Annotated in this window: 52 protein-coding genes and 1 pseudogene (1 of these 53 running past the window's edge); 24 read left to right on the top strand and 29 right to left on the bottom strand. The window is 66.8% G+C overall.

What is annotated here, in order from left to right; genetic code table 11:
- From ABD209_RS06440 to ABD209_RS06430, 3 genes are all read left to right on the top strand, one after another.
- Window positions 1–225, top strand: partial view of a dehydroquinate synthase/iron-containing alcohol dehydrogenase family protein gene (locus tag ABD209_RS06440; RefSeq protein WP_344063756.1) — the end only. Its footprint begins 441 nt before the window's first position; the window shows 225 of its 666 coding nt (coding positions 442–666); its start codon lies off the left edge, out of view; the stop codon is at window positions 223–225.
- A 291-nt stretch (window positions 226–516) separates the two neighbouring features.
- Window positions 517–1,647 (top strand): hypothetical protein, encoded by a 1,131-nt coding sequence (locus tag ABD209_RS06435; protein WP_344063754.1) that lies wholly within the window; start codon window positions 517–519, stop codon window positions 1,645–1,647.
- A 113-nt stretch (window positions 1,648–1,760) separates the two neighbouring features.
- Window positions 1,761–2,174, top strand: coding sequence for a hypothetical protein (locus ABD209_RS06430; protein WP_344063752.1), 414 nt, complete (start codon window positions 1,761–1,763; stop codon window positions 2,172–2,174).
- Window positions 2,175–2,216: 42 nt separating this feature from the next.
- Here ABD209_RS06430 and ABD209_RS06425 read toward each other — a convergent pair whose 3' ends face one another.
- From ABD209_RS06425 to ABD209_RS06400, 6 genes are all read right to left on the bottom strand, one after another.
- On the bottom strand, window positions 2,217–3,986 hold the full coding sequence (locus tag ABD209_RS06425; RefSeq protein WP_344063750.1) for an SIR2 family protein: 1,770 nt from the start codon (window positions 3,984–3,986) through the stop codon (window positions 2,217–2,219).
- Between the two features lie 38 nt (window positions 3,987–4,024).
- Window positions 4,025–5,521, bottom strand: a complete 1,497-nt coding sequence (locus ABD209_RS06420; RefSeq protein ID WP_344063747.1) for an AlbA family DNA-binding domain-containing protein — start codon at window positions 5,519–5,521, stop codon at window positions 4,025–4,027.
- A 4-nt stretch (window positions 5,522–5,525) separates the two neighbouring features.
- Window positions 5,526–8,027, bottom strand: a complete 2,502-nt coding sequence (locus ABD209_RS06415; protein ID WP_344063744.1) for a DEAD/DEAH box helicase — start codon at window positions 8,025–8,027, stop codon at window positions 5,526–5,528.
- A 1-nt stretch (window position 8,028) separates the two neighbouring features.
- Window positions 8,029–9,762 (bottom strand): site-specific DNA-methyltransferase, encoded by a 1,734-nt coding sequence (locus ABD209_RS06410; protein ID WP_344063741.1) that lies wholly within the window; start codon window positions 9,760–9,762, stop codon window positions 8,029–8,031.
- Window positions 9,763–9,911: 149 nt separating this feature from the next.
- On the bottom strand, window positions 9,912–10,256 hold the full coding sequence (locus tag ABD209_RS06405; protein ID WP_344063739.1) for a hypothetical protein: 345 nt from the start codon (window positions 10,254–10,256) through the stop codon (window positions 9,912–9,914).
- A 379-nt stretch (window positions 10,257–10,635) separates the two neighbouring features.
- Complete coding sequence (locus ABD209_RS06400) at window positions 10,636–11,037, bottom strand: hypothetical protein (RefSeq protein ID WP_344063737.1); 402 nt, start codon at window positions 11,035–11,037, stop codon at window positions 10,636–10,638.
- 390 nt (window positions 11,038–11,427) lie between these two features.
- Between ABD209_RS06400 and ABD209_RS06395 the strand changes: the two genes are divergently transcribed.
- Complete coding sequence (locus tag ABD209_RS06395) at window positions 11,428–11,610, top strand: hypothetical protein (RefSeq protein WP_344063734.1); 183 nt, start codon at window positions 11,428–11,430, stop codon at window positions 11,608–11,610.
- Window positions 11,611–11,919: 309 nt separating this feature from the next.
- Here ABD209_RS06395 and ABD209_RS06390 read toward each other — a convergent pair whose 3' ends face one another.
- On the bottom strand, window positions 11,920–12,492 hold the full coding sequence (locus ABD209_RS06390; protein ID WP_344063731.1) for a hypothetical protein: 573 nt from the start codon (window positions 12,490–12,492) through the stop codon (window positions 11,920–11,922).
- A 219-nt stretch (window positions 12,493–12,711) separates the two neighbouring features.
- Between ABD209_RS06390 and ABD209_RS06385 the strand changes: the two genes are divergently transcribed.
- Window positions 12,712–12,906: an XRE family transcriptional regulator gene (locus ABD209_RS06385; RefSeq protein WP_344063728.1), complete on the top strand. Its 195-nt coding sequence runs from the start codon at window positions 12,712–12,714 to the stop codon at window positions 12,904–12,906.
- A 47-nt stretch (window positions 12,907–12,953) separates the two neighbouring features.
- Window positions 12,954–13,844 (top strand): GIY-YIG nuclease family protein, encoded by an 891-nt coding sequence (locus ABD209_RS06380; protein WP_344063725.1) that lies wholly within the window; start codon window positions 12,954–12,956, stop codon window positions 13,842–13,844.
- On the opposite strand, the gene ABD209_RS06375 is transcribed toward ABD209_RS06380, so the two are convergent.
- The 5 genes from ABD209_RS06375 to ABD209_RS06355 form a co-directional block, all read right to left on the bottom strand.
- On the bottom strand, window positions 13,782–14,660 hold the full coding sequence (locus ABD209_RS06375; protein WP_344063722.1) for a hypothetical protein: 879 nt from the start codon (window positions 14,658–14,660) through the stop codon (window positions 13,782–13,784). The two genes, ABD209_RS06380 and ABD209_RS06375, sit on opposite strands and share 63 nt — an antisense overlap.
- Entirely contained in the window at window positions 14,661–15,695 is a 1,035-nt protein-coding gene (locus ABD209_RS06370) for a TniB family NTP-binding protein (RefSeq protein ID WP_344063720.1), read from the bottom strand.
- A gap of 8 nt (window positions 15,696–15,703) precedes the next feature.
- A complete protein-coding gene (locus tag ABD209_RS06365) occupies window positions 15,704–17,710 on the bottom strand; it encodes a Mu transposase C-terminal domain-containing protein (protein WP_344063717.1) in 2,007 nt (668 codons plus the stop codon).
- Window positions 17,707–18,480 (bottom strand): TnsA-like heteromeric transposase endonuclease subunit, encoded by a 774-nt coding sequence (locus ABD209_RS06360; protein WP_344063714.1) that lies wholly within the window; start codon window positions 18,478–18,480, stop codon window positions 17,707–17,709. Before ABD209_RS06360 ends, ABD209_RS06365 begins: the two co-directional genes overlap by 4 nt.
- A 193-nt stretch (window positions 18,481–18,673) precedes the next feature.
- Entirely contained in the window at window positions 18,674–18,796 is a 123-nt protein-coding gene (locus ABD209_RS06355) for a hypothetical protein (RefSeq protein WP_344063711.1), read from the bottom strand.
- 264 nt (window positions 18,797–19,060) lie between these two features.
- Here ABD209_RS06355 and ABD209_RS06350 point away from each other — a divergent pair, with 264 nt between their 5' ends.
- From ABD209_RS06350 to ABD209_RS06330, 5 genes are all read left to right on the top strand, one after another.
- On the top strand, window positions 19,061–19,957 hold the full coding sequence (locus tag ABD209_RS06350; RefSeq protein ID WP_344063708.1) for a tyrosine-type recombinase/integrase: 897 nt from the start codon (window positions 19,061–19,063) through the stop codon (window positions 19,955–19,957).
- On the top strand, window positions 19,950–20,303 hold the full coding sequence (locus tag ABD209_RS06345; RefSeq protein WP_344063705.1) for a helix-turn-helix domain-containing protein: 354 nt from the start codon (window positions 19,950–19,952) through the stop codon (window positions 20,301–20,303). Before ABD209_RS06350 ends, ABD209_RS06345 begins: the two co-directional genes overlap by 8 nt.
- On the top strand, window positions 20,296–21,768 hold the full coding sequence (locus tag ABD209_RS06340) for a Fis family transcriptional regulator (protein ID WP_344063702.1): 1,473 nt from the start codon (window positions 20,296–20,298) through the stop codon (window positions 21,766–21,768). Before ABD209_RS06345 ends, ABD209_RS06340 begins: the two co-directional genes overlap by 8 nt.
- A gap of 332 nt (window positions 21,769–22,100) precedes the next feature.
- A complete protein-coding gene (locus ABD209_RS06335; RefSeq protein ID WP_344063699.1) occupies window positions 22,101–23,777 on the top strand; it encodes an ORC-CDC6 family AAA ATPase in 1,677 nt (558 codons plus the stop codon).
- Window positions 23,778–24,170: 393 nt separating this feature from the next.
- Window positions 24,171–25,310: a DNA adenine methylase gene (locus ABD209_RS06330; RefSeq protein WP_344063697.1), complete on the top strand. Its 1,140-nt coding sequence runs from the start codon at window positions 24,171–24,173 to the stop codon at window positions 25,308–25,310.
- Here the strand turns inward: ABD209_RS06330 and glmS are convergent.
- Window positions 25,297–27,117, bottom strand: a complete 1,821-nt coding sequence (glmS, locus tag ABD209_RS06325) for a glutamine--fructose-6-phosphate transaminase (isomerizing) (protein ID WP_344063694.1) — start codon at window positions 27,115–27,117, stop codon at window positions 25,297–25,299. The two genes, ABD209_RS06330 and glmS, sit on opposite strands and share 14 nt — an antisense overlap.
- A gap of 43 nt (window positions 27,118–27,160) precedes the next feature.
- Window positions 27,161–27,421 (bottom strand): hypothetical protein, encoded by a 261-nt coding sequence (locus ABD209_RS06320; RefSeq protein WP_324385951.1) that lies wholly within the window; start codon window positions 27,419–27,421, stop codon window positions 27,161–27,163.
- 180 nt (window positions 27,422–27,601) lie between these two features.
- Here ABD209_RS06320 and ABD209_RS06315 point away from each other — a divergent pair, with 180 nt between their 5' ends.
- Window positions 27,602–28,318, top strand: coding sequence for a hypothetical protein (locus ABD209_RS06315; protein ID WP_344063691.1), 717 nt, complete (start codon window positions 27,602–27,604; stop codon window positions 28,316–28,318).
- Here the strand turns inward: ABD209_RS06315 and ABD209_RS06310 are convergent.
- Complete coding sequence (locus ABD209_RS06310) at window positions 28,301–29,956, bottom strand: FAD-dependent oxidoreductase (RefSeq protein WP_344063688.1); 1,656 nt, start codon at window positions 29,954–29,956, stop codon at window positions 28,301–28,303. The genes ABD209_RS06315 and ABD209_RS06310 overlap by 18 nt on opposite strands.
- A gap of 116 nt (window positions 29,957–30,072) precedes the next feature.
- Here ABD209_RS06310 and treS point away from each other — a divergent pair, with 116 nt between their 5' ends.
- Entirely contained in the window at window positions 30,073–32,331 is a 2,259-nt protein-coding gene (treS, locus tag ABD209_RS06305) for a maltose alpha-D-glucosyltransferase (protein WP_425564586.1), read from the top strand.
- 17 nt (window positions 32,332–32,348) lie between these two features.
- Here the strand turns inward: treS and ABD209_RS06300 are convergent, their stop codons facing one another.
- Window positions 32,349–32,600, bottom strand: a complete 252-nt coding sequence (locus ABD209_RS06300; RefSeq protein WP_344063686.1) for a hypothetical protein — start codon at window positions 32,598–32,600, stop codon at window positions 32,349–32,351.
- Window positions 32,601–32,849: 249 nt separating this feature from the next.
- Between ABD209_RS06300 and ABD209_RS06295 the strand changes: the two genes are divergently transcribed.
- Complete coding sequence (locus ABD209_RS06295) at window positions 32,850–34,121, top strand: D-alanyl-D-alanine carboxypeptidase family protein (protein WP_344063684.1); 1,272 nt, start codon at window positions 32,850–32,852, stop codon at window positions 34,119–34,121.
- Between the two features lie 78 nt (window positions 34,122–34,199).
- Window positions 34,200–35,594 (top strand): MFS transporter, encoded by a 1,395-nt coding sequence (locus tag ABD209_RS06290; RefSeq protein ID WP_344063681.1) that lies wholly within the window; start codon window positions 34,200–34,202, stop codon window positions 35,592–35,594.
- 77 nt (window positions 35,595–35,671) lie between these two features.
- On the opposite strand, the gene ABD209_RS06285 is transcribed toward ABD209_RS06290, so the two are convergent.
- From ABD209_RS06285 to kamD, 7 genes are all read right to left on the bottom strand, one after another.
- Entirely contained in the window at window positions 35,672–36,028 is a 357-nt protein-coding gene (locus tag ABD209_RS06285; RefSeq protein WP_324385946.1) for an RNA polymerase-binding protein RbpA, read from the bottom strand.
- Between the two features lie 189 nt (window positions 36,029–36,217).
- Window positions 36,218–36,733, bottom strand: a complete 516-nt coding sequence (locus tag ABD209_RS06280) for an FxsA family protein (protein ID WP_344063676.1) — start codon at window positions 36,731–36,733, stop codon at window positions 36,218–36,220.
- Entirely contained in the window at window positions 36,718–37,506 is a 789-nt protein-coding gene (locus ABD209_RS06275; RefSeq protein WP_344063673.1) for a polyprenol monophosphomannose synthase, read from the bottom strand. The genes ABD209_RS06280 and ABD209_RS06275 overlap by 16 nt, the downstream gene beginning before the upstream one ends.
- Complete coding sequence (lnt, locus tag ABD209_RS06270) at window positions 37,499–39,091, bottom strand: apolipoprotein N-acyltransferase (RefSeq protein WP_344063670.1); 1,593 nt, start codon at window positions 39,089–39,091, stop codon at window positions 37,499–37,501. Before lnt ends, ABD209_RS06275 begins: the two co-directional genes overlap by 8 nt.
- A 29-nt stretch (window positions 39,092–39,120) precedes the next feature.
- Window positions 39,121–39,528, bottom strand: a complete 408-nt coding sequence (gene kal, locus ABD209_RS06265; RefSeq protein WP_344063667.1) for a 3-aminobutyryl-CoA ammonia lyase — start codon at window positions 39,526–39,528, stop codon at window positions 39,121–39,123.
- Window positions 39,525–40,373 (bottom strand): lysine 5,6-aminomutase subunit beta, encoded by an 849-nt coding sequence (gene kamE / locus ABD209_RS06260; protein ID WP_344063665.1) that lies wholly within the window; start codon window positions 40,371–40,373, stop codon window positions 39,525–39,527. Before kamE ends, kal begins: the two co-directional genes overlap by 4 nt.
- Window positions 40,370–41,965 carry a lysine 5,6-aminomutase subunit alpha gene (kamD, locus tag ABD209_RS06255; RefSeq protein WP_344063662.1) on the bottom strand — a complete coding sequence of 532 codons (1,596 nt, stop codon included), beginning with the start codon at window positions 41,963–41,965 and terminating at the stop codon, window positions 40,370–40,372. Before kamD ends, kamE begins: the two co-directional genes overlap by 4 nt.
- A gap of 113 nt (window positions 41,966–42,078) precedes the next feature.
- On the opposite strand from kamD, the gene ABD209_RS06250 reads away from it, so the two are divergent.
- Entirely contained in the window at window positions 42,079–42,903 is an 825-nt protein-coding gene (locus tag ABD209_RS06250; RefSeq protein ID WP_344063659.1) for a uracil-DNA glycosylase, read from the top strand.
- Here ABD209_RS06250 and ABD209_RS06245 read toward each other — a convergent pair.
- On the bottom strand, window positions 42,892–45,306 hold the full coding sequence (locus ABD209_RS06245; RefSeq protein ID WP_344063656.1) for a phosphoketolase family protein: 2,415 nt from the start codon (window positions 45,304–45,306) through the stop codon (window positions 42,892–42,894). The genes ABD209_RS06250 and ABD209_RS06245 overlap by 12 nt on opposite strands.
- A 126-nt stretch (window positions 45,307–45,432) precedes the next feature.
- On the opposite strand from ABD209_RS06245, the gene ABD209_RS06240 reads away from it, so the two are divergent.
- Together ABD209_RS06240 and mgrA are read left to right on the top strand one after the other, a co-directional pair.
- Entirely contained in the window at window positions 45,433–47,151 is a 1,719-nt protein-coding gene (locus ABD209_RS06240; RefSeq protein WP_344063653.1) for an NAD-dependent malic enzyme, read from the top strand.
- 121 nt (window positions 47,152–47,272) lie between these two features.
- The gene (mgrA, locus tag ABD209_RS06235; protein WP_344063650.1) at window positions 47,273–48,340 is read left to right on the top strand and encodes an L-glyceraldehyde 3-phosphate reductase; all 1,068 of its coding nucleotides are present in this window, start codon (window positions 47,273–47,275) and stop codon (window positions 48,338–48,340) included.
- Here the strand turns inward: mgrA and ABD209_RS06230 are convergent.
- The 4 genes from ABD209_RS06230 to kdd all read right to left on the bottom strand — a co-directional run bounded on the left by ABD209_RS06230 (window position 48,309) and on the right by kdd (window position 50,888).
- Window positions 48,309–48,725 carry a hypothetical protein gene (locus ABD209_RS06230; RefSeq protein ID WP_344063647.1) on the bottom strand — a complete coding sequence of 139 codons (417 nt, stop codon included), beginning with the start codon at window positions 48,723–48,725 and terminating at the stop codon, window positions 48,309–48,311. The two genes, mgrA and ABD209_RS06230, sit on opposite strands and share 32 nt — an antisense overlap.
- 369 nt (window positions 48,726–49,094) lie before the next feature.
- Window positions 49,095–49,400: an RNA polymerase sigma factor gene (locus ABD209_RS06225; protein ID WP_344063645.1), complete on the bottom strand. Its 306-nt coding sequence runs from the start codon at window positions 49,398–49,400 to the stop codon at window positions 49,095–49,097.
- Between the two features lie 65 nt (window positions 49,401–49,465).
- The gene (locus ABD209_RS06220) at window positions 49,466–49,630 is read right to left on the bottom strand and encodes an RNA polymerase sigma factor (protein WP_344063642.1); all 165 of its coding nucleotides are present in this window, start codon (window positions 49,628–49,630) and stop codon (window positions 49,466–49,468) included.
- An 88-nt stretch (window positions 49,631–49,718) separates the two neighbouring features.
- Window positions 49,719–50,888: an L-erythro-3,5-diaminohexanoate dehydrogenase gene (gene kdd / locus ABD209_RS06215; protein ID WP_344063639.1), complete on the bottom strand. Its 1,170-nt coding sequence runs from the start codon at window positions 50,886–50,888 to the stop codon at window positions 49,719–49,721.
- A 90-nt stretch (window positions 50,889–50,978) separates the two neighbouring features.
- On the opposite strand from kdd, the gene ABD209_RS06210 reads away from it, so the two are divergent.
- From ABD209_RS06210 to bioD, 5 genes are read left to right on the top strand one after another with little or no spacing between them, the layout of a single operon-like run.
- Complete coding sequence (locus ABD209_RS06210) at window positions 50,979–52,421, top strand: KamA family radical SAM protein (protein WP_344063636.1); 1,443 nt, start codon at window positions 50,979–50,981, stop codon at window positions 52,419–52,421.
- A gap of 44 nt (window positions 52,422–52,465) precedes the next feature.
- On the top strand, window positions 52,466–53,533 hold the full coding sequence (gene bioB / locus ABD209_RS06205; protein ID WP_344063633.1) for a biotin synthase BioB: 1,068 nt from the start codon (window positions 52,466–52,468) through the stop codon (window positions 53,531–53,533).
- Between the two features lies 1 nt (window position 53,534).
- The gene (bioA, locus tag ABD209_RS06200; RefSeq protein ID WP_344063630.1) at window positions 53,535–54,863 is read left to right on the top strand and encodes an adenosylmethionine--8-amino-7-oxononanoate transaminase; all 1,329 of its coding nucleotides are present in this window, start codon (window positions 53,535–53,537) and stop codon (window positions 54,861–54,863) included.
- Complete coding sequence (locus tag ABD209_RS06195) at window positions 54,860–56,101, top strand: 8-amino-7-oxononanoate synthase (RefSeq protein WP_344063627.1); 1,242 nt, start codon at window positions 54,860–54,862, stop codon at window positions 56,099–56,101. Before bioA ends, ABD209_RS06195 begins: the two co-directional genes overlap by 4 nt.
- A complete protein-coding gene (gene bioD, locus ABD209_RS06190) occupies window positions 56,098–56,817 on the top strand; it encodes a dethiobiotin synthase (RefSeq protein ID WP_344063624.1) in 720 nt (239 codons plus the stop codon). Before ABD209_RS06195 ends, bioD begins: the two co-directional genes overlap by 4 nt.
- A gap of 69 nt (window positions 56,818–56,886) precedes the next feature.
- Here bioD and ABD209_RS06185 read toward each other — a convergent pair whose 3' ends face one another.
- The gene (locus ABD209_RS06185; RefSeq protein WP_344063621.1) at window positions 56,887–57,375 is read right to left on the bottom strand and encodes an HNH endonuclease signature motif containing protein; all 489 of its coding nucleotides are present in this window, start codon (window positions 57,373–57,375) and stop codon (window positions 56,887–56,889) included.
- A 147-nt stretch (window positions 57,376–57,522) separates the two neighbouring features.
- Here ABD209_RS06185 and ABD209_RS19760 point away from each other — a divergent pair.
- Window positions 57,523–57,671 (top strand): annotated as a pseudogene (locus ABD209_RS19760) (transposase); the annotation flags it as partial.

The following is a 57,671-nucleotide window of genomic DNA, read 5'->3' as shown; positions in this document are numbered from 1 at the left end:
TCTGACCCGGCGGACTTCCTGCCGGGCATCGTGGCCGCGCTGATGGCGGACATCGGCCTACCGAACGGGCTGGCAGCGGTCGGATTCGGCGCGGGCGATATCGACGACCTGGTCGCCGGCACGATGCGACAGCAGCGCCTGCTGGCCGTCGCCCCGGTGCCGGTGACCGAGGACGACATCGCGCGCATCTTCGAGCGCTCGATGCGTTTGTGGTGCGCGAACTGAGGGTTGCTCACGACCGCCCCGGGCAAGCCCACCCAAGGGCGAGTGATGCGAGGCTGGAACTGTTTGACTACACGAAAGATGGCCAACAGACACAGCGTTGGTGGCCATCTTTCACGTAGCACCAGCGAAGAGTCCCGTCCTGCAAATTATGGCCACTCCGGATTCAACGTGAGGGTACTCACGACCTGCATTCAGGCCCTGGCGGCTCTGTGAAGCACGTTGGCAAGGGCAAAGCGCACAGCGACGGGCCTGGCCTCGTAACCTGCTGGCATGCCTCGCGAGTCATACAACGTGCGCGTCCTTCGCCAGAAGGCCCTGGCTTCCTTGCGCACCGGCGTGGGCGCGTTCAACGCGCTGGACGACGAAGGACGCATTACGCGCGTCTTGCTGAGCCTTCAGCATGCCTTCGAGATGTTGTTGAAGGCGGCTCTGGAGGCCAAGAGGGTCCCAGTCTTCGACAAGCGCAGTGGCAAGTCGATCTCGCTGGAACTCGCGATCCGGCAGTGCCAGCAGACCGATGGCATCAAGATCAGCGACGACGAAGCGGGCACCATCCGCGCTCTCGACTCGCTGCGCGACGCGGAGCAGCACTGGTACGTGGTCGTGGACGAGGGGCTTCTCTACCTGTACGTGCGGTCGGCGGTCACTCTGTTCGATGACCTGCTGTGCCGGGTCTTCGGCGAGCGGTTGGGCGATCACCTACCAGCGCGCGTGTTGCCGATCAGTGCAGAACCGCCTCAGGGCCTAGACCTGCTGGTCGACCGCGAGCACGAGCGGATCGCCCGACTCTTGAAGCCAGGACGCCGAGCAACGGCTGAGGCCAATGCCAGAATCAGAGCCCTGCTCGCGACTGAGGCCCTCGCCGATCCCGACGCAGCCGAGGTCAGCGAAACCGATGTACGCCGCGTGGCCCGAGGGATAAGGGAAGGGAAGAGCCGCAGCCAAGTGTTCCCCAAACTAACCGGCTACGCGGCGAACATCGTCGGATCAGGGCTGACGGTAGAGGTCCGGTTGGTCAAGTCGGGCGGCTTGCCGGTCACGTACACGAGCGACCCAGCAGTCGATTCAGCGGCGATCCGGACTGTGGACCTGGAGAAGAAGTTCTACATGGGTCCCTATGACTTGGCCGACCGGGCGGGGGTGAGCCGCAGCGGCGCGACGGCGCTCCGTCGTCACCTCGGCCTCGACAGCAACGATGACCACTTCTCGCATCGGTTCGTCTTCGGGAGGACCAAGCACTTGCGCTACTCGGACAACGCGTTGAAGGCAATGCGCGACGCCCTAGGAACCGTCGACATGGAGCGTGTCTGGGCGGCGCACAGGACGCTCGCCAGCAACTCCAAGTCGACGCTGCCACCCTGTGACCAACCGGGCTGTGTCCTCGGCTCGACTGCCAAGCCAGCCCAGGCGGAGCCCGCGTAACGGGCTGTCGCCGAGGTGATCCGTTCACAATGGACTTCATGGACTAGCCGCAGGACCCAAGGACGGTCGGTACGCTCGGCGGCTGGTCGCCGTCTGGCGAGCCCCTCCCTGCCATGCCAGATCACCTGTTCGCCGTCGCGGCGTCCTGGCCGGTGAGCGAGCACACGCCCCCGGAGATTCGCGAGCAACTACGGGTGTCGCGCGACCTGTTCACTCACTGCCTGCTCGTCTGGGAGTTCAGCGTCGTCGGTGTGGCCTGGTCGCTGATGGCCGTCGAGTCGACGCTGCGCTGGGTCCTGGGGGCCGGTGACTCGGTGTCCTTCAAGACCTTGATCACTCGGGCGCATCAGGACGGACTGCTCACAGACGAACTCGCGGAAGTGGTCCATGTGGGCCGTGAACTACGCAACGGCTTCAGTCACCCGAAGAACCAGCCCGCTTGGATGCTGGGGATGGCCGCCCCAGCGCTGCAACGGAGCCACGAAGTGGTGTTCCACGTGAGCGAGATCGCGGCATCCCGACGCTAAGGGGGCCCCCACTACAAGCGGCCTTGGTCCTCCCGCCAGCACTCAACGCATGTTGTGGTACTTGAACTTCTTCAGGATGTCGCGGTGCTGGATTAGCGCGTCGTCGTATTTCTCGTGGCCGCCAAGGAGGTCAACCCAGGGCCAGTCCTGAACGCGGTCGCCTCTCGCACGAAACGTCTCTTCCGCGATGGGGATGTCGCGATCATCCCAAGACCAACCTGTCTCACCGACGAACTCGCCTGGCATCGCCCGGTACGCGCCTCGGTACGAGGAGTTGGTGACCTCGTACATGAGGCTCATCCGGTACTCGAAGCCGTGGACTGTGCGCGTGTAGTCATCGTCCCGGGGGATCAGGTCGCGGAAGACTTCGCGGCACTCCGCAGCGAGAAGGTGGCTGACGGGGTAGGTCCACTTACCGCCTCCCCAACGGGGCAGGTCGTTGGTCCAATCGTCGTTCAGGACGCGGGCTGGGTGAGCGATCTGGCAGGCGGGCAACTCCAGGCTGACGCCAACGTCCATGTGGCCGTGCACCTCGGACACCAGACGGACGAGGAGGCGCTCCCGTCCTCGGCTCACTGTCGCCACCCCAGCGCATGTCATGAGGAGCAGTGCTGGATACATGCGGGCCCGCTCAAGTACCTGCTGCACAGGCACTCCGAGTGCCCTGATGCTCCCGGCGTCGATCAGGCGCTTCACAACGTCCATCCAGAGCCGGTCGTGGTGTCCTTCGGGGTCGTGCCACATGCCAGTGACGGCCAGTTGCAGCATCTGCTCGGAGCGGGCACGGTGATCTTCGAGAACCGCCTGGAAGCCTTCCCCGTCAAGCCCGGCGATGCTGAGAGGCTGGTCGTTGACCCCTGTGACCACCGCGTCGGTTGCGGACATCACTAGATCGTGTAGGTCGAGTCGGTGAACGGGATCAGGCAGATAGCGTTTCAGCCTGGCAACTGCGATTGCGGTCGTGAGTGGAGGCTCGGCCAGCCTCTCCAAGGCATCCAGGCTCGTGGCGAGGTCCGCAAACATGGAGTCCGCGTCGGCTGCCGTGATCACGGACCCATTGCGGTTGGCCAGAATACTTTGGGCTGTGCTGCCTCGACTGCTGCGCTGATCCCAGTAGAGCGGGTAACGACGGCTCTTGGCTGCCTCCAGGAGTGCGACGAGTGCCGTGTCCCAGTCTGCTGACCAGCCCGAGATAACGAGGCCGTACTCTTCGAGAACCTGGCTCACCAGGACCTTCCACTCTGTTGGGTAGGCGGCCAGTTCGTCCGGAGTGTTCAGGGACCCCAAGTCCTTGTAGTCGCCGTGCAGTTTGATCAGGGTCGCCGGTGCGTGGGCCAGCGGGCTCATGCCATTGACCGCCTCGGGTCGAGCGATGACCTGAGCGGAGACGCCTTCGCCTTCAAGGGCCTGCTCCATCAAGCGGTCGAAGTTCGTCGTGATGATGACGCGCACCGCACCCCGCTTGACGAGTTGCGCGATGCTGCGATGCGCCTTGCTGGGCATCTTGACTCCGGCTGCGCGGTCGTCGTCAGTCGGCTCGAAAAAGGACGCAAGCAGCCCCTGTCGGGCGGCCTGCGTAGGAGCCAACGCTTCCAGCAACGAGGAGTATCCGAGGTCGCCTCCATGATTGCCTCGCCACCACTGTTCCGGGTCGGCTTGTGCTGCTGCCAGGGAGGCTGGATCATCGGGGTGCTCTGCAACGGCCAGCCGCCTTACCAGTTCCTTGACCACTCCCCAGCCGGTGGGCATTCCTGCGCCGGTCGAGACGCCGGAGCCGAGCAGGACAGCGTAGACACCCGGCTGAGCGTGCATGGATGTAGCGAGCATGGCCAGCGGAGAAAGAGGTGAACTCACGGTTGGCCCCCACCGTGTTCGATCACGAAACGCTGAGCCGCAGGGGGCAGCGAGTCCCAGTGACCGCCGAAGGAAAAGGACTCTCGCTCGGCAGCCTCGAAGACCTCCGTGATGGCAGACGCGACCCGTGCGTCCACCGAGTTGGGAAAGAGGAGCGTACGAGCATGGGCATCCGTCGCGACCAGCACGAACGCTGGGTCGGCCCGGTACTGATGCATCGCGGACGACGCCGGATAGCCACCCCCATGGTACGAGCCTTCGGCGCGGGCGATCAGGCAGTAGAGCACATCGAACTGGCAGAGCGAGTTGAACAGAACGTCGTCGTGCGCTAGTTCCTTGGCGTCCGGCAGACCGGCATCGGGAACATCAGGACGCATCGCGGGCCGTTCCGATGCCAGAGACCTCGCAGCGGAGATCATCATTCCCTTACGATCCTTGAGGAGAAGGTTGGCCCTGCTTGCGTTGACTTGGCCGTGGCGAATCCACGACGAGTACACGTAGCCGTCGTCCTGCGGGGGGTACTGGCGGAGAACGAGATTGTGGACGGTCGACCACGCACCAAGTCGCACGGCCAGACTCCCCAGCACGTACACCCGTGTGATCGTGGCCAGTCGCTCCGATGCCTCCTGAAAGTCCAAGCGGGCGTAGAGGGCGAACAGCGCGTCGACGGCTTGGTGTGCTTGCTCGTAGCGTTCGAAGTAGAGACACTGCGCCGCGAGAATGGTGATCTTGTCCAACACGTTCGTCAGGGCAAGCGGATCGCCAGAGCGGTGGGACCCCTGTCTTAGGAATTGCTTCAGGCGAACGTCCTTGTTCGCTTCGAGGTTCGACACGACCGCCTCAACGAATGCTTCGTCGGACATTTCCCACGAAAGCGGCACAGCCACAGGCCCATTGGCGTCTCGCAGGGCGCGTGCCAAGTCGGTCAGGAGCGAGTCGATCTCGACTCGGCTCTCGGCGCGAAGGCGGCGGTCGCGTTCGCTCAGCAGGTCATGCCAGTGCGCATGCCGTAGTGGCGAGTTCTTTGCCCCCTCACGCACGAGCATGTCGCCCTCTCGAAACACAATCACGTCCTTGCCTCTGTCGCTTCGGTACTGGCCCAGAGTGCTCATCGGCACCGGGAGGCCATCGCGATGATGCGGCAGATAGATGAGGACGACTTCATGGCCGTCAACCTCGTGGAACTGAGCGACCACGTGGACCTCGCCCTCGATGTGCTTGCGAATGAGATCGCCAAGTCGAGCGCCGTCGAAGAGCGCCCGATCACGCAGGGACCCGAGCGGAAGGGCCAGCGAGCCGCCCTCTTGCGCCCCCACGATGATGTACCCGCCTGGCGGACGGTTGGCCATGGAAACCGCGTCCTTCACGAACTCCAACTTGTCCTTGTTGGACGTGAGGTCGAGAGCGGACTTGAACTCCAGGTGGGTTTGCTCGGGCTCCAGCAGGAGTTCCCGTAGTTTCTCCAGGTCCGTTCGGCCATCTACGACGATCACAGTCTCACTCCGGCTTCGTGCTCACGAGCAGGCCGTTCCATGAGCCCCCGGCCTGCTTGATGTCGGTCTCGGTGGCGAACAGGTACCGCCACTTGCCGAAGTCGCCATCGTCGCGCACCGCCCGCGCCCAGGTCTCGGCAGCCTTCTTCTTGCGCAGAACCGAGTCGTCCTTGGCGTGATCGTCGGCCTTGCCCTCGATCAGCCAGCAGGTCCCATCCTTGTCGAGTGCGATGAAGTCGGGGAAGTAGTAGCCGTCCGTGGTGCGGATGAACGCCTGACCGTTGGTGTAGATGCGCACCCACCACTGGATGTTCGGATCGCGGTCCATGAGCAGGGCCAACTGCCACTCCGTGGTCCCGGCGTCGAAGGTGGCCATCGGCATGACGTTCTTCTTCCAGCCGACGTACTGGAGGCCCTTCTTGAACTTGGTGACGTTGTGGGCCAGTGGGGCGTCCGGCTCCACCGTGACGGGCTCCAGTGGCAGCGTGATGCCGATGAACTCGAACGACTCCTGCCGGGGCCGGTTGGTGATCTTGTCCCGGATCATCGACCGCATGCCCTCCACGGCCTGCTGACGGCGCTTGGTGCCCCACTCAGCGGTCGCGTCGTCGCTGGTGACGCCTGCGCCCTTCAGGAACGCCTTCACCAGGCGCTTCGCGGCGTTCTTGGACGCCTTCTCGGACGGAACTTCCGGCTGCTGCATGATCGCGGCGGTCAGTTCCTCCTGCACCACGTCCAGGCCGGCCAAGGTCTGTTGGGCCTCCGCCGTTCCCTGCGGGGTGCTGATGATCTGCACCTGATCGCCCGTCCGCTTGGCCTCCAGCGCGTCACGGAAGATGAAGGTGGGCACCTCCTTGATGAAGGCCACCCCTGCCTTCTCGGCGTCGCCGTCCGGGATGTCGGACAGAGAGAAGGGCGAGTGCACCAGGCGAGACTCGCGCCTGGGGAAGATGATCTGCGGAGCACCATCGACGCGGTACTGCGGCTCGGGGACCTTGGTCTCCACCCGCTGCTCGGTCTCCTCGAAAATCAGACCTGGATTCGGCTGGTAGTCCTCGTCCTGAGCGGACTCGTCCTCCTCCAGTTCGAAGAGGGTCCACTGGCCGGGGGCGGGAGTCCGGGTGCTGCTGCCTCCGGCACCACCGACCTGCCCTGGCTCGGGTGAACCCGTACCGGGGTCTACGGGGACGGGCTGGTTCGGGTCGACCTCGGCGCTGGTGGCGAAGCCCTGATCGTCCACCTCCACCGCCGTCGATGGGAGTTGGATTCGCTGTCGGAGCACGTCCTTCTGCGAGAGCAACTGCTGGTAGGAGTCGTGTGCCACGAGGTCGACCTGGTCGACATCCGCGATGCCAGTGCGCTGTCCGAAGGGCAGCCGCAGGCCACGGCCAAGAATCTGCTCGGTCAGGGTCTGGGAGGCCAGCCTCCGCAAGGCCACGATGACCGCGATGTTCTTCACGTCCCAGCCCTCGCGGAGCATGTTCACGCTCACGATGGCGCGGATCGGAGAGTCCGGCTCCTCGACCTTCGACAGCGCCTCCAGGGCCTCGTCGGAGGACTGAGAGGTGATCTCCAGCACCTGAGAACCGTCACCGATCATGCCCGGCTGGGCGAGCAACTGACCGACCTCGGTGGCGTGCTCGATGGTCTGGCACACCACGAACAGCACGGGCTTGACCGCAGGAGCATCAGGGCTGGTCTGGCGATAGACCTCGTAGGACTTCTCCTTGTGACCGAGCAACTGGCAGGCGTCCTGCAACTGCGTCCGCTCGTCCTTCGTGCCGTCCTTGCGGTAGACGATGACCGGGACCTTCACGTGCCCGTCAGCGATGGCCTCACCTAGGGTGTACTGGAAGATCACCTTGGCGTAGTCAGCCTTGTCGGGAGTGGCAGTCAGGCCGACCAGGGCGACCGGCCCCAGGTCGCGGATGGCTGCCGAGAATGCCTTTGCCTTCTCCCGGTAGACGTGGTGCTCATCCGCGATGACGAAGAGGTCGTCGGCATTGGTCAGGTGCGAGTAGAGGGCGTCCCCGAGGTTCTCGTCCTCATCACGGACCTTCCGGCTCACCTTGTCGGTGGGACGGATCAACTGCTGCACGTTGAAGACGAACACCTTCATCCTCTTGGGGTCACGTAGCACCGACCCGACGTTCGCCGCCTGGAAGTTGTCCGGGGTGACGATGAAGGGGGCGATGTCGGCCCCGGCGACGTACTTGTGCGAAGCGGCATCGAAGTTCGCCAACGTCTTGCGCTGGATCGTGGAGCCGGGCGTCACCACCAGGACGTGCCGAACGCCCTGCTGCGCCAGATACTCGATCAGCGACGACATCAGGAACGTTTTGCCGACGCCCGTGGCGAGGTCCGCGACCATCTCCTGAAGACCCGAGCCGCCGTCAGCGATCTTCTGCACCACAGCGGACAGTGCGTTCTTGTTCGGGTCGCGTAGGTCGAACCGCGCAGCGATTTCCTCGATCAGCGCCTCGTCGTAGGTGATCTCCAACGCCATCTCAGTTCACCGTCCCCTTCGGGAACATGTCCTCGGGTGCCTTCTTCACGCGGGACCCCGGCGACAACTCCTGAAGGAGTTGGGCTGCCTCGGGCAGCACTCCCTTGGCGACGATCACAGCCTTCTCCTTCTCGCCCAAGTGCTCCACCACCGTTCGCACGACGTTCTGGTCGGCCACCCCGTCGATCACCGCGAGTCGTTGTCGGTTGCGCGCCCCGCAGAACACAGGGTCGTCGGGCGTGAGGGTGAACTTCAACTGACCTGCGATGGCCTTCGACCACGCACCGTTCGTGGCCTCCGGGGACAAGTACACCGAGCCGTCCTCGTCGTCCACCTCGTACATCGAAGGCCCCATCTTGGCGACGGTGAATCCTCCGCCACCTTCCCAGAGCACGGTCTTCTCATCGCGGGTCTTGGTGGCACCTCGAAGGGCCTTTATCGTTTCAGCGTCGAGGCCATCCGTGGCCTTGACCACCTTGGACAGATACGTGTTGAACTTTTGGGCTTCCTCCGGCGTCATGCCGCCCGGTAGTTCCTCGGTGGCCACGCGCTCCACCCTTGTAGTGACTCCGCCCGGGTCATGCCCGGCCACGACCTTCGAGAGCCGAGGAATGATGAACCCTCCCGCCGTTGCCTCCTGCAACTCAACGGTCACCCACCGCCGCCCCATCTTGTGAGCCACTGAGGCGGTTGTGCCCGAGCCTGCAAAGCAGTCGAGCACTAGGTCACCCGGATCAGAGGCGATTGTCAGCACTCTCTCCAGCAGCCTTTCGGGCTTCGGTGTGGCGAAAGGCTGCACTCCTGGAAACATCGCCATGATTTCGTGTTTCGCTTCGTCATTGTGTCCGACTTCCGAGTGCGGCCACCACGTATTCGGAACGATGCTCGGGGCTTCGTCAAGGTACTGCTTCACTCTGGGGACGCCCTTTCCGTTCGAGCCCCAGTAGATTCTCTGCTCCGCCTCCAAAGCCGAGAAACTCTCCGCATTGGTGCGCCAACAACGCCCTGCCGGAGGTGTGAAAACAAGCCCCGAAGGAGAAGTGATCTCGTAGGAGAGGTTCGGACGCACATTCGGAGCGGTGAATGAGATGGACCGCCATGGACCGCGAGAGTCGCCGTCGGGGTTGGAGTAGCCTGCGGCACCTGAGAAGGGCAGTTTGTTCCGCCAACCCTTAAACCGAGCCGCGTTGGTGGCGTAGACGAGAAGATGGTCATGAGAGACGCTCACGGCAGCATCATTTGATCGAGAGTGCCGCCGCTGCCATTCGATCTGTGCCACGAAGTTGTCGGCCCCGAACTCTTCGTCCATGAGCACTCGCATTCGGTGCACCTCGGCGTCATCAAGGTGCACCCACACGGAAGCGTCCTCGGCCAAGAGCGGCTTGATGTCCCGAATGCGGTCTCGCATCATCGTCAACCAGATGCTGTGCTCCAACTGGTCCGCGTAGTGCTCGAAGGTCTGCTCGGTGTTGAAGGGCGGGTCGATGTAGACCAACTTGACCTGGCCCAGGTACTTGTCGGCGTACTCGGGGATCGTGCCGAGAGAGCGTAGGGCGTCGCCCGAGTCTCCGATGATGAGCAGGTTCTCGTTGGCCCCAGTCGGTCCGTCGACCTCTCCGACCCGCTCCACGACCTCGATGGACTTCACCTCGCGGGCACGCGGGTCGCTCGGGTCGACCCATGCGTAGTCGTACTTGCCGTCCTCGACGGGGATGAGCGCGCTGTCCTTACCCATCCATGTGAGTTCGAGGCGTCCTCTCGGCTTACGTTGCATGACCTGCCTTCGGTTGGAGTCTGGAGTCGAGACAAGCGTACGAGCGGGGACGGACATCATCCGGGACGACACGGGTACTGCAAGCCGGTCGCCACAGGGGGCGGCAGCGCTCACCCGGCCTTGCGCAGTCGTCTCCGCCGCCACTCAAGCCCGTCCTCATGCCCCGCCACGATCACGCTCGTGGGGTCCGCCTGGTGGAGGAGGTTGCGGATCGCTGCCGCTTGCTCTGCGTGTCTCGTGAGCCACTCGGTCACGAAGTTGCAGTTGGCGAGGCGTCGGTCTGCCACCCAGGCCGAGACGAAGTAGAGGGCCTCCTGGGCCGACGCACCGGACCCCACCATCCATGCTTGGAGACCTTGCTGTGCCTCTCGCTGACGAGAACTCGACCACTCACGAAGCGCGCGTCGGTCCAGGCTGCGCTTCACGAGCGCCAAGACCGATTCGGCGTCAGTCACCTCGCTCCACGCTGGTGCGGGCGGCTCGGCGGCGGCGGAGTCGCCGCAAGAGGGAAGGGGGTCGGCTTGCGAGAGGTCTGCTTGAGGACAGGTCCCCTTGTGAGAGGAAGTCTCCTTGTAGGGGTGTAGGTCACCTGCACCCCGGCTTTCCGTTCTACGTTGGGCGTGTCGCTCGCGCGCGTGCGCCTGTGCCTGCGAAGCCCTCAAAGGCGGTCGGTGCTCGACCGGGCCCCAGAGATGGAGGAGGGACTCGGCCCAGATCATCGACATGCTCATCTTCGGCGTCTTCCGCCGCGATCTGCGCATCCAGAGCCGCGAGCCAGTCAGCGTGCCCGGCGGGTTCACCCGCCCTCGACTTACTTTGAGAAGGCACCGATGCTCACTTGATGGTGTTCCCCGTGATCACCGCACGGTTGGGGTCCCAGTGCACGGCGACTTCGCCGGCCATGATCCCAATGGGAGCGGACTCGCCCGTTGACAGGGGCTCGGTGGTGACCTTGCCATCAGGAGCCACCGTCACGAAAGAGGTGTCGGAGCCGCCTGCCCCGGCTGTCCCGTAGGCGATGCCCGAGTCGTTCACCGCAGTGAGCGCGACATCCTTCTGGCCCGCTCCGCCACCGAAGCACTGGGCGTGCCCTTGCCCGTCCAGCCTCATGGGGCCGATCACCTCGTGCTTGCCATCCGGGCTGGACGAGAAGACGGCCTGTCCGACCGGCTCACATGAAGGCTGGGCGACAACCTTCCCGTTGGCCGCATCGAGCACCAGGATTTTCACGGTCACTGGGTCCATCGCCGTACGACCTGGAGCAACCCATCGGCCAACTAGCAGGCGATGGGCGTCACCCGCGATAAGTGATGCCGAGGTGAAGGCGGAGGACGGCGCGGTGGAAACCGAAGTCCACCCGGGCCCGGCGAAGCCAGCGGAAGAGGGCGGCGTTCCGCCATCGGCCTTGCTCTCCCAAGTGCTGATTACGGCGGAGCCCACCGTCGCCCCACCATCGGTTGCCCTGGGCTGCCCGCCGACTGAAGTGCTCGCAGGCAGGGTCCGAGTTGAGCCGTCAGCGAGAACGGCCACCACGCCTTTGCCATCAGGCAGGGCGAAGGTGAGGCCAACTGCTGAAGGCTTCGGCGCGTCGCTGCTCGTGCCGGGGATCACGAGAGTCTTGATGACGTGGCCGTCCGCAACGTCGATCAAGGTCACTCGCGTCTCGTAGCGGTCCTGGCTGAGGCCGGAGCCTGCCGCCTTACCGCCATCAACGACCGCGACAGTCTCGACATCGGCGAGCCGCAGGAACGGGTAGGCCGCGCCATCCTTGATCTGTGCATCGCCCGCGAAGGCGGGGAACTGCGCTGACCAGGCCAACTTGCCCGTCGCGTCAACCGCTTTCACAGACGCGCCGTCGAGGTAGATAACTCGTTGCGCTGTGACGACCGGTCGTTTCTGCTGGCTCGATGCGGGCAGTTGAACTCCCCACGAGGGAGCGCCGAAGGCCGATGCGACCGGAAGGGTGACAGTGGGTGTCGAAGCGGTCGACGCAGCCGGGGTTGGGGCATCCGTGCTTGCCGGAGCGCCCTGCCCAGAACAGCCTGCGAGCGTGAGGATGGCAGCCACGGCGGTGACGATGGGAGCGGGGCGGCGGGATTCCGCGTGGCGCGACATCGGTCAGTCGTCCTCAGCCACAGGGATGAAGAACGAGCCCAGCCACAGGTTGACTTGAACGGGATCAGCACCCCGCATGAGGTCATGAGCGGCCTGCTGGCGAGCTTCCCAGTAGCGGCGGAACTCGGCGAGGACGACGCCCTCGCTGCGCCGGTTGTTCTCGCGCATGCCGCGGACGATCCAGATCAGGAGCCCAGGCAGCCAGCCCGCCAGGAGGGCCCCGCCAAGGCCAACGCCGAGACTGCCCACTATGGCTAGCCCGGGGGGAGTGTTGGGGTCGTGCGCTGAGAGCCCGGCGACGAGGAACGGCAAGGCCACCAAGACCGCCGTCAACGCGGCCCCCATGAGCCAGGACTGGAGGAAGAGCACCGGCTTGGAGCGGGCAGCACGGCCCGTCAAGGGGAGCGCAGGTGGGACATCCGCCACGCGGCCATGGCGGGCGATGTAGTCGATGTCTGCCTCGATCTGGGCGTTCATGATGCGGCCTGCTCGGTCGTAGGCGCGCGCCTCACCGACCTGCCCGGCGACCCACGTGGCCGCGCCCACGCCGATGCTGGCCTTCGTTGATCCCTGCATGACCTCACCCCGATCCGGCCCTTGGTCGGGCCTCAACTTGACGGTCCCCATACTTCGGTTCAGGTCCCTTAGTGAAGCATCTTGAACCAGAAAGTACAAGTCCCTGTACTGCGCCGAGGTGGCCCAGAACGCTTGGCTGGCACCGTGATTGGCGAAGTGCGAGAGCCCGACCTCTCCCAACTCCGGGCCATTTTCAACGACTTACGAGCGAAGAGCGGCATGAGTTTCGATGACCTCGCTAGCGCGAGCGGCCTGACGAGGGGGACCCTGCTCAATATCAGCAGCGGGCGCTACAACGGCGATCTGCGCACGTGGCTCATGCTGGCGCGGGCGTGGGGAGTCTCGCTCGATGAGGTGCTCGCTCCGGTGTGGGGGAGTGAGCGGGACAGTCCGGTCAAGCGGCGTTCGCGCTAGCGTCGGTGCGCGAGAGACCAACGCGAGAGAGGCCGGCCACCCATCTCATGCCCACTCCCACCCACGGCGCGAACGACGATCACGACCGCGACGCGTTCGACGCCGCTACGCAGGCGCACTTCCAGGGCGATCCTCTGCCGTGGGCCGTGTACTTGCTCATCGATCCGACGAGACCGCCGACAAGCCATCCCGGGGGCGAGGTCTTCTACGTCGGCATTGCACTCTCGGGCCGACATTTCCAAGACCTGGGTGCGCCCGAAGCCCTACCCGACCGGGAGGTTGACGCCCGCGAGAGGGTGAAGGCGATCATGGACGCGGGGCAAACCCCTCTGGTGGAGGTCCTCGCCAACGCGCTGACCGACCGGGGCCGCGAGGATAGAGCGGAAGCCGCGCGAGATGCACTCATCCTCACCCTCAACCCCCCAGTGCTCAACGCCCGGATGGCCTCCTGCTTCGAGCGCTGGGACGGGCGCACCGCCTCGCGCCTTCAGAGCGCGCCCGCAGCGCGTGCGCCCGATGACGTCCAGGTCTTGGTGGCTGAAGTCACCGAGCCGGGCCAGTTTGGCACGGTCCAGGGGCTCCTCGACGCCTCGGCGGACGCGCTGTTCGAGACGTTCTCCAGTTGGCCCAGGTCACAGGTACATAAGGCATCGGCCCTGAATCGGGCTGCCTCCGAGGCGAGAGTGCTTTGGCTTCTCGTTGCGGGGACCACCCTGTTTCCGGGCCTTGTCCCACCGGGCCTGATCCTCGGCGCCAGACTCCTCGGCGAGGCTGAAGACAAGGGACCTGGAACGCTGCTACTCGCGGGCTTGACCGGACCGGAGTCGGATGCCCTCCAGCGGTTGCTGGTCGGCGCGGTGATCCCGATACCCGCCTCACCAGCCGAAGGTCGGCACGCCCTCTACTGGTTCGACCGGACGCTCTACGACGAATCTTGAGAGCCTGAGCACGTTGTACTGAGTGTCCTCAGGCAGCCGATCCACAAGCGCAGCGTCTCGAATGAGGTCAGATAAGTCGGTCACCATGGCCCACACTCTGTTCACGGCCCGCCACGCCTCCGTGTCCCTCTCGCCAGGCAGGATGCGAGTGACCTCACCCTCGACCAAGAAACGGCGCTGCCGCCCGGGCACGCCAGGATCACAGACGAGATCGAGGAACGATCTCCGGGTCAGTAGACGAGCCATCCGCACCGTCTCCGGGTATATGAGAAGAGGAGGAGAGGGGTAAGTCACTCGGCTGGCACGCTCCTCGAATGTCGCCCGCGAGATTCCGACTATGGCGCACTCTTCGGCAAGCCGCATGACCGGGCTTTCGACCACGACACCGCGAGGGACGAGGACCCGACGTAGATGCCGTTCGGCAGCGAGGGCCTCAGGAAACGCCTGCAAGGAAATCTGCTTTCCGTCCAGCCAGCGCTTGTGGCGAACGCACACCCATCCCCATTCTGGACGCTTGCCCGTTGAGCGGACCCCCGCAGAACACTGGATACACGCGGGCCGGTCGATCACCCAGTTGCCCGCGACGATCTCCGGGGCGGTGAAGGCCGTCTCATAGAGGGCCCCCAGTTCGCGCCACGCCTGGAGACGCTGGGGATGAGCCCGCGCCTTCGACGTGGTGAGGAGACCGGACTCCCGCAGGGCTGTTTCGATGTCCTCGACGCTGCTGCGGTTACGGGCGGCTGCCCGAGGCGCGTACGACCCGATGCCCTCGCCTCCAATCAGGCGCGTAGGCTGCGGCAACGGCTGAATAGGCACCTACGCCGATGCTTTCCGGGCTGTTGTCGCCTTCCTTGTCGCTCCGAGTTCGGCTCGGTAGTCCGGGAGGATCGACTTCAGTGCCTTCTGGTCGAGATGCTCGTTGCCGTCGATGATGGCCGCGACCAACCCTTTGCGTAAGAGTGTCCGCAACGACCCGATGACACCTCCGGTCACGGCATGAAGCCACGCGGCCTCTTCCATGAGGGTGCCGACCTCGTGTTCGACCAAAGGGAACTCACGCTCGAAAAGGGCGATCACCTTGTCCCACTCCTTTCGGTGCGCCTCTGATCCGATGGAGTAGGGCTGCATCTGCACCATCGTCGTCCGCCCCTGCATCTGGGCTCCCATCGCGCCGCCGAGGAAGTCGCTTCGTGGGAGATCAACGCCGACGTAGAGGAAGGTGGCGGGCACCCTCTCGGAGAACGACTTCAGGGCAGACGCGGCCTCCATGCCAGCCTGTGCTCGCGTCCGCAGGTGTTGTACCTCGTCCAGGATCACCATGCTGGTCTGGAGTTCGTGCAAAGTGTCGACCACACGGTCCATCACTTGGTCCGTGGTTGCTCTGGACCGCACCGGCATTCCGAGAGTTGAAGCGAATCGAACCATCAGACCCTTGGGTGAGGTCTGGGGCGGCGTGCTGACGTAGAGCACGGGAACGAGCGACTTGTCGCCCTCGCGGGCGCGCTTGGCTCGCTCTCGGCGCTCGTGAGTCCGGCCCAGATACATCGCGGCAGTGCTCTTGCCAAGCGTTTGGCTTCCCGAGATGGCCAGCGACTGCCGAGCGGTGAACTGCGGACCCCGATTCATCCCAGTGATGATCCGCGCCTCACGGATCAGTCGCTCCAAGTCCGGCGTCGGCAGGACGATGGGTGCGTTGACGAACGCGATTCGAGAGTCGTCGTATTGTTCACGGAGCAGGGGAGTGAGCGCATCGCGCTCCTTGACGGTGAGCACATGGGGCCGATCAGCCTGGTAGCTCACGAAGTCACGCCAGGCCGCGAGAGTGTCTGGTGTCCAAGTGGTTTCAGTCATCTCAACCCTTAGAGCAGACGGTCCGGAAGATCAGGAAGGACGGGCTTCCTCTTCGGTTGCGCCTGCGGTTCGTGACACGTCTTCTCCTCAGCAGGTTCGACCACGACGGCGAGGTCCGGCACGGTCGCCTCCGTCCTTCTACGGGCTGCGCGACGCTCTTGCCCGGTCACGCCGACCCCGCTCTGGATGCGGATGATCTCCTCCAGTACCTTGTGCTGAGGTGCCGTCTCGTCCCGACGCGCCACGGCCTTCCGCGCGGCTTCCAGCACCGCGCTGGAGAAGGGTGCGAGGGTTTTGTCATCGAGTTGCCAGCGCGCCTCGATCCACCGTCCCTTCAGGTGGTCACGGACAAAGAGCACGTTCATCCGGGCGGGGTCGTAGCGAACCTCCCAGCCATCCTTAGCTCTTCCACCGAGGCCCGACCTTTGGCCACGGAGTGGATGCAGGTCGGCATCGTCGTACACGATGCCCGCGAAGTTCACGCCGTACGGCTGAATGGAGCGAAAGTCCGTCGGCAGCAGACCGATGTAGTCCTCGCGCGTAAGAGACACTGCCGGGGTCGGGGCCACACCTGAAAGTGCGGCGTACATCTCGTTGGGGGAGAGAGCCTTTCGGGGCATCGCAGGAACGGTGAGGCCCTTGCGAGGTGTGTTCTGCCAATGCTGGACCAGCCAGGAATCGAGGATGCTCTGCAACTGGCTGAGGGTCCAGTAAGCCTCCGCGCTCGGGTCTTCGCCACGGCGGTTGACACTGCGGCCCACGTACCCCCGCAGGTACTGAATGAGCCCGTCGTGAACGGCTCCGAACTGGCGCTCAACGTGCGGCTTTGCCGTGGGGGTGCCTGGGGGAGCGGGGATCACGCTGATCTGGAGGCGTTCGCAGGCCAGTTGGAAGACCGAGCCGGTGTAGACCTTGCCTCGGTCGATGGTGATGGTCTCCGGATAGATGAGCGGACGGGCGGCGATGGCCGTCCGTAGTGTCTCATCCGGCTCGATCATGTCGGCGGGCAGCACCGAGCGGGAGAGCGCTAGTTCCTCGTTCCAGCCCGGTTGCATCGGCAGGGGGATCAGAGAACGGGCCAGCACAAGGGCGGCAACGTCGATGCCCTTGGTCGCCTCCGGGAACAGGACTGCTGCGGTGGGAGTCATCGTCGCCACGTCGATCATCGTCGTGAGTTCGGGCCGTCCCGTGGTTCCGTCGGGGAACACGACCATCAGGTCCAACTTGGTGCTGTCGATCTCCACGAGTTCGCCCGGGCGCAGGGGAGCGCGCCGTCCGTACGTTCGGTCAGGCCGGTTGGCCTGAGTCCGGCGCAGCGTCGCGTCCCCGAAGGGGTGCGTGCGCTGCTCCGCATTGATGAGGCGGTACATGGTGTTCCGCGAAGGGAAGTCGATCCCCAAGTCTCCTGCGCGCACCATGACCCGCGTGATGACTCTGGTGCGGGTCCCGGTGCTCACCTTCTCCTGGGCCGCGATCTCCTCACGAATCAGGCTGAGCAGACGTGGGTCTTGATCACGCCCAGGCTTGCGCTGGCGGCGCTTTCGACCGTCGACAAGGGCGACCACCCCGTGCTTGCGGTACGCCGACACATATCGGCGCAGGCTCCGGGCCGACAGCGGGCGATCCGTTCCCGCTAGTTCGTCGGCTTTCGCCGCGATCCGCTCTAGCAGCGGAACAGAGGGGTCGTACCGGGGGTTCGGGTCGATCTCTGCACCGTTGAGTACCGCCAGGGGAGGAGTGCCATGGACGATCTCGTGGACGTGTCGGTAGAGCCAGAGTGTTTCCTCGCGGGTCTGGTCGTCCAGCGTCTCCAGCACGGCCACGTCGTCTAGAACGGGCAGGCGGTCAGGCGTATCCGGCTCGTACGAGTCATCCGCGAGCAGTTCGGCGACGCCGACATGTCGAATCCGGTTGGTAGTCAGAGATTTCAGCGCGAGGCGAGCGCCGTCCTGAGCGATGACCTGGTACGAGTCACCATCGTACGAAATGAAGTCGAAGAGCCGGACTGACTTCATGCAGGCACCGCTGATGGGACCCACACCGGAGACGCCAGGTCAAGCGGGGCGTCGAGGTCGACGGTAAGAACACTGTTCCAGAGCAGATGAAGGACGTTGCCGTGGACGACAGGCCGGGGTCGTCCCGTGGCTCGCACGGCGCGGCGAACTCCGGCCTCCAAGGAGGTCTCAGGTGTGAACGCATCCAGGAGCGCTGGCACGTCCTCGGCACCAGGGGAGTAACGGTCCTGGCGGAACCCGCACAGGAACGTGAGGTTGGACAGGCGCGGCTCGGGCAGGCCGGTGAAGACCTCGTAGCGCCATCCCACCTCTTCACACACCTCGCGAGTCATGGCGAACTGCTGCTCGCTGGCGTGCGCCTTGTCCGGACGCTTCACGTCCACCACCAGGCCGTCGCCGGTGCTGAGACGGCAGAAGTAGTCGGGCACGTGGCCCCGGTGTCCCTTGGTGCCCTTGGGCCACTTCAGAATGAAGGGCTGCCAGGCGAAAGCGAGGATCGACGGGTCAGAGTCCGCTGCCATGAGGTACTCGCGCTCCAGGAAGGACTCGTGGTGAACGAAGCCCCTGGTGGTCGATGCCCAGTAGTCGCCCTCGTAGACGTTCTTGCCCTTCCACGAGGGCACTGAGCGCGCGGGCATCGTGTGCTCGAAAGAAACAATCGCTAGATCGGTGCTGATCACTGTCGACACGCTGTCGCCGCTCGCGTCGCGGTACTCGATGACAGTCCGGTCGATGGCGTTGAAGTACGTCGGCTGCGAGCGTCCACTCACCGATCCACCTCCTGCTGTGGCCAAGAGTCGTAAGACACGAGGCCGTTACTATAGCAGGCAACCTTTGGTAGGGAAGTGGCCAGGTTTCAGGGGAGTAAACAGGAACGCCACCACGTTCGCTGAGGTCTGACTGCGCAACGTTACATAATGTCGCTTATCGGTGTGTAAACAACGGGAGTAGAAGTAGATGCAACTACTCCCGCCCCTCGACGTGGACCGCGTTCGTGCAGGTCAATCCCACATTGGGATCGACGAGCGGGACACGCCGGTCCGGCATCCCGCCGTATCGACGCAGGTCGCCATAGGTTTCCTGCATTAGATGCAGGATTCCACGGATGCGAGGTGTGTCGTGCAGGGAGTTTCGGGCTTCGTCCCTCGAGTGCTGCGAGACGCCGAGGTCGGGCTGTTCCGAGCCGAGGACCGCGTATTCGACGCGATGCTCGACGGCTGGAAGGCACAGATGCTCGCTCGCGGGCTGACGACTCAGACGATCGAAGGCCGATGCCGTGTCCTGCGCCGGTTCCAGGAGTACGCCGGCACGTTCCCGTGGACGTGGCGGCCCGTCGACCTGGACGACTACATGGCCGAGCGCCGCTCGGGCGAGAAGCCGATCAGCCTCACGACACTGCGCGCGGACAGCAACGCGATCGCGATGTTCTGTACCTACACCTCCTCGCCAACCTACGGTTGGGGCGAGTTCTGTGAGCAAACCTTCGGCGACGTGCCCGCCCAGATCGCCTTCGACTGGAACACCCCGCGTCACACGACCGATGACGCGGTTCCGCCACGACGGCGCGCGTTCAAGCAGAAGGAACTGCAGAAGCTCTTCGACTACATGGACGACCTGGTCGACCGTGAGTACGCCGCCGGCAGCAAGCGCTGGCTTCCCGCGCTGCGAGACTCGATCGCGTTCAAGGTCTGCTATGCCTACGGGCTGCGTCGGCGCGAGGTAACGATGCTCGACCTGCACGACTTCGGCCCCAATCCGCACGTGCCCGCGTACGGAGAGTTCGGGGCTGTCACGATCCGGTGGGCCAAAGGCACCGCTGGATCCGGGCCCCGACGCCGCACTGTGCTGACGGTTCCCGAGTTCGAATGGGTCGTGGACCTCCTCAGGTTCTGGATCCACGAAGGCGGACGCGCACGGTTCCCCACAGCCGACCGCTCAGCCGCCCTGTGGCCCAGCGAACGGGCCGACCGGATCACGCTGGGCAGCCTTGGCGACTCGTTCGCGGCGGCGCGTGACGCGGTGGGCCTTCCCAAGGAGCTCGGCCTGCACTGCCTGCGCCACTCGTACATCACCCACCTGATTGAAGCCGGCTACGACCCGGCGTTCGTCCAGACCCAGGCCGGGCACGCCTACGCCTCGGTCACCAGCGTCTACACATCGGTCGGTGACGATTTCAAGCAGAAGACGATCCAGAAGATGATCGCCCGCCGCATCGCGCGACCCGAGGAGGCGAATCCCGATGGCTGAGCAACGTCGCATCGGCTACAAGTGGAACCTGCGAACCGTGATGGCACAGCGGAACCTCTGGAAGAGCACCGAGCTCATGCCGCTACTGAAATCGCGCGGCATCAACCTGTCCGAGAGCCAGGTCTACCGACTCGTCACCGGCACCCCTGAACGGATTCCGGCACGCACGTTCGCCGCCCTGTGCGACATTCTCGACTGCGAGCCCAACGACCTGTTCGAGCCCTACATCGAGATGCGCGCTGCCAAGACCGCGGACGCACCGAAGCGACCCGAAGATCTCGGCGTGAAGCCGGGCAACCCGATTGCTCGGCGGGTCCGTATCGTCCAGGACGACGACGATGGCTAGACCCCGCAAGAAGAGCGATCCGAACCAGTGGCCTGTCCCCTGCGGCCGCTGCGGTGAGCATCACCAGGTCGTCGCCAACTGGCCCGACGGCGGCGTGTGCGGCTACTGCTACCAGCAAGCCAAACGCACTCGGGGTACCTGCGCCTGCGGCCACGAAGGTGTCCTCCCCGGCCGGATAGAGGGACAGCCGGCATGCCGGCGCTGCTCCGGCGTCAAGCTCAACGTTGACTGCAGGACCTGCGGCGCCGAGGACGAGCTCTACCGCGGCAGCCGATGCTGGTCGTGCGAGCTCGCGGTACTCGTCGACGGCCTGCTCACCAACCCCGAAACCGGCGTGATGGCCGCCGAGCTGGTCCCGGTGGCCCAGGCGCTGAAGTCGATGAAGCGATCCAACAGCGGAGTGACCTGGATCAGACAGCGCCACGTCACGGCATTCCTCAAGGACCTGGTGGTCGCACCGACGATCACCCACGAGAAGCTCGACGAGCTGCCGGGAGCACACCGCACCCGGAACTACATCCGCGGCCTGCTCGTCGAGCACGGCGCCCTGCCGCGGCGCGACGAACTCGCCATCCGCTACGACCGATGGGCCATGAGTGCACTCGAGCGTGTGAGCAGCGACGATCATCGCGACGTCGTACGCCGCTACATCCGCTGGCATCACCAGCGCCGTATGAAACAGATCGAGACCGTGCCGCACGGCACCTTCCTACGATCGAAGCAGACCGTCACCGTCACGATCGAGTTCCTCAACTGGCTCCACGATCACGGCATCACACTGGACGAGCTCCGACAGGAACACCTCGACGCCTGGCTGGCCGATGGGCCGAGCACCCGCAGGTTCGTCGACCGCTTCATCCCGTGGGCGATCAAGTGCCGGCTCGTCGACCCCGAACTCACCATCGCGCGCCATCGTCGCGGCACCAGTCCGACGCTGCCCAAGTCCGAGCAGGACGTAGCCGTCGAGCGCGTAGTGCACACCGACGAACTCACCGCGCGAGATCGGGCTGCAGCGATCTTGGTCATCGTCTTCGGCCAGCACATCGAAGACGTCATCCAGCTCACCTGGGACGACGTCGCCGTGACCGGCGACGTCGTCACCGTGCGCCTGGGGAAGACCGAGTTCGCACTCCCCTCCCCCTTGGACGAGCCCATGCGCCAACTCGCTGCCACGCCGGGAAACGACCTCACCGCGTCCCACCCGAACAGCACCTGGGTGTTCCGCGGCTACTCCCCCGGGCAACACATCCACGGCTCCAGCCTGCGGGAACGGCTCAAGACGGTCTTCAGTACGCGCGCTGCACGGCTCGGGACCCTGCACGAGTTGACCAAGCTCGGGCCGGTGCCGATCATCGCTGACGCCTTGGGCTACCACCCATCGACGATCGAACGCCATGCCGTCGGCTCCGCAGCCGTGTACTCGCAATACATCGCGGCCGCACGCGACCAGCGGATGACCTCATGAGCCAACCACCGGCGATGACCAGGTACCTCCCCGATCTGGAGCGTCCCTTTGTTCCTGGAGGAAAATGCCTACGTGTTGTCGAACAACTCGCGTTACGTCAACCAGCGGGCTGGTCCCGGAAGCTCACACTCATGCCGAGATCAGGACGTCGTCTATCGCCCAGCCGACTGATGACAGGCGAGCGTCCATGCGCCCGCGTAGACTCCGCTAGCGTCTCCAGGCACGCCCGCGGGGGTGGGGCCGTCGGCGCTCCCGGCACGGCCGGACAGGGCTGACAGGGGTCCGATGAACGGGGGCCGCGGCACCGAGTACCACCGAGGAGGGAACGCCACGTGGACACCAAGATCCTGCTTAGCGCGCTGCAAGAGGTCGAGAAGCGCGCCGAGCGGGTCAGCGAGGACGACGTGCTCGCGACGTATGTCAACGTCGAATCGCTGACCGCCGCCCTGGGCGCGAAGGACAACGGCATCGTCTTCGGCCGCCGGGGCACCGGCAAGACCCACGCGTTGAAGTACGTCGCGCAGACCGAGCGGGATAAGGGCAACCGGGTCGTCTACATCGACATGGAGCAGGACGTCGGCTCCACCGAGGGCCGCTACGCCGACCCCAACCTCAGCATTAGCGAACGGGCGACCCGCCTCGTGGTCGACGTACTGAGCATCGTCCACACCCAACTACTCGAAGCCGCGTTCGCGGGCGACATCAAGGTGCAGATCGACGTGCTCGACCGGATGCTCGACCACTTCCAGGAGGTGCTGGTCGCCACGGAGACCGAACAGGAGGACACTCGAACCGATCGGTCGGCGCAGGGATCGAAAGTCGATGCCGCGGTTGGATGGACCCCCGGAGGGATGCCGTCGCTGAATGTCGGCGCGGGCTCGACGCGCGAGACCGCCCGCGAGGACGGCGTACGGACCCGGCAGACGGGCGTGGTCAGGCACCGCATCCACTTCGGCGGCGTCACGCAGTCGATGCGCCAGGCCATCGAGGCAGACGACGCCACGCGGTTCTGGCTGCTCATTGACGAGTGGAGCGGCATCCCCATCGACCTCCAGCCTTACCTTGCCGAGATGCTCCGAAGGTTGTTCTTCGGCATCCCAAAGGTCTCCGTGCGCATCGCCGCCATCCCGCACCGCTCGGAGTGGCGCATCGCGGGTGAGCGCGGCGACTACATCGGCGCGGAGGTCGGTGCTGAGCTGTTCCCACTGCTCGACCTCGATGAGTTCGTGGTGTTCCCCGCCCGGAGCCGCGAGGAGCAGGCGCAGCGATCCCTGTCGTTCTTCCGAGCCCTGCTGTTTCGTCACATCTCGACCGCCGTAATCGGCATGGGCGAGGACCCGCCCGAGTCCGAGGCCGAGCTGATCAGCTCGCTCTTCACCCAGGTCACCTCGTTGCAGGAAGTCATCCGCGCGGCCGAGGGTGTGCCACGTGACGCACTCAGCATCGTCGGCCGCGCAGGACTTCGCGCGGGTGGGTCCAAGATCGCAATGGCCCACGTCCGCGAGGCCGCGTCTCAGCTCTACACCACGACCAAGGCAGCGCAGCTCAACGGCATCCCCGTCGCGCGCGCTCTACTTGACCGCATCCTGAGCGACGTGATCTCTGGCCGGAAGGCGCGGGCGTTCCTCATCAAGCAGGACCAAACGGAGAACGCCCTCATTCAACAACTCGTGGACGACCGCATCTTGCACATCATCAAGCGCGGGTGGTCCGGCAAGGACAGCCCAGGCGAGCGGTACGACGTCCTCCAGATCGACTATGGCTGCTACGTCCACCTGCTCGGTACGCACGCCGCACCGCAGAGCCTGCTCGGCGGGGACGAAGACGACGAGTTCTCGGCCGTCGTGGGTGGCGTCGAGGTGCCGGAGGAGGACTATCGCGCCATCAGACGCGCGATCCTTGACCTGCCGACCATGCTCGAGGATATCGCTGTCGGTACCCACGCTGCCCCAATCGCAGACTGGACGGAACGCCACGGCTCCGCGGGGGACATCAAACAACGGGAGTAGAAGTAGATGCGACTACTCCTGTCCGTCGACGTGCACGGCGTTCCTGCAGGTCTACTCCCGCCTCATCAACTCCCGCCCCTGCCAGTTACGGAACGGGACCCCCGGAGCCAACATGGATGAGTCGGTGCCGCGATGGCCGCCACGGCCTGGCCGGCTCCTTGGGTCACGATCTGCTCGGTCGCCATCACGTCTTCGAGTGCGGACAGGATGTTCTCTGGGTTCAGCCGGTATGCCCGATGCAGCACCCAGTACGCCTCGACCAGAACCACCGAGGTGGGTAGCCAGGACTCTGGGCCGTCAGTTCGGCGAAAGCGGCCGTCGCTTTGGCGCTCTGATCGGGAGGGTCGTCTGAATCTGCCGTTCGGTCTCAGTCGACCCCCTACGCTGCCCAGGGTGATCAAGTACCTCGGCTCGAAGCGGGCGTTGGCGCCCGCGCTGGGGGCTCTCGCGTCCGCTTCGGGATCACGGACGGCACTCGATCTGTTCACCGGCTCGACCAGGGTGGCCCAGGAGTTCAAGCGGCGAGGCATCCATACGACCGCGGCCGACATCGCGACCTACAGCGCGGTCCTGGCGCAATGCTTCATCGCCACTGACGCCCGCACCGTCGACCGGACGCGATTGGCCGAGGTGCTCGATCACCTCAACACCCTGCCCGGTCGTCCGGGCTATGTCACCGCGACCTTCTGCGAGCAAGCGCGCTATTTCCAACCCCACAATGGCGCTCGCATCGATGCGATCCGCGACGAACTGGCACAGCACTTCGTGGCCGATCCCCTACTCCCCATCTTGCTGACCAGTCTGCTGCTCGCCGCCGATCGCGTGGACTCCACAGCCGGTATGCAGCAGGCCTACCTCAAGTCGTGGTCGCGACGGTCCTACAACGCACTGGAGTTGCGCGAGCCCGAACTCCTTTCTGGCACAGGAGAATCGGTCCTCGGAGATGCTAGAGAAGTCGTTGAGGCCATGGACCCCGTAGACCTCGCCTACCTCGACCCGCCGTACAACCAACACCGCTACTTCACGAACTACCACATCTGGGAGACGCTGATCCGCTGGGACTCCCCCGAACACTATGGCATCGCCTGCAAACGGATCGACGCCCGCGATCCCGCCTCCAAGAGCATCTTCAACAGGAAGCGCGAGATGCCGTCGGCGTTCACCGATCTGCTGCGGCGCACCAAGGCGCAAGCCCTCGTCGTTTCCTACAACGACGAAGCCTGGATCTCACCGGAGCAGATGCTGACCGCATTGCACGAGACCGGGCACGACGATGTGACCGTGATGGAGTTCGACCACGAGCGCTATGTGGGTGCCCGGATCGGCATCTACAGCCCCCGTGGCGTCAAGGTCGGCCAGGTCACGCGCGTGCGGAATGTCGAATACCTCTATGTCGCCGGCCTGACCGACGACCAACTCGCGCAAGCCCGTCGGGAGTACGCTTCCGGACGGTCGAGTGTGGACACTCGACGGACCGGAGGTGCACTCTCGACGCGCGGAGTCGAGACGGGCGGCCCGGCTACTCGACCGTGACCGACTTGGCGAGGTTGCGTGGCTTGTCGACATCGTGACCCAAGACCAGGGCCGCGTGATAGGCGAGCAACTGGGTGGGGATGATGAGCAGGATCGGGTCGAGCTCGGGCTCGGTCTTGGGCACCACGATCCGCTCGATCGCCATCGTCCCGAACTCCACCGCCTCGTGGGTGATCGCGACGACCTCTCCCCCGCGGGCTCGAACCTGTTCCACCGCAGCGATATTGCGGCTCGCAAGCTCATCGTCCGGCACAACGGCGACAGTTAGCATCGCCGGATCGATCAGTGCCAACGGGCCATGCTTGAGCTCGCTGGTCGGATAGGCCTCGGCGTGCACATAGCTGATCTCCTTCAACTTCTGAGCACCCTCGCGGGCCACGGGATACTGGCGCACCCGGCCGATGAAGAAAGCGTTCTCCGCCTTGGCGACGCGCTGCGCGATCGCGGCGATCGCGGGCTCGCTGTCGAGGATCTCCTGGATCTGCTCGGGAATCGCCTTGAGCGCGTTGCTGATTCGCTCGCCATCGGCATACGAAAGATCATGGAGGCGGCCGAGGTGGAGGGCGAACATGCCGAAGGCCATCGCCATATTTGTCAGCGCCTTGGTCGACGCGACGGCGATCTCAGGGCCGGCGTGCAGGTAGATGCCACCGTCGACTTCGCGGGCGATGGTCGACCCGACCACATTGACCGCGCCGATCACGGTGCCACCCTTGCGCTTGATCTCCTGCACCGCGAAGGCGGTGTCGGCCGTCTCGCCGGACTGCGAGACCACGACATACAGGGTGTCGGGCTCGATGATCGGGTTGCGGTAGCGGAACTCCGAGGCCGGCTCCGCGTCGGCCGGGATCCGCGCCAGATCCTCAATCAATTGCGCACCGATCTGGCCGACGTAGTAGGCGGATCCGCAACCGAGGAACTTCACGCGGCGGAAGGCGCGCAGCTCGCGCGGGCTGAGGTTGAGCCCGTTGAGCCGGGCCGTGGCGAAGCGCGCGTCAAGGCGACCGCGGATGACGGCTGCGGCTCGCTCAGGCTGCTCGAGGATCTCCTTGTACATATAGTGCGCGTGCCCGGTGAGCTCGAGATCCGTTGCGGCAAGGTCGATTTCGACGGGCTCACGGCCGGTGTCGTTGGCCTCCCGGTCGAAGGTGTGGAAGCCCCCCGCGGTCACCGTCGCCAGTTCGCCGTCGTCGAGATGCACCACGCGCGTCGTATGCCGCACCAGAGCCGCCGCATCGCTCGCGATCAGCGTCTCCTTCTCGCCCACGCCGATGATCAGCGGTGAGCCATTGCGGGCGATGACGATGCGATCAGGGTGCCCAGAGTCGGTCACCGCGAGCGCATAAGTGCCGGTGATCTGAGCGAGAGCGTCGAGCACGGCCCCCTCGAGGGTGTCGGCGTCGGAGCGCGCGATCAGATGCGCGACGACCTCAGTGTCGGTGTCGCTGGTGAAGGGCACGCCCGCGGCCATGAGCTTCGTCCGCAAGGTGGCCGCATTGTCGATGATCCCGTTGTGCACCAACGCGATCCGCCCATCCGCACTCGTGTGCGGGTGCGCATTATCGGTCGTCGCCGGCCCGTGTGTCGCCCAGCGCGTATGCCCGATCCCCACCTTCCCGGTCAGCCGCTTGGGCAGCTTGGCCTCCAGATCCCGGATGCGACCGACGGAGCGGACGATGGTCGCGCCCTTGCTGCCGAGGACCGCGATGCCGGCGGAGTCGTAGCCGCGGTATTCGAGGGTCTTCAACCCCTCGATCACATAGGGGGCGGCCGCGTGGTCGCCGATGTAGCCGACGATTCCGCACATGGGTGCTTCTCCTTGCTTGGTGTGGTCGGTGGTCGGGGATAACTCAGCCGGAAACGATGCGCCGCAGTTGCCGGGCACTGAGAGCAGGGGCTGCGACGACGCGTTCGCGCAGCTCCGCGGCGATCTGCTCGTATGCCTGCGCATTTCGAACCCCGTGCAGATGCAGGTTCGCGTGCCGACGGCGCACATAGGACTCCACGTCCTCGTGATACCAGGCCAGGATGTCGTCGACGAGACGTCCGGCAACGGCTTCGGTCAGACCCGTCGACCGCGTCACGTGGTCGACGAGTTCTCGGTCCGGCACGCATCCAGCATGACATCCCGAGTCGCGAACAGCAAGAATCTGCCCGATTTCGGGCAGGGAAGCGAGTAGCAAGCCCATTTGCGAGTCACATCCGGACGTCAGAGTCCGTCTTCTGTGGGTCGCGCATCGTGAGTAGCGCGGCCCATGACGGACCGGCGAGGCCGCGTTACGGTCCCCTATATGTCGGGATTCCTCAGGGCCGTCAAGGTCATCCTCGCCGGCGGACTCGTCCTCGTCGTCGGCGCATATCTGATCGTCAATATGGCCAGCACTGTGGCGGCGGCGCACAAGCGGTCGGTGATCAATCACGACCTGACCGCTCGCCTCGCAAGCGCCGTTCCGGCTGCCCGGATCCAGCAGGCCGATGTGCGTGCCGCGGGCGCGGGCCTGGGCGCACCGCAGGTGTCCTGGCTCGCGCAGGATTGCAGCTTCCCCACCTCCGACGCTGGCTGGATGGTGCAGTCCTATCGGCAATCCTGTGGCCTGACCGCCCTCACCGCGTGGCGGGTCGACTCCGAGGCAGTCGCCCGGGCTGCCCTTCGCGCCTTTCCCGAGTCGCTCGTCGGCTCACCACCCGGCGCCGAGGAGTACGCGGGCACGCACTGCCTGACGCTCGCCCGGGCCTCCACCGGGGAGACTCGAGAGACCACCGTCGCCTTCGTGCCGCCACGCGGCGATGAGACGTACTGGTGTGGCGACGTTTACCGCCCGGCCTACCTCCACCGCATCGTCGACGGGGACGGCCAGGCCCTGGACCCAACGGCAGCCTGGCTCGTCGTCCAGGCGCAGGAGCAGCTCGGGGAGGTCGATCTGGGCTGTTCGCATTGGTCGGTCCTCTTCTGCGGCAATCCGTTCGGTGACAAGCCGGCCGTTGGTGACCTACCCGTGCGCTCCTGACGCCGACTCGCGCGCCTGCGACGCGGCCATGCCGGCTGCCCACGTGCGATAACCCCCGTCGAGATTGCGCACCTCTCGCCCCTGCTGGCGCAGGAGCATCGCGGCGAGGTGGCCTCGGATCCCCACGGCGCAATGCACGACCAGCGGTCCGGCGGGCAGATCGATGATCCGATCGCGCAATTCATCGACCGGGATCAGCACGGCGCCCGGGATCGACCCGGCCGCGAACTCGCCCGGCGTGCGGACGTCGATCAGGCTCGCCCCGTCGGCGAGCGCGGCGTCCAACTCGTGCCATTGCACGGTGTCGGACAGGCCGCGCACCTGGTTCTCGTCCACGAAGCCGAGCATGTTGACCGGATCTTTCGCGGAGCCGAACTGCGGTGCATAAGCCAGTTCGAGATCGGCGAGTTCCGCGGCACGCAGGCCGCCGGCCATCGCCGTCGCGATGATATCGATGCGCTTGTCCACGCCGGCCGTGCCCACGCCCTGGGCGCCCAGGATGGCGTCGTTCGCGGGGTCGACGAGGAGCTTGAGCGCGATCGTGGTCGCTCCCGGGTAGTAGCCGGCGTGGTCGCTGGGGTGCGTGTGGATCGCCCGGTATGGTCGGCCGCTGGCGCGCAGGCGCTTCTCGTTCCACCCCGTTGACCCGACCTGGAGCCCGAAGACGCCGACGATGGCGGTGCCGAGCACCGGGCGCACCGCTGCCCCGGCGCCGGCGATGACGTCGGCAACCCGGCGGCCCTGCAGGTTCGCGGTATTGGCCAGCGGCACCAGGACGTCGCTGCCGTCCTGCGCATCCTTCTTCACGACGGCATCGCCGACGGCATAGATCGCCGGGTCGCTGGTCCGACAGAACTCGTCCACCACTATTCCGCCCCGCTCCCCCACCTCCAAGCCGGCGGCGGCCGCGAGCCGGCTGTCGGGCCGAACGCCGATGGCCGCGATGACGACGTCGGCAGGCAGCCGGTGGCCGTTGCCCAGGGTGACCCCGGTCGCGTCCACGGCCGCCACCGCCGTATCCAGACGCAGATCGACGCCACGTTCCACCAAGGTGGCGTGGACGGGCGCGACCATCTCCGGGTCCAATGGCGCCAGGCACTGGGCGGTCGCCTCGACGAGCGCGACCTGCAGCCCGCGGTGGACGAGGTTCTCGGCCATCTCGACGCCGATGAAGCCGCCCCCGATCACTACCGCCGTGCGCGCTTCGGCCGTGGCCGCGACCAGGGCGTCGGTGTCCTCGACATCCCGCAGCGCGAGAGCGCGATCGATGCCCGGGATCGGCGGTTGCACCGGGGTCGCGCCCGGGGCGAGGACGAGCGCGTCATACGTCAGTTCGGTGGGCTCTGCTGCGCCGGGCGGCCGGACGGTCACGGTTTTCCGGGACGGATCGAGCGCGATCACCTCATGGTGAACCCGCACGTCGAGTCCGAAGCGCCGAGCCAATGACTGCGGGGTCTGCAGCAGCAATGCCGACCGCTCCGGGATGACGCCGCCCACGTGATAAGGCAGGCCACAGTTGGCGAAGGAGACGTAGCCGCTGCGTTCGAGGACAATGATCTCCATCGACTCATCGAGCCGGCGCAGACGGGTCGCGGCGGACATCCCGCCGGCCACTCCCCCGATGATGATCGTTCGCATGCCAGCAGCTTTGCATACCCCTATGGGTATTGTGTAGGCGGGTCGCGCGCGCCCTTGCGACCAGCCGCAGGCGGACCGCGCAGGGGTGTGGCCGCCGTCACGCCCCGGTCCCTACGATGTCTGCCGTGACCGATGACGACCGCACCGTGCCCCCCGCCGACGCTTCGACCGACGCTGCCGCGCCTGGTGCCGACCCGGTGCCTGAGGAAGTCAGCTACGAGGGGCAGTTCTATCCGGCTCGTCCCGCCCGCTTGCGTCCGCGCGCGCGACTTCGGGACCGGCTGTGGCAGCGCAAGGCCAAGCAGCCCGGGTCGCCGACCGGCGACAACCCGGACTATGTCTCCTGGCTGGTCGACGAGTCCATGCTCGCGGACGCGACGACCTTCGCGCGCCAGTTCGCCGGCCAGGGCAGCATGTGGCAGAACCCGTATGCCGCACCCGACCCCCGGGCGGCCATCGACAAGGCTGCCGTGTGGTTCACGGCCTACCCCATCTCGATGATCACCAAGGCCGGCGGGACCTTCCTCGGCACGCTCGGCGACGAGGACCTCTGGTCGGCCTTCGAGTCCATCGGCATCACCGCCATTCACACCGGCCCGGTCAAGCGGGCCGGCGGGATCACCGGCTGGGAGACCACGCCGAGTGTGGACGGCCACTTCGACCGCATTTCCACGCAGTTCGACGACATGTTCGGGACCGAGGACGAGTTCCGCGCGATGTGCGAGGTCGCCGCCGCCCACAACGGCCTGGTCATCGACGACATCGTGCCCGGGCATACCGGCAAGGGCGCCGACTTCCGGCTGGCCGAGATGAAGGTCGGCGACTACCCCGGGATCTATCACATGGTCGAGATCCCCAAGGACGACTGGGGATTGCTTCCCGTGGTCCCCAAGGGTCGCGACTCGGTCAATCTCGACGAGGCGGCGGAGCGGCGCTTGACCGACGCGGGCTACATCGTCGGCGAGATGCAGCGCGTCATCTTCTTCGAGCCCGGCGTCAAGGAGACCAACTGGTCGACCACGGCCGCAGTTCTGGGCCCGGATGGCGAGGAACACCGCTGGGTCTATCTGCACTACTTCAAGGAGGGGCAGCCCTCGCTGAACTGGCTCGACCCCACGTTCGCCGGCATGCGCCTGGTCATCGGCGACGCACTGCACTCTCTGGGCGACCTCGGCAGTGGTGCCTTGCGCCTGGATGCCAACGGCTTCCTCGGCGTCGAGAAGAACGCGACCGGTGGTCCGGCCTGGTCCGAGGGTCACCCGCTCTCGGAGGCTGCGAATCAGCTCATCGCGAGCATGGTGCGCAAGGTCGGCGGCTTCACCTTCCAGGAGCTCAACCTCACCATCGACGACATCAAAAACACCGCCGAGCGTGGCGCCGATCTTTCCTACGACTTCGTCAACCGCCCGGCCTACCACCACGCCATGGCGACCGGCGACACCGAGTTCCTGCGGCTGACCATGCGTACCGCCCAGGCCATGGGTGTCGACACGGTCTCGCTCGTGCATGCCCTGCAGAATCACGACGAGATGACCTATGAGCTCGTTCACTTCGCGACGCTGCATGCGGCGGAGCCCTTCACTTTCCGCCGCAAGGAGATCCTCGGCGCCGATCTGGCGGTACTGATCCGGGCCGAGCTGACTGAGCGGCTCGCGGGCGAATCCGGGCCCTACAACGCGCTCTTCACCACCAACGGCATCGCCTCGACCACGGCCTCGATCATCGCGGCGTCGCTCGGGTTTGATGACCTCAGCGCCCTCACTGCCGAGAACATCGAGGCGATCAAGCGGGCCCACCTCTTGCTCGCGATGTATAACGCCTGGCAGCCCGGCGTCTTTGCGCTCTCCGGATGGGACCTGGTCGGGGCACTTCCCCTGGAGCGCAAGCAGGTCGCCGCTCTCATCGCCGATGGTGACACCAGGTGGATCCACCGCGGTGCCTACGACTTGCTCGGCTTCCAGCCGGACGCGACCGAGTCCACCTCGAAGATGCCCAAGGCCCCCGCGCTCTACGGCTCGCTCGCCGAGCAGCTCGCCGACGAGTCCTCCTTCGCCAGCCAACTGCGTGCGATCCTCGCCGCCCGCGCGCGTCATGGCCTGGCGACCGCGCAGCAACTCGACATCCCCGCGGTCTCCAACAAGGGAATGCTGGTCATGGTCCACCGGCTCGCCGAGTCCGACCAGGTCACCGTCCTCAACTTTGCCAACACGACCGTCTCGGGCAGTGTCCGCTCCGATCACCTGCGACCGGGCAGCACCGTTATCGACATGATCACCAGTGCTCCGGTGGGCGAGGTCGACGACCTGCACAGCCTGTATGTCGTTCTTCAGCCCCACGAGGGCCGCTCGCTCCTCGTAGTGCCGCCGGTGGACTGACGCCATCACGGTGCCGCTCAGGTGCCCGTCGCACCGGACCGTGCGGCGGGCATCGTGCGGATGGTGGCCACCTCGACCTTGTATCGGCTCTGCAGCGCCGGACCCGTGCGGAAGTAGCGGTGCCGCAGCGCGCCTTCGACGCTGACCTGATCGCCCACGGTCAGGCGCTCCGCCCCGCGCCGGGTCGCGGCACTCCAGCAGGCCAACTCGATGGTGTCCACGCCGGCCCGTCGCGCCCCTCGGGCCGCGGCCGTCGTCGATGCGCTCATACGTCGAGCCTGACCCGGCCCCACCACGAGCGCTAGGGCCTCGCACATGGCCTGTGGATGCGGCACATCAAGACACGAGCACCTGTGGACAACTCGCCCGCCGGATTCACAGGGAGAGCATGTGGACGATCGGTTCCGGTAGCCGGCCGGTCACGGTACGATAAACAACCGTCATCACCCGTTGCGATCGCGTGGACCTCCCACCCGCCTGGCCGACGCGTGATCTGAGCATGGATTCGGAGATTCCTGGTGCGCTTTCGATTGGCGGGGTCGGGCCTGGTCACGGCATCCCTCGCCGTGTCTCTGGCGTGCGCCACCTCGGCGTCGGCGGCTGACGGCACCTCGACGACCCCCTCCTCTACCACGGTGACCATCCCGGTCGATGCCGGCGACTCCGGAGCCTTGACCCCGGCTGAGCTCCAACGACAGATCGCCCGCGCCGATGCCCTGCGCGCCGAGATCCTCGCCTCCGACAAGAACATTGCCGCGGCGATGACCAAGCTCGACAAGGCCGCCAAGAAGGCCAATAGCGCGCTCGAGGCCTACAGCAACGCCATGAACGACCAGCGCGCCGCGACCCAGGAGGCTCAGTCCCAGTCCGAGATCGCCTCGGCTCTCCAGGAGCGCCTCAACACGGCCCGCCAGGACCTGCGCGACTGGGCTGTCTCCGCCTATACCCAGGGCGGGTCGCTCGCCGAGTCCCTGACCTATCTCGACGCGCTGTCCAAGGACGCCAGCAAGGCGAGCAACCCGCTCTCCGACCTCAACTACCTGACGGACAACCGCATCCGCACGGTCGATGACCTGCGCGAATACACCATCGCGCAAAAGCTCGCATCGATGCGGGCCGACGCCGCCAAGGACAAGGCCGATGCCGCAGCCAAGTCGGCGACGACCCGCAAGACCGAGGCCAAGAAGGCCGTCGAGCAGCAGAATGCCGACCTGGCCGAGCTGCGCAAAGTCCACCTGGCCTACGTCGAGGAGGCCGGACCGCTCGCCGGGATGCTCCTGGGCAGCGGCGACCCCACCGCCATCGATGCCTCCACCCAGCTAACCAAGGCACTCGAAGCCTCCAACATCAGTGTCAAGGACCTGCGCCTCTCGCCGTGCACCGACAAGACGGGCATGTGGCCCAACGGCCAAATCCCGCCGTCCGCCCTGTGCCCCCTGGTCGGGTCGACGGACGAATTCCTGGTCCCACAGGCGGCTGCCGCCTTCAACGCGATGAGCAAGGCGTATGCCGAGGACACCGGCGCGCTGCTGTGCGTCACCGACGGCTACCGCTCGTATGCCGAGCAGGTCGCGGTCAAGGCCGCCCGAGGCCCGTGGGCCGCGACGCCCGGCACCAGCGAGCACGGTCTCGGCCGAGCCGTCGACCTGTGCGGCGGCGTGCAGGACTACTCCAGCCCCGCGCATCTGTGGCTGGTCCAGAACGCCGCGCTCTTCGGCTGGTTCCACCCCTCGTGGGCCGCCCAGGGCGGCACGCTGCCGGAGCCCTGGCACTGGGAGTTCGCGGGCTGACGCCCGCAATGCGACGCGCCGGTAACCAAGTACCGCCACTTATGTCGCAGCGCCTCGGAGTTGTGCCACAGTTCCGGCATGGAATCCGTGGCGGATGCGCCGATCACCACGCCTGACTACGCGGCAAACGCCAAATACATCCGTCCCTGGTTCTGGTACGACTGGGCCAACTCCGCCTTCGTCACCACCATCGGCACCGTGCTCTACGGCCCCTACATCACCAGCATCGCCAAGGCCGCCGCCTGCCCCGGGCAGGACAGCGACCTCGACTGCGCCGTCAACCTGCACGTTCTCGGCATCCCGATCGCCCCGGGCTCGCTTGCGCCCTATACAACGACCTTCGCGACCCTGCTCAGCGCCGTTGTTCTGATCTTCGTCGGCGCGATCGCCGACCGGATGGACCGGCCGGCGCGGTTCCTCGGGGCGTGCGCCTGGCTCGGTGCGCTCTCGGCCGCCGGGCTCTTCTTCGTCACCGGAACACGCTGGCAACTCGGGGCGATCCTGATGGTCCTCGCCACCGTCTTCCTCGGCTCCTCGCTCGTCGTCTACGACTCGATCCTCAATCAGATCGCCGCGCCCGACGATCGCGACCGCGTCTCATCCAGGGGCTGGGCGCTCGGCTATCTCGGCGGCGGCCTCCTGCTGGCCGTCAACCTGGTCCTTGTCACCATGCACGACACCTTCGGCCTCTCGACCGGGATGGCCGTGCGCATCAGCATGCTGTCGGCCGCCTCGTGGTGGGGACTGTTCGCGATCATCCCCATCAAGGGCATGTGGGATCTGCGCGGCGTCGAGACCCCGGTCGCCGCGCGCAACGAGGGCGCGGTCGCCGGCAGCCTCAAGCAGCTGAGCAGCACCTTTCGCGACCTGCGCGCCCACCACCCGCAGACGATGCTCTTCCTGCTCGCCTATCTCTTCTACAACGACGGCATCCAGACCGTGATCTCGGCCTCCAGCCTCTATGGCGCAGAGGAGCTGAAGTTCGAGCAATCGCAACTGATCGCACTGATCCTGCTCGTCCAGTTCGTTGCCTTCGGCGGGGCGTTGCTCTTCGGCCGGATCGCCGCGAAACTCGGGGCGTGGCGCACCGTGCTCGGGTCGCTGGGGATCTGGACGATCATCGTCGTCGCTGCCTATTTCGTGCCCGAGAAGGCCTTCATCCCCTTCATCTTGCTCGGGGTGGCGATCGGCATCGTGCTCGGCGGCTCCCAAGCCCTCTCCCGCTCGCTCTACAGCCAACTGGTCCCCAACGGCCGCGAGGCCGAGTACTTCAGCCTCTACCAGGCGATGGAGCGCGGGACGAGCTGGTTCGGGACATTGCTCTTCGGCCTCGTCTACCAGCTGACTCACACGTACCGGCTGGCGATCGTGGCCCTGATCATCTTCTTCGTGCTCGGCGGTTTCCTGCTCTCGCGGGTCGATATTCGCGAAGGCATCCGCCAAGCCGGCAACGAACAACCGGCGATCGTCTAAGGACCCTCTCCCACGGCATACGGCAATGGGCCCGTCACCATCTAAGGTGACGGACCCATTGCCGTATGCCGTGTGGGTCAGGCGCTGCGCTTGCTCGGCTTCTCGCCGCGCGCCTCGCGCAGGAGGGTCAGACGCTCCTCCAAGAGCTCTTCGAGCTCGGGGATGGACCGGCGCTCCAGCAGCATGTCCCAGTGGGTGCGAGCCGGCTTGACCGGCTTGCGGTCGGGGGCCTTGCCATCGAGCAGCAGGGCCTCCTCGCCGCAACGGCACTCCCACGTGGCGGGAATCTCGGCCTCAGTGGAGAAGGGCAGCTCTATCCGGTGCTCGGCCGGGCAGACATAGACAACGATCTGGCGCTCGCTGGGGACGACATTCGCCGAGGTCTCCATGCTGAAGGACACCATGCGGCTGCCGCGAAGAGTGCGATCGGCCATTGGGGGTACTCCCTAAATCTGATTCGAAGAAATGCGGTATCGGTGGGTGCGGACACCGTCGTTGTGTGCAACGCCCGGCGGCCCGGTTGTGTTCCGGCGTCAGGTCTTACGACGCCGTGGCCACCAAAAAGGTTGCGCCCCCGCGCATGCCACGCGGAAAGCAACACGACCGCGTGGTAGCCAACCTTTCTAGTCTAGCGGATCGACGACCTGTCCCTCGACAGTTTCGGACCCGGCGGGTCGCCGGCCGTCGGGAGCCGGCCCGCTCGAGGCGCCGGGGAATCCGGTCATCAGTCGCGACCGCACCGCGCGCTCCAGCAGGCGCCTCGTCACCGGCCGGGTCACCGGAAGGATGAAGAAGAAGCCGACGATGTCGGTCAGGAAGCCCGGGAAGAGCAGCAGGGTCCCGCCGACGAGGACGAGTGCGGCATCCGCGAGTTCCTTCGCCGGCATCGCGCCGGTGGTCATGGCCACCTGAAGCGCGCGCCACGTGCGGGCGCCCTCGTGCCGGATCAGCCAGGCACCGAGCAGGGACTCAAAGACCAGCAGAAAGAAAGTCGGCCAGCCGCCGATGACCTTTCCGACCCCGATCAGCGCGAGGACCTCAAGGATGGGCACAAGGAGGAAGAGCAGGACGAGCCATGAGCGACGGCCGCGGCGGCGGGGGGCCGCGGCATACGGGGTGGCTCCTACAGGTCGTGCCATCGCGGTTCCCGCTGGGTGAGCGCGCGGACCTGTCCGGCCCGGTGTTCAAGGCCCCAGCGAGTGATCCGTTTCAGGGACTCGGAGGCGACGTCCTGGTTCATTTTCGAGTCGCCGATCTCACGTTCGAGGAAGGTGATGGGCACTTCGCGGACGGCCAGACCGGCCCGGACGGCACGCCGGGTCAGGTCGACCTGGAAGCAGTAGCCCTCCGACGCGACACTGTCCAGATCGATGGCATGCAGGGCGGACGCGCGGTATACGCGATAGCCGGCGGTGGCGTCAGAGACGGGCATCCCGAGCAGGACCCGGGTGTAGACATTGCCGCCGACGCTGAGCACCTTGCGACTCAGCGGCCAGTTGACGACCTTGCCACCGCGCACATAACGCGAGCCGATGACGGCGTCGGCGTGCTCCGCGGCCGAGAGCAGGGCCGGGAGGTGCTTGGCCTGGTGCGAACCGTCGGCATCCATCTCGACCAGCGCGTCGTAGCCGCGCTCTAGGCCCCAGGCGAAACCGGCGAGATAGGCCCGGCCGAGACCTTCCTTGCTAGCCCGGTGCAGCACATGGACGCGGGCATCGGCGGCGGCAAGCTCGTCGGCGACGGCGCCCGTGCCGTCCGGGGAGTTGTCGTCGAGGATGAGGACGTCGGCGTCGGGCGCGTGTTCGCGCACCCCGGCCACGACGCGCGGGAGGTTCTCGCGCTCGTTGTAGGTCGGGATGCAGACCAGCACGCGGGTGATCGGGCCGCGGGCGGGCGAGGTGTGCTCAGGCACCGACGAGTTCCTTAGAGACGGCGGGTGTTGCGGGGGTCGAACCATTATCGTGACGTCGGGTCATGGTCCGGCCAAAGGCGACGAACAGACCGGCGAGGGCGAGATATTCCGGCAGGCCCCCGATCCGGTCGGCCACCGTGAGACCAGACAGCAGTGGCACTGCCTCGACCTGGGTTGCCTGCGTGAACAACGTGGTCAGCGGCCCGCTGGTTCCATCGGGGGCGACGAAGCCGCTCACGCCGACTGTGGAGACGTGCACGACGGCCCGGCCGTGTTCGATGGCGCGGATCCGGCTGATCGCGTACTGCTGCTCGGACTCGTCGGTGAAGCCGAAGGTCGCGTTATTGGTCTGGACGACCAAGACGCTGGGCAGGCTGGCGTTGTGCGTGACCGCCGCGCGGATCAGGCCGTCGTAGGCGACCTCGAAGCAGATCGTCGGCAGCGCGGCGAAGGTCTGCCCGGCCTTGGTCGCGACCTCGAAGTAGCCGATCTCGGTGCCCGTTGCCATGCCGGCCCGCACCAGATCGACCTTGTCGCTGAAGTGGCGAAAGAAGTCGCGATAGGGCACATACTCAGCGAACGGCACGGGATGTTGTTTGACATAGCGCTCCGGATCGACGACACCCGGCCGGTAGAGCAGAGAGGCGTTGGAGACGTAGGGCTCCGGCTCCTCGAGGATCGCGCCCACGAGCAGGGGCGCCTGAATGGCGTTCTGCGCGGCGATGATCTCGGCAGCCGCGTCGGGGTTGCGCAAGGGATCGATGTCGACGGCGTTCTCGGGCCAGACGACAAGGTCGGGACGCACCCCGCTGGCGGCCAGCGTCTCGGTCGCGCGGGCATGCAGGTCGAGCACCGCGCGCCGCTCGGCGTTGAAGTCGAGGCCGGGCTTGGGGACATTGCCCTGGACGAGCGCGATTTCCGCGGTCGGCGCCCCCGCCGTCGTGGGCAACGGGATGAGCAGCGAGCCGAGCGCCAGGGCCGCCACCCCCGCGATCGATGCAACCGCCGGCAGCGGCCGGCGAGTGACCAGCGCGGCGCGCGCCACGGCATACGTCAGGACACCGATGGTGGCAACGCCGGCGGTGAGCAGCGGCGCGCCGCCGAGAGCGGCGAGGTTGCGGATCGGCGAGTCAGCCTGCGAGAACGCCAGTCGCGCCCACGGGAAGCCGCCGAAGGGCGTCGTGCCGCGCGCCCACTCCCCCACGACCCAGGCCAGGGGCACGACCGCGTATGCCGCGACCTCCCGCCCGCGAGCGACCAGCCGTCGCTGCAGCCACCCGACGACGCCGACCATGACCGCGATATAGAGGGCTTCGAGGGTGGCGAGCGCGAGCCACGGCAGCGGGCCGACATAGATCCCGGACCAGGCCAGCGTGGGGACGAAGTAGGCCCACCCGGCGAGCAGCCCGATCAGCAGGCCCCACCGGAATCCAGCCGCCCAGCCGGCGGCGGCGAGGAGCGCGCAACCGAGCCACGCGGCATACCACTGGTTGTTACCGGGGAGGGCGAGCCAGATGGCGAGCCCGGCGGCGAACGCGAGGAGGAGCCGCGCGGGGAGCAGGAGCTCGTGGGGTCGGCGACGCACGCGCTAACGGTACGCGCCCCGCCGTCCCGTCAGGCGCGCGGCGGGACGACGACCACGCCGCGAGCCGTGGTGGCGACGATCGGTGGGTCGAGCAGGTCGGCCCCGGACTCGCCGCGCTCGGGGGTGCCGCGAGCGATCACGCGGACCTCGAAGGTCATCTCCCGGCTGCGAGTGCCCGCGCGCACGAGTCGCGCTTCGATCTCGATGCAGTCCCCCGCCCGGACCGGGGCCGTGAACTGGACATCCGAATAGGACGCGAAGAGCCCCTCATCGCCGTCGGTGCGGATGCACATCTCAGTGGCGACATCGCCGAAGGCGGCCAGTGAATAGGCGCCGTCGACGAGGTTCCCGGCGTAATGGGCGTGGCTGTACGGCACGTACCGGCGGTGGACGACGGTGGTGCCCACCTCGGGTTTGCCGGCTGGGGAGCTGGTCATGACGCCGCCTTGGTGGTGGTGGTGCCGACCCGGGTCGCCGGGTCGACGAGGGCGTGGACGAGATAGGAGGCGACCTCGCCGGGGGTGGTGCCGCGGCCGAAGATCCGATCGACGCCGAGCACGCCGGCGGAGCCCTCCTCGAATCGCGGGCCGCCGACGATCAGATGCGGGACCTTGCCCGCTGGGAAGGCCTCACGGAAGGCGGCGCTCATCGCCGTCGTGTTGTGGATGTGCGCGTCCTTCTGGGTGACGACCTGCGAGACGAGGACGGCGTCGGCCTTGAGCTCGCGGGCGCTCTCGACGAGCTCGGGGATGGCCAGTTGCGCGCCAAGATTGTGCACCGACAGCTCGCGGTAGTACTCCAGGCCCTTTTCCCCCGCGAACCCCTTGATATTGAGGATCGCGTCGATCCCGACGGTGTGGGCGTCGGTGCCGATGCAGCCGCCGACGATCACCAACTTGCGCCGCAGGTGCTTCTTGACGGCCGCGTTGACCTCCTTGGACGACAGCAGCTCGAACTCGCGCTCGACGATGTCGATGGCGCTGATGTCGACCAGGTGCTTGACCGGGCCATAGACCACGAAGAACGTGAAGTCGGGCCCGATCGCCTTGGCGTGGACCAGGAGCGCCGGTTCGATGCCCATCGCCATCGCCATCCGCACCGCGGCGCCCTCCGCGCGCTTGTCGTGCGGCAGCGGGAGGGTGAAGGAAAGCTGCACCATCCCATCGCCGGTTGTGTCGCCGTACGGCCGCACGATCGGGCCGGGCGTCTTGATCGACAACTCGCCCGGGAGCGCATTCTCCCGGCGGCGGCGCGCCTCGTGCGCGTCATTGCGGCGGTTCATCGGGTCTCCCCCGTTTCCAGCAGATCAATGGCGGGATTGTCGTATGCCGCAGCCTTGCGCACCACACCGTCCAGGCCTTTGCCCTTGGTCGCCGGCCGCTTCATGGCACCGAAGGTGCCGTCGGCGATGGCGGCGAGCAGCGGCGGGTCCGAGGTGGTGCTATCGCCGACGATCGAATCGAGCAGGTCGATCGAATCGGCGAGCACCTGACGCGCGCGCTTCTGGATGAAGCCGTCGCGAGGCGGGTGGAAATCCTCGGTCAGACCACCCGCGGCGTTCAAGACATAGCGGACGTTCTGCAGGGCCAGATCACGATCCGAAATCCACGGTGTCACAACGGCTTCGGTCATCATGCCGACCAGCAGGATGCCCTGACCGGTCATCGCTCCGGCGAGGTTGAAGAAGCCGTCGAGCAAGTAGCCGCGGAAGATGTCGCCGGTCATGTGTTTGGTGGGCGGCATCCACTTCAGCGGCGCGTCGGGGAAGAGTTGCCGCGCGAGCAGTGCGTGCGCGAGCTCGAGCCGGAAGCTGTCCGCGATCGACGGGTCGATCTCGAAGGCGTGACCGAGGCCAAGTTGCCAGTCCGCGAGCCCGGCCTCCTTGGCGAAGTACTCGTTGAGCAGTTGGCTGACGGTCACCGTGTGGGCCGCTTCGACGGCGTCGGCGGTGGTCAGGTAGTTGTCCTCGCCGGTGTTGATGATGATGCCGGCGCGGGCGTGGATCTGACGCGAAAAGCGTTGGTCGACAAAGGTTCTGATCGGGTTGATGTCGCGGAAGAGGATGCCGTACATCGAGTCGTTGAGCATCATGTCCAGGCGCTCGAGCCCGGCGAGGGTGGCGATCTCGGGCATGCACAGGCCGCTGGCATAGTTGGTCAGCCGGATGTAGCGGCCCAACTGCTTGCTCGTCTCATCGAGCGCAGCCCGCATCAGGCGGAAGTTCTCTTGAGTCGCATACGTGCCGGCATAGCCCTCGCGGGTCGCGCCCTCGGGGACGAAGTCGAGCAGGCTCTGCCCGGTGCTGCGGATGACGGCGATGATGTCGGCGCCCTCGCGCGCGGCGGCTTGGGCCTGCGGGATGTCCTCGTAGATGTCGCCGGTCGCGACGATGAGATAGATCCACGGCTTCTGCGTCGGATCCCCATGGCGCGCAATGAGTTTGTCGCGTGTCTTACGCTGCGCGTCGATGGTCCGTATGCCGCGGGCGACCGCGGAGCGGGCCTGCTTGCGGGCCGTCGTGGCGGCCTTGCCCTCGGGCTGGCGGAAGGTGGCCGCGCCACCCGCAGCCTTCTGCGCGAGGGTGAGCAGATCGGGTGCCTCGCCGCGGATCAGTGCGTCCCAGACAGGGGTCGTCACGCCGTGCTCGAGGCCGACCTGCGCGCGGACCGAGTCGAGCAGGTGGTTGACCCAGGGCACGTTCTCGTGGTCGGCGCCGGCGAGCCCGGCCAGTCGAAGGGTCGCTCGCTCCACCGACACGGTCGTATGCCGTTTGGCCAAGTTCACGACCGGCCGCCCGGCCTTGCGGGCGAGGGACCGGGCGTACTTCACCTGGGTGGGGTCGAGTTCGAGGACACCCTTGTCGCGTAAGACCACGCGTTCAGCATAGCGCCGGCCGCAATTCCTCCGGCTGGGCATGATGATGCCCGCAAAGTTGTCGGTTGCCGTCGATCTATGCTCCCGATTCGTCGGCCTCCTAGGGTGTGGGGGTGGACCCGCACCCCGTGACCGGCGAGCTTTTCGACTCCCCGGTTCCGCCTGGCGCGGGCTGGCCCGGGGACCCGGCCACGCGGCATACGGCCATCGCGCGGAGCGCGCGGGAAGTCGCCGAACTCGCCGCGGGCGCGGCGACCCTCGACCACCTCGCTGCCGGGATCTCCGTATGCCGTGCCTGCCCCCGCCTCGTGGCCTGGCGCGAGGACGTCGCGCGCACGGAACGCCGCAAGTCCTTTGCGGCGCAGCCCTATTGGGGGCGCCCCGTGCCGTCCTTCGGCGATCCCGAAGCGCCGCTGCTGATCGTCGGCCTGGCGCCGGCGGCCAATGGCGCCAACCGGACAGGACGGGTCTTCACGGGCGATCCCTCTGGTGACTTCCTCTTCGCCGCCCTGCACCGGACCGGCTTCGCCAACCAGCCCACCTCCGAGGCAGCGGGCGACGGCCTGGGGCTGACTGGCGCGCGGATCATCGCCTCAGTGCGCTGTGCGCCGCCAGCCAATGCGCCGACACCACAGGAAAGGCTGACCTGCCGCCCCTGGCTGGCGCGCGAACTCGAACTATCGGCGCGCCACCTGCGCGCGATCCTCGCGCTCGGTGCCGCCGGCTGGCAGGCGACGCTCACCGCCCTGGGCGAACTTGGCTGGGAGGTCCCGCGCCCGCTGCCGAAGTTCGCCCATGGCGCTCGCGTCCAGGTGACCTCGCCGGCCGGCGACGAGGTCACCCTGGTCGGCTGCTATCACGTCAGCCCGCACAACACGTACACCGGCCGCCTGACCCCGCAGATGCTCGACGACGTCCTGGCGTCGTTAGGCCCCTGAGCCCCACGTCCAGTCTGCGATATCGGGCATGTCGGCCAGGTGCTCGCGGATATAGGTCTCGTGCTCGGCGAGCCGGCGATCGCACAACTGGACCAGGCTGTTCCAGCCCGCGGTGCGGCGGGTGGAGCGGCGCAGGGCCTCTTTGGCGAGGTGGAAGCGGCTCATCTTGTTGAGCACCACCATGTCGAAAGGCGTTGTCGTGGTGCCTTGTTCGTTGAAGCCGCGCACGTGGAAGCGCCCCGGGTTGGTCCGGCCGTGCACCAGTTGGTGGATCGCCCGCGGGTAGCCGTGGAAGGCGAAGACCACGTGGGTGTCGGTCGTGAACAGATCGTCGAACTGGGTGTCGGTGAAGCCGTGCGGGTGGTCGTTCTCCGGCAGCAGCGCCATCAGGTCGACGACATTGACGAACTTCACCCGCAGGTCCGGGACGTGATTGCGCAGCAACTCGGTGGCGGCCAGGGCTTCCTGGGTCGGGACATCTCCGGCGCACGCGATCACGATGTCCGGCTTGCCGCTCTCGTCGAGATTCGAGGCCCAGGCCCACTCCCCCGCGCCGGCCGCGCAGTGATCGTGCGCCTCTTCCAAGGTGAGGTATTGCAGGTGCTTCTGCTTGTCGACGACGATCAGGTTGACGTGGTCCTTGGACTGGAAGCAGTGGTCCGCGATCGAGAGGCTGGTGTTCGCGTCCGGCGGCAGCCATACGCGCACCACATCGGGCGCGAGCGGGATGAGGCAGTCGATCAGCCCCGGGCCCTGGTGCGAGAAGCCGTTGTGGTCGTTGCGCCAACAGGTCGACGTCAACAAAATGTTGAGCGAGGCAACCGAGTCGCGCCACCGCAGCGTCTGGGCGTGCTGCAGCCACTTCACGTGCTGGATCGCCATCGACGCCGACACCATCGCGAACGCCTCGTAGGTCGCGAACATCCCGTGCCGCCCGCTGAGCAGGTAGCCCTCCAGCCAACCCTGACACAGGTGCTCGGAGAGCACCTCCATGACGCGGCCGTCCGGTCCTAGCCGCTGGTCAGTCGGTTCGGCCGGGCCCATGAAGCATCGGTCGGTGACCTCGAAGACGGACTGCAGCCGGTTGCTCGCCGTCTCATCGGGGCAGAAGAGCCGGAAGGTCCCGCCGCCGTCCGGTCGCCGGTCGGCCGCATAGATGTCCCGCATCAACTCGCCGGTGGACTTGGTGTTCTCGAACCACACCGCGCCGCGGTTGTCGCCGACCTCCACCTCGTAGGCCGAGAGGTCGAGGCTCGGCAGATCGCGCAGCAGCTTGCCGCCATTGGCGTATGCCGTGGCCGACATCCGCTTCTCACCGTCCGGCGCGAGCGCCGCGAGCTCCGGCACGAGCCGGCCGCTCTCGTCGAACTGTTCGTCGGGCTGGTAAGAGTGCAGCCAGCCTTCGAGAATCGCCAGGTGCTCGGGGTTGTCGACAACCCCGGAGAGCGGGACCTGGTGGCTGAGGTTGGTGCCTTCGACCTGGACGCCGTCGACCTCGTGCGGTCCGGTCCAGCCCTTTGGCGTGCGCAGCACGATGGCCGGCCAGGTGTAGCGCTTGCTCGGGCTGGCCCCGTCGAGTGACTCCTCCGAGCGAGCTTCGGCACGCATCGCGAGAATGTCGCGCTGGGCGCCGGCGAGGGCGGCATACAGATCGCTGAAGACTTGGCGCGGGTCGTCACCCTCGATGAAGACCGGGTCCCAGCCCTGGCCACGCAGGTAGGCGGCCACGTCCTCATCGCTGGTGCGGCCCAGGACAGTCGGGCCGGCGATCTTGTAGCCGTTGAGATGAATGATCGGGATGACCGCGCCGTCGCGGCGTGGGTTGAGGAAGTTCGGCAGCCGCCAGGACGCGGACAGCGGGCCCGTCTCCGACTCGCCGTCGCCGATGACGCAGGCCACGAACAGGTCGGGGTGATCCATCGCCGCTCCCCCCGCGTGGATCAGCGCGTAGCCGAGCTCGCCACCCTCGTGGATAGATCCGGGAGTCTGGACACTGACGTGGCTGGGAATGCCTCCGGGAGAGGAGAACTGGCGGCACAGGCGACGGATACCGGCGGCGTCCCGGCCAACGCGCGGGTAGATCTCGGAGTAGGTGCCCTCGAGCCAGCCGGTGGCCACCAGCGCGGGTCCACCGTGACCGGGCCCGGTGATGTAGAGCCAGTCAGTGTCGGTGGCCTTGATGATCCGGTTCAGGATGGTGTAGATCATCGACAGGCCCGGGCTGGTCCCCCAGTGACCGAGCAACCGGGGCTTGATGTGCTCGGGCCGCAGTGGCTCGCGGACCAGGACGTTGTCCTGCAGATAGATCTGCCCCACCGTCAGATAGTTCGCGGCCTTCCACCACCGCAGGTCGAGGTCGAGTTCGGCGTCGGCATAGGTGCCCAGTGTGTCGGTGTTCCCCATGCCTTCATCCAAACGAGGTGGCGACGAGCAGGCAACTGTGCCTTGCCTGACTTTGCGGTGAACTCCGCGTGAACTTGACGGGGGCAGAGCGCTGCGTTAGCGGGCCGAATAGGACAGGGTTGACCCATGCCGAGCACCGACTACGAACAGGACACTTCGACCGGCTTCGGGCCCCTCCGGATCAAAGCGCGCGGCCGTGCGGTGATGACCAACCCGACCACCAACCGGGGCACGGCCTTCACTGTCGAGCAGCGCCGTGAGTTGGGCATCGTCGGCCTGGTCCCGACTCGAGTGACCAATCTGGAGAACCAGGTGCGCCGGGTCTACGAGCAATACCAGCGCACGACAACGATGTTGGGGCGCTATCTCCACCTGGCCGGCGTGCGCGATCGCAACGAGGTGCTCTTCTATCGCCTACTGACCAGCAATATCGAGGAGATGCTCCCGGTCATCTACACGCCCACCATCGGTGAGGCGATCGAGCGCTTCAGCCACGAGTTCTCGCGCCCGCGTGGGGTGTTTCTCTCCATCGACCAGCCCGAGTTGATGGTGGATTCCTTCCTCAACTTCGGCCTCAACCCCGACGAGGTCGACCTGGTCGTGGTCACCGACTCCGAAGGCATCCTCGGCATCGGCGACCAGGGCATCGGCGGCATCCAGATCGCGATCGGCAAGCTGTCGGTCTACACCGCGGCCGCCGGGGTCCACCCGCGCCGCTGCATCCCGGTGGTGCTCGACGTGGGGACAGACAACCTCGGTCTGCTGTCCTCGGAGATGTATCTCGGCGAGCGGCACGCGCGGGTCCGCGGCGAAAAGTACGACGAATTCCTCGCCCTCTTCGTCAACACGGTCAAGGACCTCTTCCCCAACGCGATGCTGCACTGGGAGGACTTCGGCACCACCAACGCCCACCGGCTGCTGACGACCTATCGCGAGGAGATCTGCACCTTCAACGACGACATCCAGGGCACCGCGGCCGTCGTGCTTGCGGCCATCCTCGCCGGCGTCGATGTCACCGGACTCGAGCTCGACGACCACCGGGTCTGCGTCTTCGGCGCGGGCAGCGCCGGCATCGGGATCGCCAACCTGATCCGCGACACCATGCTGCGCACCGGGGCCTCGGAGACCGAGGAGGAGGCTTACTCCCGGTTCTATGCCATCGGCATCAACGGCCTCTATGTCGACGACCAGCCAGAACTCATGCCCTTCCAACGTCCGTATGCCCGCGCCCGCGCCGACCTCGCGGACTGGGCCGTTGCCGACCCGAACCACATCACCCTCGCCGATGTCATCCGCAATGCCCGCCCGACCATCCTGATCGGGACCTCCACCCGGGGTGGGGCCTTCACGCGTGCGATCGTCGAGGAGATTGCCAGCTACTGCGCCCGGCCGATCATCTTCCCCTTGTCCAACCCGACCAGCCGCGCCGAGGCCACGCCGGCCGACCTGCTCACCTGGACCGACGGGCGCGCCCTGGTGGCCACTGGCAGCCCCTTCTGGCCGGTCGATCTCGACGGGGTTCGCTACACGATCGCCCAAGCCAATAACGCTCTGATCTTCCCCGGCCTCGGACTCGGAGTCGCGACCAGCCAGGCAACCCGCATCAGTGACGGGATGATCGCCGCGGCCGCCGAGGCGCTGGCCGGCATGGTCAACGCCTATCGCCAGGGCGCCCCTCTTCTGCCGACGATCAGTGCCCTGCGCACGGTGTCGGCGACGGTGGCTGTGGCCGTCGCTCAGCAGGCGGCCACCGAAGGCCTGGCCCGCAACCCGCTGACCGACCCGATCCAGCAGATCTACGAACGCATGTGGCAGCCCGTGTATCCCGAAATCGAAGCCATCTAGGGGAACCCCACGAAGTTCTCCGCTCCTTCGGCCCACGCAGAGCGTGGGACCCAGCTCCGATACTTCGCGAGGACCCCGAGCCCGTCGGCGTCAGGATGCAAGCCCCAATAGAGTCTCGCCCATGACCCTCATCGCGAACGACTACCAGGCCGACGACGGACGCTACGACGGGCGGATGCCCTACCGCCGCGTCGGCCGGTCGGGGCTCGTGCTGCCGGCGATCAGTCTCGGCATGTGGCACAACTTCGGCGACGATGTGCCGCTCGATCGCCAGCAGGCAATCCTGCGCCGCGCCTTCGATCTCGGCGTCACGCACTTCGACCTGGCCAACAACTACGGCCCGCCGTATGGCAGCGCCGAGCGCAACTTTGGCAGCATCTTCGCCCGCGACTTCCGGCCCTACCGCGATGAGTTGATCATCTCCAGCAAGGCGGGCTACGACATGTGGCCCGGTCCCTACGGGCAGGGTGGCGGCGCCCGGAAGTACGTCATCGCCAGCTGCGACCAGTCCCTGAAGCGGATGGGCGTGGACTATGTCGACATCTTCTATAGCCACCGCTTCGACCCGGACACCCCGCTCGAAGAGACCATGGGCGCGCTCGATCACATCGTGAAGTCCGGCCGGGCGCTCTATGCCGGCATCTCGTCATACAGCCCGGCACGGACGTTGGAGGCGGCCGAAATCCTCGCCGATCTCGGCACCCCCCTGCTCATCCACCAGCCGAGCTATTCGATGCTCAACCGGTGGGTCGAGGAGCGCCCCGAGGGGAGCGCCGAGAGCCTGCTCGACGTGCTGGGCGTCACGGGCGTGGGCTGCATCGCCTTCAGTCCGCTCGCCCAGGGCATGCTCACGAACAAATACCTCAAGGGCATCCCCGAAGGTTCACGCGCGTCCCAGGACAAGAGTCTGAGCGAGTCGCTGCTCACGCCCGAGGCGCTGACGCACATCGCGGCTCTGGACCGCGTCGCCAAGAAGCGCGGCCAGACACTCGCCCAGATGGCCCTCGCCTGGGTGCTTCGTGACGACCGGGTCACATCAGCCCTCATCGGCGCCTCCAGCGTCCGCCAGCTCGAGGACAGCGTGGGTGCCGTCCGGAACCTGGATTTCACTGCGGCAGAGTTGAAGTCGATCGACAAGCACGCCGTCGACTCCGGCATCAACCTGTGGGCTGCGTCTTCGGCGACGTAGTCGCCGGTGGTTCGGCCGGGTCGACCGCTGCGTCCAGGATGGCCGCCGGGACGGCTTCGACCAGACCGTCGTATGCCGCGACCGCCCGGTAGGTGTGCCCCTCGCCGTCGAAGACGGCCTCGTGCGCGGACGAGGATCCGTTGGTGTGGTCCTGGAACCAGGCGAGGAGGGGTTCTGCCTGGGTCGGGAGCATCAGCACCGTTGCCGGGTCGTAGGGCGCCGTGGCGGGGAAGCGAAAGACCGCATTCACATCGGGTCCGGAGAGCTTGGCGTAGGTCGTGCCGTCGGCGCCGACCCACTGTTCGCGCGTGCGGACCTCGTCCGGGCCCGAGGGCTGCGCCACCGTCCCTGTGGTCGATGCACCCGGAGGCGGCAGGGTCGGCACGATGGCTCCTCCGCTCTGGGTCTGGGTCTGGTGAGGTGGACATAGTGACCCGCTGGGATCGCACCGTCGTGCTGCGTGGCTGCGGTCGAGGCAAGGGCCGACAGCGCCGACGCCTGCGGACTCGCGTCCGGGCTGATGATCGACCGGAGGATCGCGAGCGCACCCGCTGCGGCCGCCGCGACCAGGCTGGTTGCGAGCCAGCGCCGCCCCCTGCGCGGCGCTCGGCGTTCCGGGCGGGCGATCGAGCCGGAGCGACCGGCCAGCACCTGGTCGTGGATGCGCTCGCCTGCCGGTTCGAAATGCCGGTGCAGGTCATCGGCGGTGGGTCGCGCGCGGCGATGAGCAGGTCATAGGGGTCGGTTTGCCGTGTCATGGCAGGTCCTCCACGAGACGAAGGGATGGGGCAGTGGCGTGCGGGTGGTCCGCGGATCGCGGAGTTTGGGTCAGCCGGGCACGGCCGCGACTGATGCGAACGGTCAAGGCGTGCTCGCTACAGCCGAGGACGGCAGCGGCCTCGGCATACGTCAATCCGTCCCACGCGGTGAGCAGCAGCGCCTCGCGTTCGGCGGGGCTGCAGGCGGCGAACGCACCGATCAAGGCATCGCGCTCGGCGACGATCTCGGCCGGAGCGACGCTCGCCGGCTGGTGCCAATAGGCCGAACCGCTTGCTGCCAAAGGGATTCGGCGCGCCTTCGGCCACGGAGACGGTTGGCAATGACATGCCGTGCCGTGACGACCAGCTAGGGGAGGGGCTGCTCCGGCACCTCGCCGAGGCGCCGCCAAGCGATCAGGAAGGTCTCGGCGACCACGTCTTTGCACTCGGCGAGGTCGATGTGCCGCCGGGCGTAGGCGTAGACACGCGGCGCGAGCGTGCGGAAGGCGGCGTCGAACTGATCCTCACGCATCGTCGCCTCCGCGTCGCATCATCGGGATGTTCACACCCAGAGATGTCCGGCCCCGTGCGGATGTCACACCACCAGATTAGGAGGGCAGTCAGAGCGTCAGGCGGGCCTCGAAGAGCGCCCGGACGTCGGCATTGCGACGCACCAGATCCAGGGCGTATGCCGCGTGCCCGGGGACATAGCCATTGCCCACCAGCATCGTGACATCGGCAGCCAGGCCCTCGGCGCCCAGCGCCGCCGCGGCGAAGTTGGTCGCCATCGAGAAGAAGATCACGGTGCCGCCCTGAGCCGTGCTCAAGAGTGCAGGCTGCTCACAACCGGGAACGTCGACGCAGACAACCGTGATGTCGGCCGGCCCGCCGGCCGCTTCCACGGCGGTGGCCAGTCCGAGCGGCGAGCGCGCGTCGGCGATGACAATCTCGTCGGCGAGTTCGGTCGCGCGCAAGCGGTCGGCTTCGAGTTGGTTGGGCACCACCGCGATCCGCCGCCCCGCGCCCGCATCGGCGGCTGCGGCCAGCGCGAGGGAACCGGACTTCCCGGCGCCGCCGAGCACGAGCACGGTAGGGCCCGCGGGTGGGGCTTCCGCACGCATCGACGCGCCGCCGTGCGCGAGTTCGTCGGGCGAGTCGATGGGCTCGGGGCGCCCGAACGGGCCGGCTCCTCCCCCGGCATACGTCCCGACGACGCGGCGCACGAGGGCGGGGGCGCCGCATACGTCCATCACCATCAGCGCGAACTCGGGGGCGAGGTCGCCTGGGAGCACCGCGGCGATGGAGCGGCCGAAGAGAATGGCGTGACCGTCGGCGGGGACGCGTTCCTCGCGCCCGTCCCAACGCGCCAACGCGTCGGTGATCACGAGCGGGGTGAGCGAGAGCGAAACGAGGGTGGCGACGCGGTCGCCCACGCTCAGCCCGAGGGTCGACTGCGGCCCGACCTCGGCGACGGTGCCGATGAGCATGCCGCCGGAGCCGGTGACGGGGTTCTGCATCTTGCCGCGGGTGGCGATGATGTCGAGCACCTGATCGCGCAGGGCGTCGGTGTCCAGGACGCCGTTGACGGTGTTCGCCTCGGCGAGTTGGCGGTAGGACGCGGCGTCGAGATTGAGCGTCTCGACATCGATGCGGACCTCATCGGGCCACAACTCGGGGCGGGCGTCGAGCCGGCGAGCGGCCTGTGGCAGGGCGGAGCCGACAGGCTCGAGGACGCGGTGGATGCCCACGGGAGAGGACTCGGTCGCGGTGGCGTCAGCCTCGGGGTTCACGGCAAAATCTCCTCATCGAGTGCGCTCTGACGAGAAGTCTTGCGCGCACAGGGTGGCTCAAACGCAATTCCTCTGTCTATCCTGTCACGCATGACAACGTCCGTCGAGCAGCCCTACGCCTATCGTCAGCGCGAGCTGGTCGAGCCGGACTGGCGCCGGTTCTCCGGGTGGCGCGAGGTCTCCCAGGCCGACTGGCGCAGCGCGCAGTGGCAGCGCGCGCACTGTGTGAAGAACCTCGCGCAGCTGCGCGAGGTGATGGGCGATCTGCTCACCGATGACTTCTATGCCGACCTCGAACGCGACCAGGGCGAGCGGGCGACGATGTCGATGCTGCTGCCGCCGCAGATGCTCAACACGATGGTGTCGACACTCGGGGAGCTGCCGGCCGCGGGTGCGGAGTTCACCGACGCCTTCCGCGCCGACCCAGTGCGGCGCTACATGCTTCCCGTCTTCTCCGACCGCCGCTCCGACTGGCCGTCGCACCCCTTCGCCTCCCGCGACTCGCTGCACGAGCACGACATGTGGGCGGTCGAGGGCCTGACCCACCGCTACCCGACCAAGGTGCTCGCGGAGATGCTGCCGACCTGCCCGCAATATTGCGGGCATTGTACGCGAATGGATCTCGTCGGCAACTCGACTCCCCAGATCGCCAAGCTCAAACTGCAGGGCAAGCCCGTCGACCGATATGCCGCGATGCTCGACTACCTGCAACGCACGCCGGCGGTGCGCGATGTCGTCGTCTCGGGGGGCGATGTGGCGAATATGCCCTGGAAGAACCTCGAAGGCTTCCTCGACAAGCTGCTGAACATCGAGAACATCCGCGACATCCGGCTGGCGACCAAGGCACTGATGGGGCTGCCGCAGCATTGGCTCCAGGACGATGTCGTCGAGGGTGTTGGGCGCGTCGCGGCGAAGGCGCGCGCACGCGGGGTGTCCCTGGCCATTCATACGCACGTCAATCACGCGGAGTCGGTTACCCCCTTGGTCGCCGAGGCGGCCAAGGCCATGTTGGAGGCGGGGGTGCGCGATGTCCGCAACCAGGGCGTGCTCATGCGCGGCGTGAATGACACCAGCGTCGACTTGCTCGACCTGTGTTTCGCGTTACAGGACAACGCGATGATCACGCCGTACTACTTCTATATGTGCGACATGATCCCGTTCAGCGAGCACTGGCGCTTGTCGCTGCAGGAGGCCCAGGAGTTGCAGCACGCGATCCTCGGCTACCTGCCCGGCTTCGCCACGCCGCGGATCGTCTGCGACGTGCCTTTCGTCGGCAAGCGGTGGGTCCACCAAGAGGACTCGTATGACCGGGTGCGCGGAATGTCGTTCTGGCGCAAGAACTATCGGACCTCGATCGAGGCCGAGGATGTCGACGCGCTGTCGCGCGAATACGTCTATTACGACCCGATCTACACCCTGCCCGCCGACGGCCAGGCGTGGTGGCGCGAGCAGGGCGACGCCCTCGCGGCCCATGACGCGGCGATCGCTCGGGCGACCGCGTCGCGGGAGGCCTCGGCGCTCGCACTCGGTTGAGACGTGGACGGCCCACCGTGGGTGTCGCGGGTAGGGTGACGAGCGTGTCGACCGACTTCGCCGCCCTCGCCGACCAGCAACTGGCCGGCGGCACGCTGACCACCGACCAAGCGCTCGCGATTCTTCGCTCGCGGGATGAGGAACTGCTCGAGCTGGTCGCTGCCGGTGCGCGGCTGCGGCGCTCCCACTTCGGGCGGCTGGTCAAGGTCAACTATCTGGTCAACCTCAAGTCCGGCCTGTGCCCGGAGGACTGCGGCTACTGCTCGCAGCGGGTGGGGTCCGAGGCGCCGATCCTGAAGTACAGCTGGCTGAAGCCCGATCAGGCCGTGGATCAGGCGAGCCACGGCATCCAGGGTGGGGCGTCGCGGGTCTGTCTGGTGGCCAGTGGGCGCGGGCCGAGCAATCGCGACATCGAGCGGGTCGGGGACATCGTCGGCAAGATCAAGGCCGACCACCCGCAGGTCGAGGTTTGCGCCTGCCTCGGGTTGCTCAAGACCGGCCAGGCCGATGCCCTGCGCGAGGCCGGCGTCGACGCCTACAACCACAACATCAACACCTCCGAGTCGCGCTACGAGGAGATCTGCTCAACGCACACCTATGCCGATCGCGTCGAGACCATCGACGCCGCCAAGCACTCGGGAATGGCCGCGTGCTCCGGGCTGATCGTCGGCATGGGTGAGAGCGATGAGGAGATCGTCGAGGCGATCTTTGCGCTGCGTGCGCTGGACTCCGATTCCATCCCGGTCAATTTCCTGATGCCGTTCGAAGGCACGCCCCTCGGGCAGGACTGGAATCTCACTCCGCAGCGGGCGATGCGCATCCTCGCGCTGGCCCGCTTCGCCTGCCCCGACCGGGAGGTGCGCATGGCGGGTGGTCGTGAGATGCACCTGCGCACCCTGCAGCCGCTGGCGTTGCATCTGGCCAACTCGCTCTTCCTCGGCGATTACCTGACGTCGCAGGGGCAGGCGGCCCAGGACGATCTGGCGATGATCGCCGACGGCGGCTGGCAGATCGTCGGGCAGGTGCCCGGGGACGCCACGGCCGAGGCCGGCTTGACCCACCCGGTGATCCGTGAGCGGGGCGCCGGGACGGCTGTCACGGCGAACGCCTGACGTGGAGCCCGCGGACGTCCTCGCTCGCGACCGGGGTCTGCTCTGGCATCCCTACGCGCCACTGGATGGCCCGCCGCTCTATGCCGTGACCGGCGCCGCGGGCGTGTGGCTGGATCTGGTCGCTGAGGACGGTCAGCAATTCCACGTCCGCGATGCCATGAGCTCGTGGTGGGCCGTGCTGCACGGGTATCGGAATCCATTGCTGGACAAGGCGATCCACGATCAGGTCGATCGGTTCTCGCATGTGATGTTTGGCGGGTTGACGCATGAGCCGGCTGTTCGCGTCGCCGAGAAGCTGGTGGCATTGACGCCGGCGGGGCTCGACCATGTCTTCCTCGCCGACTCCGGATCGGTCGCTGTCGAGGTGGCGCTCAAGGTCGCGGTCCAGTATCAGCAGGCGCTCGGCCGGCCCGAGCGCACGGGCTTCCTCGCCTTGCGTGGGGGATACCACGGTGACACTCTCGGCGCGATGAGCGTGTGCGACCCCGTCGACGGGATGCATGCCGACTTCCCGGATTATGTTCCGGCACAGAGCTTTCTGCTGCGTCCGCCGCGCGCCTGGCGCGCTGGCGAGGGGTTGGCGAGTGACCCGGTCGAGGTCGCCTCGTGGATCACTGAGGCCGAGCGTGTTGTCGCGGAAGTTGCCGACCGCGTCGCCGGGATCATCGTCGAGCCGGTACTTCAGGGCGCAGGCGGGATGGTCGTCTACGCCCCGGAGGCTCTGGTGGTGCTGCGGCGGTTGGCCACGGCATACGGGCTGGTGTTGATCGCCGACGAGATCGCGACGGGCTTCGGGCGAACCGGGCGCTTCTTCGGAAGTGATTGGGGCGCAGTGGTTCCCGACGTCATGTGCGTCGGCAAGGCGCTGACCGGGGGGATGATGACGCTGGGTGCGGTCGTGGTGTCCTCGCCCGTCGCCGAGGTCATCGCCGCGTCGCGGCACCGGGCGCTGTTGCACGGACCGACGTTCATGGGCAATCCGCTCGCCTGCGCGGTTGCGTCTGCGTCGCTCGATCTGGTGGTCGCTGGGTGGGCGCAGAATGTGCCGCGGATTGAGGCGGCTCTGGTGACGGCGTTGTCGCCGGCGTGTGAGTTGTCGGTGGTGCGTGAGGTGCGCGTCCTTGGGGCCGTCGGCGTGATCGAACTGGCGGAGTCGGTGGACATTCCGCGGGTGACCCGGGCGGCGCTGGAGCGCGGTGTCTGGGTGCGGCCGTTCCGGCGGCTCGTCTACACGATGCCGCCCTATATCAGCAGCGACGCCGACCTCGCCGCGATCGGTGCGGGGATGGTCAGTGCGGTCGCGGACGTTTACGGCGGGTCGGCGTCGTGAACGGGTCGATGGGCGCCTTCCTTGCCACGCGCGCGGCGTGGCGGGACGAGCGAGGCATTCGGCGGGCCACGACCGTGCGGGCCGGGGCGGTCGACCTCGCGTCCAATGACTACCTCGGGTTGGCGCGCGATCCACGGGTGGTCAGGGCCGGGCATACGGCACTCGATCGGTATGGCGCGGGTGCACGCGCGTCGCGGGTGGTCACCGGAACGACAACCGCGCACGAAGAGCTTGAAGCTGAGATCTGTTCTCTCACAGGGGCATCGAGCGCGCTGGTGTTCTCCAGTGGGTTTGCGGCGAATGTCGGGGCGATCACGGCGTTGGGTGGGCCGGACCTGCTGCTGGTGCTCGATGCGCATGTCCACGCATCGATCCACGACGCGGCGCGGCTGAGCAAGTCGGTGGTCTCCTTCGTGCCGCATGGGGATGTCGACGCAGTCCGTTCGGCCCTGGCCGGGCGGACCGAAGGGCGGGCGCTGGTGGTCGTGGAGTCGGTCTACAGCGTGCTGGGCGATGTGGCCGATCTCGCGGCGCTTGCGGCGGTGTGTGCGGACCACGACGCGACCTTGCTCGTGGACGAGGCTCACGGGATCGGAGTGCTGGGCGCCGGACGTGGTGGTGTGCATGCGGCCGGGCTGGCGGGAGCGGATCACGTCCTTGTCACCGCCACGATGAGCAAGGCGCTCGGGGCCCAGGGGGGTGCGGTGCTCGGGCCGTCGGCGTTGCGCGAGCATCTGGTCAACACGGCTCGGACCTTCATCTTCGACACCGGGCTGACGCCGGCGGCCGCGGCCAGTGCGAGTCAGGCGTGCCGGATCATCGCCGCGGATTCGGCGTTGGTCGGGCGGCTGCACGCCAATGCCGATGTGATCGCGCAGGAGTGCGGCATAGCGCGAGCCGCGGGACCGGTGCAGTCCATCCCCTGCCCGAGCGCTGAGGTCGCTCGGGTTGCCGCTGACCGGGCGGGCGAGCGGGGGGTTCTGGTGGGCTGTTTCCGGCCGCCGTCGGTGCCCGACGGCATCTCGCGCGTCCGCCTGACGGCCTGCGCCGGGCTGGGTCTGGATGAGGTGCGTGCCGCGGCCGAGATCGTGCGGGCCGAGTTCGCGGCCGCATGTGCCGCGGAGGGCACCGATAGCGCGCCCAGTGCGCGCTCCGGCGGGGCGGCCCCGAGTCTGGGATCCGACCCGACGGCCACGCCGACCGAGAGCCGGCAAAGAGCCCCAGGCGCCCGGCGATGAGCCGGACCTTCCTGATCACGGGCACTGACACGGGGGTCGGCAAGACCGTGGTGACCGCCGCCCTTGCCGCCGCCTTCATCGCGGCCGGCGAACGGGTGCATGTGCACAAGCCGGTCCAGACTGGGGTGGCCGCGGGTGCGGCCGGGGATGTCGCCGAAGTCGAACGACTGGTGCCCCACGTGTCGACCAGTGAGGGGCTCCGGCTGACCGAGCCGATGGCCCCGGTGCCCGCTGCCCGGATTGAGCGCGTCCGGCTCCCGTCTCTGACGAGGCAGATCGAGCAACTGCCGGCGCTGCGGGGGGCGGCCGATGTTTTGCTCGTCGAGGGCGCGGGCGGCCTGCTGGTCCAGCTCGGAGGTCGGGGAGAGACGATCGCCGATCTCGCGGCCGAGGCCCGCGCGCCGCTGATCGTCGTGACGCGGGCCGGCCTCGGCACGCTCAACCACACGGAGTTGACGTTGGAGGCGATCGCCCATCGTGGGTTGCGCGCCGCGGGACTGGTGATCGGCTCGTGGCCCGCCCGGCCCGGGGTGATTGAGCGGACGAATCGCCACCATCTGGCGGGACTGGGCGTGCCGCTTCTGGGCGCGTTGCCCGCCGGCGCGGATGGATTGGCGCCCAGCGAGTTCCAGCGCCTGGCGCCGGGCTGGTTTCAAGACCTCCCACGCGCGATTGCTGACCCCTTCCTTGGGCAGCACGACGAAGGTCACCTCTGAGTGCCGTTGAAGACACGACCGGCGTGAAGCCGTTGCCCCTCGACGGGCGGGAGCGGACGGCGCAGGGAATCAGGCCGCGAGGAGACGCTTCAGGTGTGCTTCTAGAGGGCTGAGTTCGGCACCGATCGCCTCGTCGGTGGCGGGCATCTCCGAGTCGCCCTTGGGCACAGTCGAATTGGCGGCGCGCACCTTCGCCGAAGCGGCAGGCACGTCCTCGTCGTCGCTGGCCACGATCGCGTCGTCGCTGGCGGTCGCGGTCGAGTCGGCGCTGGGCAGGCTTCGCCCGTCGTCGGTGAGGCCGAGGTGATCGCTCGGGTAGCTGGTGTGGGTGCGGCCGACCGGGTCGGTCCAGGTGACGGTTCGGTCGGGGTGGATCTTGACCTGCCAGCCGGGTGTCTGCTTGAGGCGGTGGTGTCGCCGGCACAGGGCTATCAGGTTCGCTGGGCTGGTGGGCCCGTCGGGCCATGGGATCACGTGGTCGAGGTCGCAGAAGCGGGAGCTGATCGCGCAGCCGGGGAAGCGGCATTGCCGGTCGCGGAACCGGACGAGCCGGGCCATGGGTTCGGGGATCCGGTAGCGCGGGTCGGCGTCGTTGCCGGTGGTGGCGCGGGTGAAGCCTTTGGCGATGGTGGACTTCCCCCCGAAGCGTGTAGGTATCAGCTATAAGGAGATGCTGTGCCTGAGACACGTTAGAAGTACGACCGTGAGTTCCGTGAGGGGGCTGTACGGATCGTCGAGGAGACCAACAAGCCGATCGCTGCCGTCGCGCGCGATCTCGGCGTCAATGAGGGGACCCTGGGCAACTGGGTTACCCGGGCTCGCGCCGAGCGTGAGGGACGCGGCGAAATGTCGGC

Source organism: Nostocoides vanveenii, from assembly GCF_039531165.1.
Lineage (GTDB): Bacteria > Actinomycetota > Actinomycetes > Actinomycetales > Dermatophilaceae > Nostocoides_A > Nostocoides_A vanveenii.
This window is presented reverse-complemented; position numbering and strand designations above follow the sequence as displayed.

Excerpts from the sequence above, each read along its gene's own strand:
- ABD209_RS06290 (WP_344063681.1), top strand. The coding sequence starts at position 34,200 with ATGGAATCCGTGGCGGATGCGCCGATCACCACGCCTGACTACGCGGCA.
- ABD209_RS06350 (WP_344063708.1), top strand. The coding sequence starts at position 19,061 with ATGGCCGAGCGCCGCTCGGGCGAGAAGCCGATCAGCCTCACGACACTG.
- treS (WP_425564586.1), top strand. The coding sequence starts at position 30,073 with ATGTCTGCCGTGACCGATGACGACCGCACCGTGCCCCCCGCCGACGCT.
- ABD209_RS06370 (WP_344063720.1), bottom strand. The coding sequence starts at position 15,695 with ATGACTGAAACCACTTGGACACCAGACACTCTCGCGGCCTGGCGTGAC.
- ABD209_RS06430 (WP_344063752.1), top strand. The coding sequence starts at position 1,761 with ATGCCAGATCACCTGTTCGCCGTCGCGGCGTCCTGGCCGGTGAGCGAG.
- ABD209_RS06380 (WP_344063725.1), top strand. The coding sequence starts at position 12,954 with ATGCCCACTCCCACCCACGGCGCGAACGACGATCACGACCGCGACGCG.
- kal (WP_344063667.1), bottom strand. The coding sequence starts at position 39,528 with ATGACCAGCTCCCCAGCCGGCAAACCCGAGGTGGGCACCACCGTCGTC.
- bioD (WP_344063624.1), top strand. The coding sequence starts at position 56,098 with ATGAGCCGGACCTTCCTGATCACGGGCACTGACACGGGGGTCGGCAAG.
- ABD209_RS06390 (WP_344063731.1), bottom strand. The coding sequence starts at position 12,492 with ATGCAGGGATCAACGAAGGCCAGCATCGGCGTGGGCGCGGCCACGTGG.
- ABD209_RS06410 (WP_344063741.1), bottom strand. The coding sequence starts at position 9,762 with ATGGGTAAGGACAGCGCGCTCATCCCCGTCGAGGACGGCAAGTACGAC.
- glmS (WP_344063694.1), bottom strand. The coding sequence starts at position 27,117 with ATGTGCGGAATCGTCGGCTACATCGGCGACCACGCGGCCGCCCCCTAT.
- ABD209_RS06425 (WP_344063750.1), bottom strand. The coding sequence starts at position 3,986 with ATGCACGCTCAGCCGGGTGTCTACGCTGTCCTGCTCGGCTCCGGCGTC.
- ABD209_RS06365 (WP_344063717.1), bottom strand. The coding sequence starts at position 17,710 with ATGAAGTCAGTCCGGCTCTTCGACTTCATTTCGTACGATGGTGACTCG.
- ABD209_RS06355 (WP_344063711.1), bottom strand. The coding sequence starts at position 18,796 with ATGCAGGAAACCTATGGCGACCTGCGTCGATACGGCGGGATGCCGGAC.
- ABD209_RS06415 (WP_344063744.1), bottom strand. The coding sequence starts at position 8,027 with ATGGCGTTGGAGATCACCTACGACGAGGCGCTGATCGAGGAAATCGCT.
- ABD209_RS06245 (WP_344063656.1), bottom strand. The coding sequence starts at position 45,306 with ATGGGGAACACCGACACACTGGGCACCTATGCCGACGCCGAACTCGAC.
- ABD209_RS06315 (WP_344063691.1), top strand. The coding sequence starts at position 27,602 with ATGTCGGGATTCCTCAGGGCCGTCAAGGTCATCCTCGCCGGCGGACTC.
- ABD209_RS06310 (WP_344063688.1), bottom strand. The coding sequence starts at position 29,956 with ATGCGAACGATCATCATCGGGGGAGTGGCCGGCGGGATGTCCGCCGCG.
- kamE (WP_344063665.1), bottom strand. The coding sequence starts at position 40,373 with ATGAACCGCCGCAATGACGCGCACGAGGCGCGCCGCCGCCGGGAGAAT.
- ABD209_RS06220 (WP_344063642.1), bottom strand. The coding sequence starts at position 49,630 with ATGCGTGAGGATCAGTTCGACGCCGCCTTCCGCACGCTCGCGCCGCGT.
- ABD209_RS06240 (WP_344063653.1), top strand. The coding sequence starts at position 45,433 with ATGCCGAGCACCGACTACGAACAGGACACTTCGACCGGCTTCGGGCCC.
- ABD209_RS06345 (WP_344063705.1), top strand. The coding sequence starts at position 19,950 with ATGGCTGAGCAACGTCGCATCGGCTACAAGTGGAACCTGCGAACCGTG.
- ABD209_RS06340 (WP_344063702.1), top strand. The coding sequence starts at position 20,296 with ATGGCTAGACCCCGCAAGAAGAGCGATCCGAACCAGTGGCCTGTCCCC.
- ABD209_RS06210 (WP_344063636.1), top strand. The coding sequence starts at position 50,979 with ATGACAACGTCCGTCGAGCAGCCCTACGCCTATCGTCAGCGCGAGCTG.
- ABD209_RS06185 (WP_344063621.1), bottom strand. The coding sequence starts at position 57,375 with ATGGCCCGGCTCGTCCGGTTCCGCGACCGGCAATGCCGCTTCCCCGGC.
- ABD209_RS06300 (WP_344063686.1), bottom strand. The coding sequence starts at position 32,600 with ATGAGCGCATCGACGACGGCCGCGGCCCGAGGGGCGCGACGGGCCGGC.
- ABD209_RS06280 (WP_344063676.1), bottom strand. The coding sequence starts at position 36,733 with ATGGCACGACCTGTAGGAGCCACCCCGTATGCCGCGGCCCCCCGCCGC.
- ABD209_RS06285 (WP_324385946.1), bottom strand. The coding sequence starts at position 36,028 with ATGGCCGATCGCACTCTTCGCGGCAGCCGCATGGTGTCCTTCAGCATG.
- ABD209_RS06385 (WP_344063728.1), top strand. The coding sequence starts at position 12,712 with ATGAGTTTCGATGACCTCGCTAGCGCGAGCGGCCTGACGAGGGGGACC.
- mgrA (WP_344063650.1), top strand. The coding sequence starts at position 47,273 with ATGACCCTCATCGCGAACGACTACCAGGCCGACGACGGACGCTACGAC.